This window comes from Streptomyces sp. NPDC058001 (genome assembly GCF_042886315.1).
Classification (GTDB): Bacteria; Actinomycetota; Actinomycetes; order Streptomycetales; family Streptomycetaceae; genus Streptomyces.
The window spans coordinates 505,722-560,954 of sequence record NZ_JBHVQT010000006.1 but is presented as its reverse complement, the minus strand read 5'-3'; the positions used below and the strand labels follow the sequence as shown (position 1 = coordinate 560,954).

Here is a 55,233-nt window from a genome sequence, read left to right as displayed (position 1 = left end):
GGACGAGGTCGAGAAGTTCCGCGAGTTCCTCGACCAGATCTCTCCCGAGGACTTCGGCACCAACAGCCAGTGAGAAACTGGACGGCGGCCTTCACGCCATTCGGCTAGCCTTTCCCCGCGGTGGGATACGGGAAACCACTCGTAGGGTGATTATCACTCGGCGTGGCGAGTGTGGCGATCGTTGACGCACCCCGAGTGACTGCCTACCTTCGAGAAGGCAGGTCAAGGACGGAGGTCGGCGTGAGAAGCAGCGGCGACGGTACGGCTGGGGGTGCCCCCGGATTGAGCTCGGGGGAAGGCGGCCCGTACGCGCTCCACAGCGGTCAGGCCGGTCGAGTTCCGACCCGGCCTTCGGCTGTGTCGATGGACGGCGGCGCGCCGTCCGAACAGGTCGGCTACCGGGGCCCCACGGCCTGCGCGGCAGCGGGCATCACCTACCGCCAGCTCGATTACTGGGCCCGTACGGGCCTGGTCGAGCCGAGTGTGCGGGCCGCCTACGGCTCAGGGACACAGCGCCTCTACAGCTTCCGGGACGTCGTCGTCCTCAAGGTCGTGAAGCGGTTCCTGGACACCGGTGTCTCGCTCCAGAACATCCGGACCACCGTCCGGCACCTGCGGGAGCGCGGTTTCACGGATCTGGAACGCATGACGCTGATGAGCGATGGCGCGACGGTCTACGAGTGCACCTCGCCCGACGAGGTCCACGACCTGCTCCAGGGCGGCCAGGGCGTCTTCGGAATCGCCGTCGGCGTGGTGTGGCGGGACGTCGAGAGCGCGCTGTCGCAGCTGCACGGCGAGCGGGTCGACACCGGAGAGACGCTGGTCGGCAACAACCCGGCCGATGAGCTGGCACGGCGGCGTCACCGGGCGGTCTGAGCGGTCGGCCGGGCTCCGAGCGGTGCGGAACGGGGTCCGGAGGTGTACGGAAAGGGCCCCGAGCTGTGCGGAACGGGGTCCTGAGCGGCGGTCGGCGCCCCGGCGGTGGCGCTTCGCCAGGGCATTGTCAGTGGCGTAGGGCAGCATCGGAGATGTGAGAAGCGAGCCCACCATCCTGCATCTGGACATGGATGCCTTCTACGCCTCGGCGGAGCAGGCGGCCAAGCCCAGCCTGCGCGGAAAAGCGGTGGTGGTGGGCGGCCTGGGGCCGCGCGGTGTGGTGGCCACCGCCTCCTACGAGGCACGGCGCTTCGGAGTGCACTCCGCCATGCCCATGGCCCAGGCCCGCAGACTCGCGCCGAACGCCGCGTATCTCGTCCCCCGCTTCGCCTTCTACCGCGAGATCAGCGAGCGGGTGATGGGGCTGCTGCGGGAGCTGTCGCCGCTGGTGGAGCCCCTCAGCCTCGATGAGGCGTTCGTCGATCTGGAGGCCGGTGGGACCGCCTGGGACGCGGTGTCCGCGCAGACCACGGGGGAGCGGCTGCGCGCGGACATCAGGGCGGTGACCGGACTGACCGGATCCGTGGGGCTCGCCGCGTCCAAGATGCTCGCGAAGATCGGCTCGGAAGAGGCCAAGCCGGACGGCCTGGTGCTGATAGAGCCCGGCACCGAGCGCGCCCTGCTGGCCCCCATGTCCGTACGCACCCTGCCCGGCGTCGGGCCCGCCACCGGGGACCATCTGCGGCGCGCCGGGATCACCACGGTCGGGGAGATGGCCGAGGCGGGCGAGGACGAACTGGTACGGCTGCTCGGCAAGGCCCATGGGACCGCGCTGTACGCGATGGCGCACGCGCGGGACGAGCGGCCCGTCGTCGCCGAGCGGGAGACGAAATCGGTGTCCGTCGAGGACACCTACGACGTCGACATCCACGACCGCGTGCGGGTGCGCCTGGAGGTGCAGCGACTCGCCGACCGGTGCGTCCAGCGGCTGCGGGCCGCCGGGCACTCGGGGCGGACCGTCGTGCTCAAGGTCCGCAGATACGACTTCTCGACGCTCACCCGGTCCGAGACGCTGCGCGGGCCCACCGACGACCCCGCGGTGGTCCGGGAGGCGGCAGGGCGGCTCCTGGAGTCCGTGGACACCACCGGAGGCGTACGGCTGCTCGGGGTCGGGGTCAGCGGGCTCGCCGACTACACACAGGAGGATCTGTTCGCGCAGGCCGCCGCCGCGTCCGCCGCAGCGTCCGCCACCGTGTCGGAATCGGTCGCGGAGCACCCGTCGGCCCATGACGAGGGTGGGCCGGGCGAGGAATCGGCCGGCGACGCGACGGCCCACCCGGCGGGCGGTGACGCGCTCGCCCCGCCCGGTTCGGAAACGGGTGCCGAGCCCAGGGCCGAACGGCGCTGGGCGGCCGGGCACGACGTGCTGCACGCCACCTACGGGCAGGGATGGGTCCAGGGCAGCGGGGTGGGCAGGGTGACGGTCCGGTTCGAGACGCCGGACTCGGCTCCCGGGCGCGTACGGACCTTCCGTACGGACGACCCGGATCTGGAGCCCGCGGATCCGGTTTCGGTGGTGTCGGCGGTGGCGGAGGAGCGGTCACCGGTAACCACTGAGTCCACAGAACCTGTGTCTGCGGAACCCTCGCCCACGCAACCCCGTTCGGCTCAGCGGACCGCCGGGCCGCCCTCCGGTGGCTCCTCCCCGGATCCGGCGATATGACCGAAGTCCCGGTCGGGTGGCGGCGCGGATCCGGGGGCCGCGATGTCCAGGCCGTAGTGGTGGTAGAGCTGAAGCTCCTGCTCGGGGGAGAGATGCCGGCCGACGCCGAAATCGGGGGCGTCCTTGATCAGGGCCCGGTCGAAGGGGACGCGCAGGGTGCCTTCCACCAGCTCACTGGGCTCCAATGGCACAAAGGCGTCACGGCTGAACAACCCTGTCCTTATGGCCGCCCACTCCGGGACGCCGGTCGCGTCGTCGAGATAGACCTCGTCGATCGTGCCGATCTTCGTGCCGGTGCGGTCGAACGCCTTGCGGCCGATCAGGTTGCGCGGATCGATGTCGGTCTGCACGGGCCCTCCAACTGATCGCAACTCATCCCTAAGCCCTCGTAAAGACTACGAAAGAGCACATTGCGGCAGGCGGCCACTCGAAGCTTCGTGCGGGGGCCTCGCTGGTAGGCTGGCAAACGGCTGTTGACCCTGTGCGGGAGAGCTTCCCGGTAGCGACCGGGAGCGCCGAAGGAGCAAATCCTCCCCGGAATCTCTCAGGCCCCAGTACCGCACGGGTGAGGTCACTCTGGAAAGCAGGGCGGGAGTCGCAAGCCCCCGACCTCACCGACGGTGAAAGCCGGCGCGCCCCCGGGCGAGCCGGTGAAGCTCTCAGGTTGAGATGACAGAGGGGGAGGCCGTCCGGGCACCGCTGCCGTGGTGCCCCACGAAGGTCGCGTGAGACCAGGAGGCCCCCGCCATGAACGCCCACCGCATTCCGCTTTCCCGACTCGAACAGGGCATTCCGTTTGAACGGCGTCATATCGGGCCCGACGCCGAGGCCCGCGCCAAGATGCTCGCGCAGGTCGGGTACGGCTCGCTGGACGAACTGACGGCGACCGCGGTACCGGAAGTGATCAGGAGCGCCGAGGCCCTGGACCTGCCCGGCGCCCGCACGGAGGCCGAGGTCCTCACCGAACTGCGCGCCCTGGCGGACCGGAACGATGTTCTGGGTTCCATGATCGGCCTCGGCTACTACGGCACCTTCACGCCGCCGGTCGTACTGCGCAACGTCATGGAGAACCCGGCCTGGTACACCGCGTACACGCCGTACCAGCCGGAGATCTCGCAGGGGCGCCTCGAAGCGCTGTTGAACTTCCAGACCATGGTCGCGGAGCTGACCGGACTGCCGACCTCCGGTGCCTCGCTCCTGGACGAGGGCACGGCCGCCGCCGAGGCGATGGCGCTGTCCCGGCGGATGGGCAAGGTCAAGGACGGTGTCTTCCTGGTCGACGCCGACACCCTGCCGCAGACCGTCGCCGTGATCCGCACCCGGGCCGAACCGACCGGGGTCGAGGTCGTCGTGGACGACCTGTCGTCCGGGATCCCCACCGCGATCGCCGAGCGCGGAGTCGTCGGCGTCCTGCTCCAGTACCCGGGTGCCTCCGGTGCCGTACGCGAGCTGCGGACCGTCATCGAGCAGGCCCATGAACTCGGGGCGGTCGTCACCGTCGCCGCCGATCTGCTCGCGCTCACCCTGCTGACCTCGCCCGGCGAGCTGGGCGCCGACATCGCCGTCGGCACCACCCAGCGGTTCGGCGTCCCGATGGGCTTCGGCGGGCCGCACGCCGGATACATGGCGGTCCGCGAGAAGTTCGCCCGCAGCCTGCCCGGCCGTCTCGTCGGCGTCTCGGTGGACCGTGACGGCAACCAGGCGTACCGGCTCGCGCTCCAGACCCGTGAGCAGCACATCCGCCGCGAGAAGGCCACCAGTAACATCTGCACCGCTCAGGTGCTGCTCGCCGTGATGGCCGGAATGTACGCCGTCTACCACGGTCCCGACGGGCTGCGGACGATCGCCCGCCGCACCCACCGCTACGCCACACTCCTCGCCGAAGGGCTGAAGGCCGCCGGCGTCGAGATCGTGCACGGCGCCTACTTCGACACCCTGACCGCCCGGGTGCCCGGCGAGGCCGCGCGGATCGTCGCCGCCGCGCGCGAGGACGGCGTCAACCTCCGGCTCGTGGACGCCGACCACATCGGCATCGCCTGCGACGAGACCACCAACCGGGCCCAACTGGGCGCCGTATGGACCGCGTTCGGCGCCGAGGCCGACATCGACGCACTCGACGCGAGTGCCGCCGACGCGCTCCCGGACGAACTGCTGCGCACCGACGACTACCTCACACACCCCGTCTTCCACCAGTACCACTCCGAGACGGCGATGCTGCGCTATCTGCGCCGGCTCGCCGACCGGGACTACGCGCTCGACCGCGGCATGATCCCGCTGGGCTCCTGCACCATGAAGCTCAACGCGACCACGGAGATGGAGCCGGTCACCTGGCCGGAGTTCGGCCAGATGCACCCCTTCGCGCCCGCCGAGCAGGCGCAGGGCTATCTCACGCTCATCCGTGAGCTGGAGGAGCGGCTCGCCGAGGTCACCGGGTACGACAAGGTGTCCCTCCAGCCCAATGCCGGTTCGCAGGGCGAACTCGCGGGACTGCTCGCCGTGCGGGGGTACCACCGCGCCAACGGCGACGACCGGCGCACGATCTGCCTGATCCCGTCCTCCGCGCACGGCACGAACGCAGCGAGCGCGGTCATGGCCGGGATGAAGGTCGTCGTCGTGAGGACCGCCGACGACGGTGAGATCGACGTGGACGACCTGCGGGCCAAGATCGAGCAGTACCGCGAGGAACTCGCCGTACTGATGATCACCTACCCGTCCACGCACGGTGTGTTCGAGGAGCATGTCGCCGACATCTGCGCCGCCGTGCACGACGCCGGCGGTCAGGTCTACGTCGACGGCGCAAACCTCAACGCCCTTGTGGGCCTTGCCAAGCCGGGCCACTTCGGCGGCGATGTCTCGCACCTCAACCTGCACAAGACGTTCTGCATCCCGCACGGCGGCGGCGGCCCCGGCGTCGGTCCCGTCGGCGTCCGCGCCCACCTCGCGCCGTATCTGCCGAACCACCCGCTCCAGCCCGCCGCCGGGCCCGAGACGGGCGTCGGACCGATCTCGGCCGCTCCCTGGGGCTCGGCGGGCATCCTGCCGATCTCGTGGGCATACGTGCGGCTCATGGGCGGTGAGGGACTGAAGCGGGCCACCCAGGTCGCCGTGCTGTCCGCGAACTACGTGGCCAAGCGCCTCGAACCGCACTACCCGGTGCTCTACACCGGTCCCGGCGGGCTCGTCGCGCACGAGTGCATCATCGATCTGCGCCCGCTGACCAAGGCGACCGGAGTCAGCGTCGACGATGTCGCCAAGCGGCTCATCGACTACGGATTCCACGCGCCGACGATGTCGTTCCCGGTCGCCGGCACGCTGATGATCGAGCCGACCGAGAGCGAGGACCTGGGTGAACTTGACCGGTTCTGCGACGCGATGATCGCGATCCGCGCGGAGATCGAGAAGGTCGGCTCCGGGGCCTGGCCCGCCGAGGACAACCCCCTGCGCAACGCGCCGCACACCGCGCGGGCCCTGTCCGGCGACTGGGAGCACGCCTACGCGCGCGAGGAGGCCGTTTTCCCGGCGGGAGTCTCGCCCGCCGACAAGTACTGGCCGCCGGTCCGCCGGATCGACCAGGCGTACGGGGACCGTAACCTTGTGTGCTCCTGCCCGCCGTTGGACGCCTACGAGGACTGAGCGTGGCTCGCGCGCGGGGCGTCGTCCCGCGCGCGGGGGACATGCGTCGGGGCCGGTCCGGGTGTGGATTCCGGAGCGGCCCCTGTTCGTTCGTCACCGGGCTGTCTGTGCGCGGTGCGTGCTGCGTGTTGTGTTGTAGCCGTGCGTCGTGCCCGTATGTCGTGTCTGCGCTGTGCTGACGTGTTGTGCCTGTGTGTGACGGTCAGGCGGCGGTCATGATCTCGTCGGCGCCCAGCCCCAACGGGCGGTGCGGGGCGATGACCTGGCCGTTCGGCAGCAGCTCACCGGTGTCCTCGAAGAGCAGGACGCCGTTGCACAGGAGGCTCCAGCCCTGTTCGGGATGGTGCGCGACATGGAGCGCGGCCTCACGGTCGGCGGAATCTGCTGACGGGCACAGTGGCTGGTGCTGGCACATGGAAGGGTTCTTTCGCTGCGGATTGATGTGTGTCCTGCGGCTCGATGCATTGGTCATGGCCGCCCCCCGTATCTTCGGTCCGGTCCCAGTGTTGCCCTACGGGCGTGATTCCGCAGGGATTTCGTGGCAGCGGTTCTTACTGCTTAGAGACGTATCACCCGTGCGGACGGTTCAGCCAACCGCACTGTCCCTTCGGGGGGTTCGCAGTGGCCGAACCGGGCTAGTCATCGCGGGTCGTCGACGCCGGGTGCCGTCGAAGCCGGGTGCCGTCGAGGTCGGGACCGTCGAGGTCGGCGTACGCGAACGAGCCCGGCCCCGGCACAGTGTGCCAGGGACCGGGCTCGGCCGTGCGGTTCTCGTCAGGCGGGCGAACTCAGGAGCGGTGCGGGCGTCAGCCGTAGACCGAGGACGGGCAGCAGTTCGGCGACGTGATGCGGGCGGTGGGCCGCGATGCCGGGCGGTGCCGGTGCCAGCGGGACGAGCAGATCGGTCGGCGCGGGGCGTCCTTCGGCGCCGTCGGCCGCGCAGTCGCCGTGCAGCCACAGCGTGAGCATGTACAGCTCGGGGACCGACAACAGGCGTGCCTGGTAGGACGACTTGAGGCTCTCCGCCTGGCCGAGTGCCTTCTCCGTCGAGGCGATGTAGGGGCCCTCGAAGAAGTGCGAGAACGCCCAGCCGTCCGGTGTCAGGGTGGTGTCGGCCGCCGCCACGGACTGGCCGCCGTGGCGGATCAGGAAGCGCCAGCCCGCGAGCCGTGTGGGCGACGGGCCGCCGGACCCCAGACGGTCCAGTACGTGTACGGGTAGCGGGACTTCGGCGGTGACGGGTCCCTGGGCGGACCGCAGGGACGGGGTTCGGGCCTCACGGACAGCCGTGGGGGAACCGAGTGCCGCGAGAACGCTGCGCAGGGCAGGCGCGGGAGCAGGTGGGACATGCAGCGGCATGGTGGGTCGCCTCTCATCCACAGGCAGGCGGAAACAGGCAGGCGGAACACGGGGCAAGTGCGGACGACGCTGTCAGCTCTCGGGACCGGAGAGGGGCGGGGACATGACGGGGGACAAGACGGTCATGACCGCGGGCACGAACTCCCGGTCTCGCCAGCGAAGTTTATACGACACGTGTTCGTACAGTGTTTCCGCTAGCTCTCCGCGACCTAATGAGCAAGGCGTATTTCGGTCGCCGAAATGAGGGTTTTCTGACGATTCTCCGCGCACCCGACGCTGTGACCTCGGGCGACTTTCCGCAGCGGACGGCTGATTCTCGTCGGCATATTTCGCCAGGGTTCCGCAGGGCAAAACCGTGCAGTGGCCATTGCCCGGTGAATGTGCCCCGGTGTGACCGCCCCCACAGTAGCGTCCCCCGATGGCCTACGGTGGCGTTATCGATCACATTGCCTGGGCATCATCACCGGGTGACACAGCGGCCGGGATGCCGGGCTGCCCATTCGAGGAGGGATGCTTCGATGGGGGAGAAGGTCGTGGCAGGCGCGTTCGACCTGTCCGATCGGCAGCAGTACCGCAGGAAGCTCCGGCAGTGTCTGTCGGGGCTCGGGAGGCTGTTGGAGGAGGAGCGCTTCGACCGGCCCAAGAACCTGATGGGACTGGAGATCGAGCTGAATCTCGCCGGGCCGGACGGTCTGCCGAGAATGATGAATGCGCAAGTACTTGAGCGGATCGCGAGCCATGATTTCCAGACCGAACTCGCGATGTTCAATCTCGAAGTGAATATCGCCCCGCACCGGCTCGGCGGCCGGGTTCTCGACCGGCTCGCCGAGGAACTGCGCACCGGACTCGCGTACGCGCACCGGAAAGCGAACGAGGTCGACGCGGGAATCGTGATGATCGGTATTCTGCCGACCCTCGCCCAGCGCGATCTGGTCTCGGCGAATCTCTCAGCGGTCGACCGGTACACGCTGCTCAACGACCAGATCGTCGCCGCGCGGGGCGAGGACTTCGCGCTCGACATCGACGGCGTCGAGCGGCTGAGCTGCACCTCCGCGTCCATCGCGCCGGAAGCCGCCTGTACCTCCGTGCAGTTGCATCTCCAGGTGACGCCGGCCCGGTTCGCGGATGTGTGGAACGCGGCGCAGGCGGTGGCCGCCGTACAGGTGGCACTTGGTGCCAACTCGCCGTTCCTGTTCGGACATGAGCTGTGGCGTGAGTCGCGTCCGCCGCTCTTCCAGCAGTCCACCGACACGCGTCCGCCCGAACTCCAGGCGCAGGGCGTGCGGCCCCGCACCTGGTTCGGAGAGCGCTGGATCGATTCCGCGCACGATCTGTTCGAGGAGAATCTGCGGTACTTCCCGCCGCTGCTGCCCATCTGCGACGAGGAGGACCCGACGGCCGTGCTCGACGAGGGCGGGGTACCGACCCTCGCCGAACTCGTCCTGCACAACGGCACCGTCTACCGCTGGAACCGCCCGGTCTACGGCATCGCGGACGGCGTACCGCATCTGCGGGTCGAGAACCGGGTGCTGCCCGCCGGGCCGACCGTCACGGACGTCGTCGCCAACGCCGCGTTCTACTACGGCGTCGTACGGGCCCTCGCCGAGGACTCCCGGCCCGTGTGGTCCCGGTTGCCCTTCGAGGCGGCGGCGGCCAACTTCGACGCCGCGTGCCGGTACGGCATCGACGCCGAGCTGGAGTGGCCGCGGCGGGTACGGCACGGCGGTACCGCGAAGGTGCCCGCGGTCCAGCTCGTACGGGACGAGTTGCTGCCGTTGGCCGCGGCCGGGCTGGACGCGTGGGGTGTCGAGCCCGCCGACCGGGACTTCTATCTCGGGGTGATCGAGGAGCGGTGCGCGCTGCGGATGAACGGCGCCGCGTGGCAGGCCGCCACCTTCCACCGGGCGCTGGAGAACGGTCTGGAGCGGGACGCGGCGCTCGCCGCCACCACGCGCCGGTACGCCGAGCTGATGCACGCCGGGGATCCGGTGCACATGTGGCCGGTGGGGTTGCCGCAACCGGCGATGCCTCTGGGGTGACCGGGAGTCGGCGTTGGGTCAGCATGGGGTTGGCGTCCGGTCGGCGTTGGGCCGGCGTTGGGCCGGGGTTGGGCCGGGGTTGGGTCAGTATGTGGCCGGCGTCGGATCAGCTTTGGGTGCCGGCCGCGACGATCGCCTTCAGGATGACCGAGTGGATGTCCGCCGGGTCGCTGACCTGGTGGCCCGATCCACCGGTCGCCGCCGCGATCTGCTCGACCTCCTTCTTGTCCGCATCGGGTCCGACGGCGATGGCGATGAGCGGAACCGGGCGCTCCGGGTCGGTGAGTTCGGTCAGCTTCTTGATCAGGGAGGAGCGGGAGACACTGCCCGGGTCCTGGTTGACCCCGTCCGTGAGCACCACCAGGGCGTTGAACTTGCCGTTCACGAAAGACGAGACGGCCTTCTTGTAGGCCGCCAGTGTCGTGTCGTAGAGACCGGTCGCCCCGCCCGGTACGGGCTGGAGCGCGCCGAACGCCGCCGACAGCCGGTCGCGCTGCGTACCGCCGCCCTTGCGGTCGCCGAGCCGCGCGGTCGGCACCAGCTCGCGGTAGTCGCGGTCGCCGTCGAGCAGGGTCGAGAACTCCCAGAGCCCGATCTCGTCGTTGGGCGTGAACGTCGCGAGCGCTTGGAGCAGGGACGCCTTGGTGACCTCCATCCGGGACTGGTCGCGGCCCGGCACCAGTTCGGTCATCGACGCCGAGGTGTCCACGACGGTCGTGATGCGGGCGCTCTGGACGGTGATCGTCCACATTCCGAGGGTTTCCTGGACGTCCCGGTCCGAGACCTGCTCGGCCGCCGGATCCTCGTACGGCTGCGGGGACAGGCCGCCCGCGCCCTTCACCAGGGCCTTGGTCGGGGTGTCGGCCTTGGTGCGGAACCCGTGCTCCTCCAGGATGCGGAGCCCGTCGTCCTCGCCGAGCAGGGTCATGAAGCGGATCGCGGCGCGGGACTTGTCGGTCGTCAGGCGTGAGGCGTCGATCAGCGTGAACGGGTAGTCGAGCTGGGGCGATCCGTCCTTAGGGTAGAAGAGGTCCAGGCCGTCGCCGGTGTCGCCGGCGTCGTTGTGGGCGTACGACGCCTGCTCGGAGAGGATCAGCGCCTGATTGCGGCGCGGATTGCCCTCCTCGGTGCCGGACGAGCCGCGGGCGAGGGTGTCCAGGACCTGGGTGTCGCTGTCCGACGTCCGTTCGGAGAGCGCCTTCGCCATCGCCGCGGCCTGCGTCTCGCCTTCCGCCCCGCCTTCCGTCCCGCCCTTCGTGCCCGACGCCTTCGTGGAGGCCCCGAGCTTGGTCAGGGCGAGCAGTCCGGTGGCGCTGCGCGCGGGGTCGGCCGTACCGAGGCGCAATTTGTCGCCGGTCATCGCCGCGCCCGCCAACTCCGCCCACGAGTACGTCTTGTCGGGCCACCCGAGCGACTTCGCGGCCGACGGCACCATGGCGACACCGACCGGCGACGAGGCGATGTTCCCCGCCGCCGTCACCGGTGTGCCCTTGCCCCTGCCCTCGGCCGTGACCTGCCGCACCCACAGGTCCGAGTCGGGCACCCAGACGTCGAATCCGGCGGCGTCCCGGCCCGCCCGCAGGGAGTCCGCGATCTTGTACGCGTCCCGTGCCGTGACCTGTACGTCCAGACAGTGGCCGTCCGACGTGATCTCCTTGTCGCGGGCGAGGCCGGCCGCGGCCCGCAGGGCGGGAGCGATGTCGGGGGAGGCCGCGACGGTGAGAGGGACGGCTCGGGAGCGGCATGAATCGCTGGAGAGGAGGCCGGTACGGACGGCGGTCGCGGCACCTGCGGCGACGATGACCACGAGCACCGTGGCGATGGCGACGGTGCGACGACGGGCCCCCGGACGTGGCTCGATTACGCCCGTTTCCGATCCATCGGGCAAGCTGTGACGTCCCATGGCGGTGGTGCCCCTCCGTGATCAGCTCTTGAGCGGTACGCGGGGGAGAGGGGAGGTATGTCCATCGGTGTCCGCCTCTCCCGGCCCCCCGCACGCGATCTTCGTACCTGCATTCGAGACCCTAGCGGGGCGAGGATGTGTGTGAGGCGTGAATAGTCAACTGGAGGCAGGAGTGCAGGCGGAGGAGGGGCCGGTGGCCGAATCCTTTCCGAGTAGGCCGCTGTCGCGACGGATTCTGCGGAACGAGACGCTGATCGTTCTGGGACTGTCGCTCGGTGCGAGCGGAGTAGCCGCACTGATCAGCTTTGTCGGATCGGTCACCAAACCGGGGGGTCTGAAGGATCAGGCGGCCACACTCAACGCGTCGGCGGCGCCCGGCCGGCCGTGGCTCGACCTCGCATGGCAACTGTTCGGGATCGCGAGCGCGCTCGTCCCGGTGGCCCTGGTGGCGCACCTGCTGATGCGGGAGGGCGCCGGACTGCGGACGATCGGCTTCGACCGGACCAGACCCTGGCCGGACCTGGGGCGCGGTGCCGTGGTCGCGGCGGTGATCGGCAGCACCGGGATCGGGTTCTACCTCGCGGTACGGGCCCTGGGGTTCAACCTCACCGTGGTACCCGAGGCGCTGCCCGACGTGTGGTGGAAGTATCCGGTACTGATCCTCTCGGCGGTGCAGAACTCCGTCCTGGAGGAAGTCATCGTTGTCGGCTATCTGCTGCGCAGACTCGGGCAGTTGGGCTGGAGTCCGGGCACGGCGCTCGTCGCCAGTTCGGTGCTGCGTGGCTCGTACCACCTCTACCAGGGCATCGGTGGCTTCCTCGGCAATGTCGCGATGGGGGTGGTCTTCGTCTATCTCTACCGGCGCTGGGGCCGCGTCGGACCGCTGGTCGTCGCTCACGCACTGCTCGACATCGGGGCGTTCGTGGGGTACGCGCTGCTCGCGGGCAAGGTGGATTGGCTACCGACGCCGTGACACCCCAGCCATTCAGCGCTCCTTGAGTACTCCTTGAACATTCCTTGAGTACTTCTTGATTACTTCTTGAGTAATGGCTGAGCGCTACGCCAGCAACTCGCCGTCGATGACGGTGACCGCGTGGCCCGTGAGCAGGGTGCGGTCGCCGTTCAGCCGGGTACGGACGAGGCCGGAGCGGGCGGACGCCTGGAGTCCGGTCAGTGCGGCCCGGCCGAGGCGCCGCGACCAGAAGGGTGCCAGGGCCGTGTGCGCGCTGCCTGTCACGGGGTCCTCGGCGATGCCGACGCGCGGGAAGAAGCCACGCGACACGAAGTCGTAGCCGCCGGACGGGTCGTCCGCGCGGGCCGTCGCGATGATCCCGCGCTCGGAGTGCCGCACCAGGGCGGCGATATCGGGTGCGAGCCCCCGTACGGCCTTCTCGTCCGCCAGCTCGACCAGCAGATCCCCGAGCTGCGGCCCTGTGTCGTGCGCCGACAGCGGTACGGCGCCCAGGGCTTCGGCCAATCGGTCCGGTACGGCGACCTCGGTGAGCGGCGCGGTCGGGAAGTCCAGTGTGATGGCGCCGTCGTCGTGCGGCTCGGCCACGAGGACACCGCTACGGGTGGCGAACCGCACCGGACCGCTCACCGCCCCCGTCGACCGCAGGACATGCGCGGCGGCGAGGGTGGCGTGACCACACAGATCGACCTCGGTGACGGGCGTGAACCACCGCAACGCCCAGTCGGCTTCGGAGCCTGGGGGGAGGGGGTGGGCGAAGGCGGTCTCGGCGTGGTTGACCTCTGTCGCCACACGCTGGAGCCAGGCGTCGTCGGGGAACGAGCCGTTGGTGTCCCGGGGTTGAGGACCGGAAGTGGCCGGACTCCCTGGGGCGTCGAGGAGTAGGACCCCGGCCGGATTGCCGGCGAACGGGCGGTCGGTGAAGGCGTCGACGATTCGGATCCGCATGCTCTGACGGTAGGGGTGCGGTGGACCGGTCGGCCAAGGCCAATCCAAGGTGGTTGGACCCTTTTTGGCCCGGACGGCTCCCGAGCCCTTTTGGCGTGGCGGCTCCAGATCCGGATCCAGGTCAGGGGTTCTTCCGGTGTCTGCTGTGGCGTTGCCAGAGGGCGGCGGTGAAATTGGCGGGGATCAGGGCGAGCCAGCACCACAGGGCGGTGCTGGGGGACGCGAAGGCGATCGGGATGGTCGCGCCGAAGACCAGAGCCGGGGCGGCCAGGTCTCCGATGATGCGGTACGCGACGTCGTCCTCAAGGGGGCGGGCCAGGTGAGGGCGGCGCCAGATCGAGACGAACAGGGCGATGTGCAGCAGGTCGACGAGGGCCACCGTGGCGGCGTAGACGGCGACGGCGAGGGACTGCGACGCGTACTCGGACAGTATCGACGTCGGGAACGGGACCAGGGCGATGGCTCCCAGGCCGGCCAGGGTGAGCCGCAGCGACAGGGCGTCCACGCGCCGGGCGGTATGGAGGATCTGGCGGTGGTCGCGCCAGAAGCCCGCCAGGATGGCGAAGCTCAGCGCGTACGCGGCGATGTTGGGCAGCAACTTACGCACGGCGTCGTGGAATTGGGCCGTGTCCAGGTTCGCGGGCAGTCGGATGTCGAGCACGAGCAGGGTCATGGCGATGGCGAAGATGCCGTCGGACAGGGCGATCAGCCGGTCCGGATTCTTCTCGTCCGCGCTGCCGTTGGTCACCTGGCACAGCGTGATCGGTCCCCGGTGCGGCGCCTTTCATTACGCCGATGGCGGGCATGCCGGGGGAGGGGGGAGGGGCGGCGAGGTGGGGTGGGGGCGGCCGGAAATGGTCGGCGTAGATGTTCACCGGGAGAGGCCCGCGCCGCGCCGGTGAGCCTAGGCTCGGTGGCATGAGTGGACTGGGGACGTTCCTGATCGTCGTCGCCGGGATGGCCTCGGTCATGGGCGGTTTCGCGTGGCTGGCCGTGCACGTACGCCGCCGTGGTACCGCCGGCGCGGGCATCACCGCCGCGCTGGCCTCATACGACGAGGCGTTCCGCACCACCGCTCACCAGGCCCACTACGAGATCCAGGCACAGGCGGACCGCAAGGCACCGCTGCTGTCGCCCGACGATCACTGGAGCCGGGGCGGGCGCGATGGTCAGCGGCCTGGTGCGGGGAGTCGGGGGCCGGTTCCTTCGGCTCCTCGCCGGTCGCGACGTGGGCTTGCCCGCTGGGTCGCCCGCTTGGGGCGCGCCGGCCGCTGACGGCGGTTTCCCCTGACAACGATGATCCGCATACCTTTCGCCGGGCTTGTCGAGTTCGAGGCGATCGGTTCTGGCCATTGACAACCGTCGACGGGCATCAATAGCGTTCGGGCCGACCCGATCGATGGGCAACAAATCGATCGGAGGGAGCGCCCTCAGCGCTCCGCGGAGACCGTTGCATGCCGACCAGGTGTGCAACGAGCTGGCCGGTGACCGAAGTTCACAGCCAGCGGAGGTCTCTCCCATGAAGGTTGTACTCCATCGAACGCACGGCGGCCCGGATGTGCTCCAGGTCGCCGACGTCCCGGTGCCCGAGCCAGGACCGGACGAGGTACTCGTCCGCGTCGGGGCCTGCGGCCTCAACCACCTCGACGTCCTGCAGCGGCGCGGGCCCGGACTGATCCCCGGCTTCGCACTGCCGCATGTGGCCGGCATGGACATCGCCGGCACCGTCGCGGCGGTCGGCCCGGCGGGCACCGGGCGGGCGGGCAACGGAACCGCGCTGACCGAGGGCGCGCGTGTCGTCGTGAATCCGGCCGTGCCCTGCGATCGCTGCGAGAGCTGCGCCGCCGGAGCTGACGGCAGGTGTCCGAGCGCGGGTGTCATCGGCGCCACCCTGGCCGGCGGCTACGCCGAGTACGTCCTCGTCCCGGCGGCCAACGTGCACCTCGTGCCGGACGAGGTCGACCTGGTCGACGCGGCCGTCGTGCCGACGATCTGGATGACGGCCTGGCACGCGCTCATCGAGATCGGCAAGGTCCGCCTCGGCGAGACGGTGCTGATCCACGCGGCCGGCAGCGGCGTCAGCACCGCGTTGATCCAGCTGGCCAAGGCCGGCGGTGCCCGCGTGGTCACCACGGTCGGCTCGGACGCGAAGGCCGAGTACGCACGCGGCCTGGGCGCCGACGTCGTGGTCAACTCGACCACCGGCGACGTCGTCAAGACCGTGCGCGAGGTCACCGGTGGGCGGGGCGCCGACCTCGTACTCGATCACGTCGGCCCGGCCACGTGGAACACCGGCATCTACAGCCTCTCGCCGCGCGGACGACTGGTGTTCTTCGGCAACACGACCGGTAACCGGGCCGAGTTCGACCTGGTGTACGCCTACCACTTCGGCCTCCAGTTGCTCGGCTCGGACCCGTACGACCGCCGCGAGTTCGCCGCGATGCTCGACGCCTACTGGGCCTCGACGTTCCGTACGCCGATCGACAGCGAGTTCCCGCTGACCGAGGCCGTGGCGGCGCAGGAGCGGATGGAGTCGCGGCTGGCCACCGGCAAGATCGTGCTGCGCCCATGAGTACGGCGACCGCCACTCCGGTCAGCCCGGCGCCGGTGTGGGACGTGATCAACGGCTTCACGTCCTACTGGGCGCTCTCGGCCGCGCTCGACCTCGGCCTGTTCGACGCCCTCGCGGAGAACGCGGAGAACGCAGAGAACGCACAGGACGCCGATTCCCGGACCGGACTGGACGCCGCGCAGCTGGCGGCAGCGATCGGTGCGGCCGGGCCGGGCCCGGTGACCGTGCTCGCCGAGACCCTCGTCGCGCTCGACCTGCTCGCCGCCGTCGGGGATCGCTTCCGGCTCACGCCCGTGGCCGAGCGCTACCTGGTGTCGACGGCGCCGGCCTCGATGGCCGCACTCGTGCGGTACTCGCCCGGACCGCCGGGGGGCTGGCCGGGCCTGGCCGACACCGTCCGCACCGGCGCACCCGAGCCGGCCGTGACAGCCGACCTGACCGAGCTGTACCCGGCGCTCGTGCGCGCGACCGGCCCGACCCAGGCCGGCGTGGCGACGGCCGTCGCCGCCGAGCTGGAGCGCCGCGGGTTGTGGCCGGAGCAGCCGACGATCGTCGACCTCGGCTGCGGCTCGGGGGCGTGGCTGACCGCGCTGCTGGGCACCCGGCCGAACGGCACGGTGATCGCGGTCGACCGGCCGAACGTGCTGCCGATCGCCGAGCAGGCGGCCACGGACGCCGGCCTGCGTGAGCGGGTGATCGCCGTTGCCGGCGACTACCTTGACGTCGCGCTCCCGGTCGCCACGGCCGACGTCGTCGTCCTGGCGCACGTGCTGCGGGCCGAGCCGGCCGAGCGGGCCCGGCAGTTGCTCGCCCGCGCGGTCGAGCTGGCCGGTGCGGACGGGGTCGTCGTGGTCGTCGACTACTCGCGTCCCGACCCGGCCGGCGCCCGAGACGACGGCGAGAACGACAGCGAGGACGACGGCGACGGCGATGGCGAAGACCGCGGCGCCACCTGCGTCGCCGCGCGCCACGAACTGCTGCTGTCACTGACGATGCTGGCCTCCACAGCGGGGCTCGGTGTCACGGTCGCGGACCTGCACGCGTGGGCCGAAGCGGCCGGAGCGGAGTTGGTCGACTCGTTCGAGCCGGTGCCGCGCCAGCACGTCCGCCTCATCCGCTCCTGCTCCCGCACTCGCACCCTCTCCCGCACCCCGGAGGCCACCTCGTGAACCCGTCGAACACCACGGCACCCGCCGACACCCTGATCGTCAACACCCTCGTCGTGACGATGGACGACTCCCGCCACGTGATCAGCGACGGCGCGGTCGCCATCCGGGACGACCTGATCGTGGCCGTCGGCAAGACCGCCGACGTGACCGCCCAGTGGCACAGCGACACCGTCATCGCAGGCGAGCGGTTCGTCGTCACCCCGGGGCTGATCAACACGCACGTGCACATCACCGGCGAACCGCTCACACGCGGCTTCGTCCCGGACGACACCCCGTTCCTGGAGAACGTCTTCGAGTGGCTCACGCCGATCCACACGCACTACACCGAGGAGGACGAGCACATCTCGGCCCAGCTCGCGGCGCTGGAGATGCTCAAGAGCGGAACGACCGCGTTCCTTGAGGCCGGCACGATCCGGTTCATCGACCCGGTCGTCGAGGCCCTCACCGAGATCGGCATCCGCGCCCGCGTCGGACCGTGGGCGTGGGATCTCGTACCTGAGCCGGAGGTGCTGCGCCTGTCGACCGCGCAGGCGATCGCGCGCCTGAACGACACGATGGACAAGTACGCGTCGGTGGCCAACGGTCGCATCCAGGCGTGGCCGATCATCATCGGCCACACCTGCTGCAGCGACGAGCTGTGGCGGGCCGCGAAGGGGCTGTCGATCGAGTGCGGCACCGGGTTCAGCGCCCATATGTCCCCGGCGGCGATGGACCCCGAGGGGTTCCTCGCGGCGTTCGGGCAACGGCCGATGGTGCACCTGAACGAGATCGGCGTGCTGGGCGGCAACGCCATCCTGACCCACGCCGTCCACGTCGACGACGAGGAGGTGGCGCTGCTCGCCGGCACCGGGACGAGCGTCTCGCACTGTCCGACCACGGCGCTCAAGGTGTCCTACGGCGTGACCCAGATCGGCAAGTTCCCCGAAATGGTGGCGGCCGGTGTGAACGTGGCGATCGGCACCGACGGCAACAACGCGTCGAACTACCACGACCTGATGCGCGCGACCTACCTGGTCGCCGGCCTGTTCAAGGACGCCCGGCGCGACGCCACCATCTTCCCGGCCGAGGACGCGTTCGCGATGGCCACCCGCAACGGCGCCCGCGGACTGCAGGCCGAGCACGAGATCGGCTCGATCGAGACGGGCAAGAAGGCCGACCTGGTCCTGCACGACACGAACCGGCCGGAGTGGCGGCCCCTGCACAACGTCGCCAACCAACTCGTGTGGTCGGCCGACGGGCGGGGCGTGCACACCGTGTTTGTCGACGGGCGGTGCGTCGTCGACAACTACCGCTGCACGACGATCGACGAGGACGACCTGCTGCGCCGCGCCCAGACCGCCGGCGAGGGCATTGTGGCCCGCTCCGGCCTGCCCGACCGAGCCAAGTGGCTCACCGTCTGACCGCACGGCCGCGCGTCGCGGTCGGGCCGAACGAAACGAATGAATCCCGAACGAATGCCGAACCAGACCAATGAATAAGGAGAGCCGAACCATGGCACAACTGACCGAACCCCGCTGGACCCACGTCGCCATCCCGGTCAGCGACCTGGATCGATCGATCGAGTTCTACGAGAACCTCACCCCGCTGGTCCTGGTCACCAAGAACGTGGACAGCAACGGGCGCGGCGCCTGGCTGTCGAACAAGGGCCAGGTGGACTCGGCGTTCGTCCTCGTCCTGGCCGAGTTCATTCCCGAGGTCGGAGCGCGCTTCGGCATCGAGCCGGGCGAGAAGATTCCGACGCTGGCGCCGTTCGCGCACATCGGTATCGAGCTGCCGAACCGCGAGGACGTCGATGAGGTCGCGGCCAAAGCACGCGAGATGGGCAACCTGCGGTGGGAGCCGGTGGAGATGGCCGCCCACATCGGGTACATCTGCGCCGTCAACGACCCCGACGGCAACACGATCGAGTTCTCGCACAACCAGAAGGTGTTCTCGACCATCCAGGAGCTGTGGGGCTGAGCGGACTGAGACAGGTCGCCGCCGGCGACGGGATCGCCGTGGCGGCGGCCTGATCGGAGAGGGGGACGGCAAAGGGGTTGCCCTGCGATCTGTTCCGATATATCGTTGACGCATCGCGACCGATCAACGATGGAAGGAGCGATTGCGATGCACTCGCATGGACACGGACATGGACACGGTCAGTACGGTCCCGGCCATCAGGGTCGGGGTGGATTCGAGGGGCGGCGTGCCGCCTTTGGTCCCTTCGGGCCGGGCTTCGGCCCGGGTGGAGGGCCCTGGGGTGGCCGCGGTCGAGGCGGACCGAGGGGCAGGGCGCGCCGCGGCGACGTCCGCGCGTCGATCCTGGCGCTGCTGAAGGACCGCCCGATGCACGGCTACGAGATGATCCAGGAGATCGCCGAACGCAGTGGCGGGGCATGGAAGCCCAGCCCGGGTTCGGTGTATCCCACGCTGCAACTGCTGGAGGACGAAGGTCTGATCAGCAGCGCCAGTGAGGGCGGCAAGAAGCTGTTCTCGCTCACCGAGTCGGGCCGTTCGGCGGCCGACGAGGGGCCCGAGGCGCCCTGGCAGGACGCCGGGCGCGGGGTCGACTGGGAGACGCTGAGCGAAATCCGGCAAGCCGGCTTCGGTCTGATGGAGGCGTTCGGCCAGGTCTGGAAGACCGGCAGCAAGGAACAGCGCGAGAAGGCGCTTTCCGTGATCAACGAAGCCCGCAAGAAGCTGTACCTCATCCTCGCCGACGAAGACTGATCAAAGGGCTGACCAGAGACTGATCAGGCGACTGACCACAGAACCGGGCGCCCCGCGTGAATCACGCAGGGCGTCCCTCTTTCGTGTGCTCAGGTGATCCCTGACCGTTCTCGGGCTCAGGTGACCAGACCGGTCAGCTTGCGCAGCGACTCGTTGAGGGCCGCCGTCGCCGAGTCCTTGAGCTTGCCCGCCATGATCGAGACGGCGGCGCCCGTGAACTCGCCGTCGATACGGACCGTCGTCGCGCCGCCGTCGGGGCTCAGCGAATAGCGGGTGCCCACGATGACGCCCATCGGGCCCTTCCCTCTGATGGCGAAGGTGCGGCCGGTCTCCAGCTCCTCGATGGTCCAGGTGACTTCGGCCGGGAAGCCCATCAGCTTCATGTTCTCCTCGAAGGTGCCGCCCACGGCCAGGTCGGCGGGGCCGCCCTTCGGGAAACTGGTGTGCGTGGCGTTCCACTCCCCGTACGAGGAGAAGTCGGTGAGGCGCGCCCAGACCTTCTCCGGCGGTGCGTCCATCCGTGCTTCCGCGCTGACTTCGGCCATGCGGCCACCCCTTCTCGTCGGGTGCTGCGCCGCGCGCAGCTACGGTGTCGCGGAACGTAGCCGTAGCGCCCTGAACATTCAATACTGATGAACCGTCAGGAAGTTCCCGGTTCCCGTTCCCTGGATTCCGGTTCCCGGACCGGTTCCCGGTACGGCAAGCCGACGCGGCGGATCACCGCCGCGTCGAACAGGTCCGACGCCCTGGGGAACGGCCCCTCGTCGTGGCAGTGCCACGCCTCCCAGAACAGGTCGGCGAGGAGCGCGTCACCAGGCGCGTAGACCCGGTACACGTACTCCCTGCCGTCGATCGAGGGCAGGGCCACGAGCCAGCACCCGCTTTCCATGCATCAGAAGGACGTGCGGATGCGGGGAGCGGTTGCCGGACCGGCGCGCGGCAAGGCGGCGCGCGCCCTACCGGAGAAACGGCGCGATCTCATCCGTAAGGAGGAGAACCAGCTCACGCGTACCCAACCTGTGTCGGACGGGAAGATGCTTCCCGCCGCTGATGTTCCGGGTGCCAGAGGCTGATGGGGTAGAGGTTGTGCTACCCCGTATCCCGCAACAGGCCGCCGAGAGCGGCTCCGCCCCTGCCGACATCGATGACCGGCTCAGCGCCGAACTGGTCGCGGTCGTGGCAGCCGCTCGGCGGCGCGCGGTGCGTGACGCGGACCGGCAGATCGACACCGCCCATCTGCTGCACTCCCTGCTCGAATCCGACCCGCAGGTGCGGGAGGTCTTCGCCGAGGGCGCCCAGGTCGCCCGGCTGCTCGGGTATCTCGTGCAGCGCAGCATCGGCTACGGACTCCAGTGGCAGGGTTCCGTCGAGGACTCCGGTGCCGTGCCCGTCGTACGCGAGGCGGGCTGGTCGCCGACCGCGGCCGTCGCCATGGAAGTCGCCTGCCTGCGCGCCGAGGGACGCGGTGAGCGACGCTCCCGCGGGGTCGACCTGCTCGCCGCCCTGGCCGCCGATCCCGACTGCCGCGCGGTGGAGGTCCTGGGGCACGCCGGGGTCGACGCGGGTGAGTTGTTGAAACGTATCGATGAGGTGCCGGCCGCCTAGCGGCGGGCGGTACGGGGTCGGTACGACGTCGGTTCGGAGCCCGCGCGGAGCCGGGACCTGTACCCATGCCTGTGCCTGTGCCTGTGCCTGTGCAGATCAGTACCAGGCACGTGGCCGGCCCGGCGGGGACACTGGGGCCATGGAACACCGAGGACCTGGTCAGGCTTCCGGCGGCAGTGAGCTGGGCGATTTCCTGCGCGCGTGTCGCGCCGCCCTGGACCCCCGGCGGATCGGACTGCCCGACGACGGGCGGCTGCGTCGGGTCCCGGGCCTGCGCCGCGAGGAACTCGCCCAGCTCGCACACGTCGGCGTCGACTACATCGTCCGCCTCGAACAGGGCCGTACCCGCCGCGTCTCACGGCCGGTACTCGACGCACTCGCCGACGCCCTCGAACTCGCCCCGGACGAACGCGCCCACCTCTTCACGCTCGCCGAGACCGTACAGGCCGCTCCCGCACGGCAACCGATCGCCCACCACGTCGACCAGCAACTGCGCCACCTCCTCGACGGTATGCACGACGTCCCCGCGATGATCCTCAACCGCCGAATGGACGTCCTCGCGTGGAACCGCGCCGCCCGCGCCCTGCTGACCGACTTCGGCGCGCTGCCGGCCGCCGAACGCAACCTGATCCGGCTGACCTTCCTCGACGACGACTTCCGCGCCCTGTACGCCGACTGGCCACGCGCCGCCCGCGAATGCGTCGCCGTCCTGCGGATGGAATCCGACCGCCATCCCCACGACCGCACCCTCGCCGCGCTCATCGGCGAACTCACCGCCGGCGACCCGGACTTCCGGACCTGGTGGGCCACGCATCGGGTACGCGGACCCCGGCAGCTCACCAAGACCTACCGTCATCCCGTCGTCGGCACCCTCACCCTCGACGTCCAGCAACTCACCGTCGACACCGAGCCCGACCAGTTCCTCATCGCCTACACCGCCCCGCCCGACACCCCCTCCCACGACGCCCTGCGCTTCCTGCTCCAGTGGTCCGGCCCCACCGCCGACCCGGCGGACGGGCATCGGACGGACGGGCATCAAGTGGACGGGCATCAGGCGGACCGGGGCCGCGAACGGCCGTCGACTCCGTGACGTCCAGCCCCTGAGACAGGTGTCACCGGGGATGACGCTCATGACCGCGCCTGTCATCATGTCCCGGTGCATACGTCTCAGGGGACTCAGGATGGACGCGGCCGGGGCTTCGGTCTCGGCCTCGCCCTCGTCTCGGCCCTCGCCTTCGGTGGTTCCGGTGTCGCGGCCAAGCCGCTGATCGAAGCGGGCCTCGACCCGCTGCACGTCGTGTGGCTCAGGGTCGCCGGTGCCGCGCTCGTGATGCTGCCGCTCGCCTGGCGCCACCGCGACCTCGTACGCCGACGCCCCGCGCTGCTCGCCGGGTACGGGCTGCTCGCCGTCGCCGGTGTCCAGGCGTGCTACTTCGCCGCCATCTCCCGTATCCCTGTGGGCGTCGCCCTGCTCGTCGAGTACCTGGGGCCCGCGCTCGTCCTCGGCTGGGTGCGGTTCGTGCAGCGGCGGCCCGTCACGCGCGCGGCACTCGTCGGGGTCGTGCTGGCCGTCGGCGGGCTCGCCTGTGTCGTAGAGGTCTGGGCCGGGCTCGGCTTCGACGCCATCGGTCTGCTGCTCGCACTGGGCGCGGCCGGCTGTCAAGCCTGCTACTTCGTCCTGTCCGACCAGGGCAGCGACGCCGGCGACAAGGCTCCGAACCCGCTCGGCGTCATCGCGTACGGGCTGCTCGTGGGCGCCGTCGTCCTGACCGTCGTAGCGCGCCCGTGGTCCATGGACTGGTCCCTCCTGACCGGTACCGCCGACATGAACGGCACCCCGGTCGCGGCCTTCCTGCTGCTGTCCTGGATCGTCCTGCTCGCGACCGTCCTCGCCTACGGGACCGGTGTCCTGTCCGTGCGCCGGCTGTCGCCGCAGGTGGCCGGGGTCGTGGCCTGTCTGGAAGCCGTCATCGCGACCGTGCTCGCCTGGGTGATGCTCGGGGAGCATCTGTCGGCGCCGCAGATCATCGGGGGCGCGGTGGTCCTCGCCGGCGCGTTCATCGCGCAGTCCTCCACCCCGGTGAAGGGCTCCGCGGAACCGGTCGCGGCGGGTGGCATCGGCGCGCCGGTCGTCGCGGGTGGTTCCGAGGGGACCGGACCTTCACCGGAGCCCACGGGGGATGCCACTGGGGACGCTGGGGACGCTGCTGAGGGCGCCGCTGGTGGCGCCAAGGAGAACGCCACCGAGGACGAGTTGTCCACGCGTGGCAGCGCCCCATAGGGTGACCGACATGCTCAGCACACTCGTTCTTCCGCCTCCCGCCGCCTGAGGCGGGCCCCCGGTCCCTGAGCCTGGCCGTCGCCGGGCGGAACGGTGCTGCCCGCAGAAGAAGCCCGCGGACCTGACGCTGATCTGACGCAGAGATGACACAGATCTGACGTGGGTCCCTTTCCGAACTTCTGTGCATCTGCGGAGAGAACACGTGTCGAACGCTGTCTCCGGCCTGCCCATCGGGCGTGGCCTCCTTTATCTGACTGTCGCCGGTGTCGCCTGGGGGACCGCGGGCGCCGCCGCGTCCCTGGTCTACCGCGCCGGTGACATGGGTCCGGTGGCCCTCTCCTTCTGGCGCTGCGCCGGCGGACTGCTCCTGCTGCTCGCCGCCCGGCTGCCCCGGCTCCTGCGCGGGAAGCGGTACCCGGCACGGCCCGCCGACGCGCCCGCCGAGCCGCTGCGCCGCAAGGCCCTCCGGATCGGTGCCACCGGGCTGGCCCTCGCGGTGTTCCAGACCACGTACTTCGCGGCTGTCGACGTGACCGGACTCGCCGTCGGCACGGTCGTCACGCTCGGCGCGGGACCCGTCCTCATCGCGCTCGGCGCCCGCGTCACCATGGGCGAACGGCTCGGGCGGGGCGGGGTCGCCGCCGTCGCCGGCGCACTCGCCGGGCTCGCCGTCATGGTCCTGGGCAGTGGCGACGCCGACGTGCGTCCTGTCGGCGTGCTGCTCGCGGTCGTCTCGGCGGCCGGGTACGCCGTGATGACACTGCTCACCCGCTGGCGGGGGAGGAACGGCGGGGCGGACTCCTCCAGCACCACGGAGTGGTCGTTCGCCGTCACCGCCGTGTGCCTGCTGCCGTTCGGCGCCGCCGAGGGACTGGTCCCGTACACCGCTCAACCCGGCCAGGTCATGGTCCTGTTGGTGTACATCGCGGCCGTGCCGACCGCGCTCGCCTATGCGCTGTACTTCGCGGGCGCCGCGGTCGTTCGCTCCGCGACCGTGTCCGTGATCATGCTCCTGGAGCCGGTGAGCGCCGCCGTCATCGCGGTCACCCTGCTCGGTGAGCGACTGACCCTGGCGACCGTGATCGGAACCCTGCTCCTGCTGGTCGCCGTCGCGGGCCTCGGCGCGGCGGAGGCGAGGGACGCGGCGACAGCCCGGAGGGAGGCGGCACCGGCGTGACCTGGCGGGCCCCTACGCGCGCGTAGGGGCCCGTTTCCGCCTTCTGATTCCGCCCTTTGAATCCGCCCTTTGTTTCCACTTCCGGTTTTGCGTGGGGTGTGGTCCCGGCCGGGGGCGGGCTTCACATCGTCTTGAGGTAGTCCGGTACGTCGATGCCGTCGGCCAGGTCGTCCGCCGGTACGGGCGTGCCGTAGACCGTGTGGACCGGCAGGACGCCCGTCCAGTGGGGGAGGTCTACGTCCTCGGGCTCGTCGTTCGGGCCGCCTGTGCGCAGCTTCGCGGAGACCTCGTCCAGGTCGAGACGGAGCACGGCGGTGGCCGCCAGCTCCTTCGCGTTGGCCGGGCGCGAGTCGGCGGTACGGCCCGGGACGACATGTTCCACGATCGCGTCCAGGGCCGTCCGCCGCTCCTCCTGCTCGGTGACCTGGTACGCGCTGCCCTGCACGACCACCGAGCGGTAGTTGATCGAGTGGTGGAACGCCGACCGGGCCAGGACCAGCCCGTCGACATGCGTCACCGTGAGGCACACCGGGAGGCCCGGGTCCGCCTGGCCCGCCATCCGCAACGGGCGCGATCCCGTCGAACCGTGCACATACAGGCGCTCGCCGACCCGCGCGAACAACGTCGGCAGCACGACGGGCAGCCCGTCCCGCACGAAACCGAGATGGCAGACATACGCCGCGTCGAGTATGGCGTGGACCGACGCGCGGTCGTACGAGGCCCGTTCGCGGTCGCGGGTGGGGATGCTGCGGTCGGTGGGGGTGTAGGCGGGGCTGTCGGCGGGGGTGTAGGCGGTCGTCTGGTCCGGCATGGCCGTCTCCCTCGAATGCGATCGGTCCTGGGTCCCCTCAGTGCGAGGAGCGCTCGGGTTTGCCTTTGTATTGCACTAGTGCATAATGGGCTTTGTGCTAGGAGAATATCCGATCCAGGGGAGTGGTGCTGCGGAGATCGCGCGCAGCGTCGAGCAGGCCGTGGGCGCGGGGGACCTGGAGCCGGGGCAACTGCTTCCGCCGCTACGTGAGTTGGCGTCCAGGCTGGGCGTGAATCCCAATACGGTCGCCGCCGCCTATCGCACCCTGCGGGAGCGCGGCGTGATCGAGACGGCCGGGCGGCGCGGCAGCCGGGTCCGCTCCAAGCCCGCCATCACCGCGCGCGAAGCCATCCGGGTCGATGTGCCGGCTGGCGTACGGGACGTGTCGGACGGCAACCCCGACACGACCCTGCTGCCCTCACTCATGGCGGTCTTCGCCGCCGCCGCCGCGTACGCGGACGGACGGCCCGTGCTGTACGGGCAGGAAGCGGTCGAACCCGAACTCGCGCGGTACGCGCGCGGGGCGCTCGACCGGGACGGTGTGCCCGCCGGGCCCATCGCGGTCACCTCGGGCTCCCTCGACGCGATCGAACGCGTCCTGGCGGCCCATCTCAAGCCGGGCGACACGGTGGCCGTCGAAGACCCCGGCTGGGGGAGCCTCCTCGACCTCGTGCCCGCACTCGGGCTGCGCGCGGTGCCGGTGCGCGTGGACGACGACGGGCCCCTGCCCGACGACGTCACCACGGCACTCGACGGCGGTGCGCGCGCCCTCGTCGTCACGGACCGCGCGCAGAACCCGACCGGCGCCGTGCTGAGCGCACCCCGCGCGCGTGCCCTGCGCCGGATCCTCGCCGCACACCCCGACGTCCTGCTCATCGAGGACGACCACGGACACGGCATCGTCGACCAACCCCTGCGCCCGCTCGCGGGATCCACGCGCGCGTGGGCGTTCGTACGCTCCACGGCCAAGGCGTACGGGCCCGATCTGCGGCTCGCCGTGCTCACCGGTGACGCTCTCACCGTCGACCGGGTCCGGGGACGGCAGCGGCTCGGGCCCGGCTGGGTCAGCCGGATTCAGCAGCGCGCCGTCTTCGGGCTCTGGGCCGGCGGATCCGTCGACGCGGCTGCCGTCGCAGCGTCCTACGGGGCGCGCCGGGACGCCCTGATCGCCGCGCTCGCCGAGCGGGGCATCGCGGCGCAGGGCCGCAGCGGCATGAACGTGTGGGTTCCGGTGCCCGACGAGACCGGCGCCGTCGCGCGGTTGCTGCACGCCGGCTGGGCCGTCGCACCCGGCGCCCGGTTCCGTATCGGGGCGCCGCCCGGGGTGCGGATCACGGTGTCCACGCTGACGCCGGACGACATCCGCGCGGTGGCCGACGCCGTGGCGGACGCGACCGGTCCGGCGCCCGCCCGGCGGTACGTCTGACGCTGCGGCGGTACGCCTGATGCTCGGCGTTACGTCTGACGCTGCGGTCGTACGCGTCCGGCTCCGATGACGTGTCGCCCGTACGTCCGGCTCCGACGCCCCGACGTCAGGTCCGGCGGCGCGACTGGGTGAGCGCGGCGCCCGCGATGATGATCACGGCGCCGACCGGTGTCGACCACGACAGGGGCTCGCCGAGGATCGCCACGCCCGCAGCGGTCGCGATCACCGGGATGAAATACGTGACCATCTGGCCCGTGGTCGGGCCGACCTCGGCGACCAGGCCGTACTGCATCAGCAGCGCGAGTCCCGTACCGAGCGCGCCCAGGACCACGATCGCGAGCAACGGGACGACCGCGAAGCGGGTGGGCAATGAGGTGAACAGGGGTGTCACGACGGCCAGTTGGACCGTCGCGAGCAGCAACTGCCCACCGGTGAGCGACAGATTCGAGTGCGGGGAGCCGGCCAGGGTGCGGCGGACGTAGATCCAGCCGATGGGGTAGCTCAGCGAGGCCAGTAGGGCCATCGCCGTGCCCTTGAAGTCCAGCCCCTGGAAGCCCTGCCAGGCGCCCAGCACGGTGAGTACCCCGAGGAAACCGATGCCGAGCCCCGCGACGCGGCGCCGGGTCGGCCGGTCCTCGGACAGGGCCACCAGGGACAGCGCCATGCCCCACAGGGGTGACGTCGCGTTGCAGATCCCGGCGAGTGTCGACGGGACGGTCAGCTCCGCGTAGGCGAACAGCGAGAACGGCACCGCGTTGAGCAGGAAAGCCGACACCGCGAGATGGCCCCAGGTGCGGGCCCCGCGTGGCAGCCGTTCGCGCTTCACCAGGAGAGCCACCGCGAGGACCGCGGTGCCGAACGCCAGCCGCCCGAGCGTCACTTGAAACGGCGCGTACCCGTGCGTGCCGACCTTGATCAGCAGGAAGCTGAAGCCCCAGATCAGCGACAGCGCGCCGAAACGGAGCCGCCAGTCGAGCGGGCGGCGACGGGCCGGGGCGGCAGTGGCTTCGACTGATGTCGATGTCGATGTCGATGGGGCGTCGGGCGCGGCGGCGATGCTCATGACCGTCACGATGACCCAGCCAGACGTCTTAGCACAATCTAGATTTTGTTCGCTGTATTGCGTAGTATCGCTTACATGTTGAACCTGGAGCGACTGCGCACCCTCGACGCCCTGGCCCGGCACGGCTCGGTCAGCGGGGCCGCCGCGGGCCTCCATGTGACGACGTCGGCGGTCTCACAGCAGATGTCGAAGCTGGAGCGCGAGGTCGGACAGCAACTCCTCGCGAAGAACGGCCGGGGCGTACGACTCACCGACGCGGGGCGTCTCCTCGCCGACCACGCGGCCCGGATTCTCTCGCAGGTGGAGCTGGCGCAGTCCGATCTGGAGGCGCAACGTGGGCAGGCCGTCGGTGAGCTGCGGATCAGCGCGTTCCCGAGCGCCGCGCGCGGGCTGTTCCCGGCGACCCTGACCGCGCTCCGGACCGCACATCCGGGCCTGCGCGTACGGTCCGAGGAACTGGAACCCGAGGAGGGCGTCGCGTGCGTGATCCGCGGTGACCTGGACCTCGCTGTCGTCCTGGACTGGTACAACAAGCCCTTGCCGCTGCCCGACGGACTCGCCAAGGAATCCCTTCTCGACGATCCCGCCGATGTCGCCCTTCCCGAAGGGCACCCCCTCGCCGACCGCGCGGAGGTCGACCTGGAGGACTTCGCCGACGAGGAGTGGATCACCTGGGCCGAGGGCGAGTTCTGCCATGAGTGGCTGATGTACACGCTGCGCTCGAAGGGTTTCGAGCCGCGTATCGCCCACCGCGCGGTGGAGCACCACACTCAACTCGCGCTTGTCGCGGCGGGACTCGGCGTCTGCGTGGCCCCCCGCCTCGGCCGCGAGCCGACACCCCGGGGCGTCCGCACGATTCCGGTCCGCCACCGCGTCCGCCGGCATGTGTATGTGGTCTGGCGGGCGGACGCCGACCGGCGGCCCTCGATCAGGGCAGCGGTGCAGGCACTCAAGGGGGCGGCGGACGGCCGGGAATGACAGGGCTCAGGGGTGGTCCGGACCTCCGATCCCCGAACCCCGAGCCTTGGTCCCCGAGTCCCGAGTCCTCTGACTTCAGCGTCCCCGAGCCCTCGGACCTCAAGACCCCCCGAGTTTCCGGAAGTCCCAGGACGCGATCGACTCCGGGGTGAGCCGGGCCCACGCATGGCGTCCGTCATGCGGCATCTCGTCCAGGCCGAAGTTCTTGCGCGCGAAGATCCGCTCGACGGCGTCGAGTTCCGGACACGGCTCACCCGTGCGGGGGACCTCGCCGACGAACTCGACCCGCCCCGACAGCTCGGCACCACGCAACTCCCCGTACTCCACACCGGCGTCCACCACCACCGCGATCCTCGGGTCGCGCCGCAGATCCGCCCACCGCTTGCTGCGTGTGATCGAGTACAGCCACAGCGAGGTGCCGTCCCAGGCGAACCACAGGGTGCTCGCGTGCGGCGCCCCGTCCGCGGACACCGTCGCCACCCGGCAGGTCCGCTCGGTGGCCAGGAACTCGTCCAGTTCGGCGGGGCTCATCATGATCTTGCGGCCCCGACGCTGTGTGGCGCTCATGCGCACCCGCTTCCCTGATGACGTGTCAGTCGATGTGTGGATGAAGCATGGTTCGACTTCCGTCCTGGCGCAATGGTGGCTAGCCTCGCCCGCCCGGATGCCGGCCCTTGGGGGAGCCATGCCCACGTACGAACAGCTCACCGCACTCCTCGTCCCCGCGAGCACGGTCCTGCTGACGGTCGAATGTCAGCAGGGCGTCGTGGGCACGGAGAGCGGCACGGGGAGCGCGCTGCCCGAACTCGCCCACGAGGCACGGACGTCCGGGGCGCTGGACCGCGTGGCGCGGCTGGTCGAGGGCGCCCACCAAAGCGGCGTCCAGGTCGTCCACGCCGTCGCCGAACGTCGTCCCGACGGCCGGGGCGCCAACCGTAACGGGCGCATCTTCCGCGCCGCCGCACGGCTCCCCGTCCAGCAGCTCTCCGGCAGCGATGCCGTACGGATCGCGCCGCCGATCGAAGTCGCCGACGAAGACCTCGTCGTACGCCGACTGCACGGTCTGTCGCCGTTGGCCGGGACCGATGTCGATCCGCTGCTGCGCAACCTCGGCTGCCGCACCCTCGTCGTCACCGGGGTCTCGGCGAACGTCGCGATCCCCAACGCCGTCTTCGACGCCGTGAACTTCGGGTACACGGTCGTCGTCCCCGAGGACGCCATCGCGGGGGTGCCGGCCGACTACACCCCCGCGATGGTCCGTAACACGCTCGCCCTGGTCGCCACCATGACCACCGCCGACGATGTGCTCGGCTGCTGGAAACGACCGCGCGCGTCCGCTACGCGAGCGTGATCTCCTCGCCGGTGACCTTGATCTGCTTGGGCGGCAGGGCCGTCGTCGCCGGGTCGTGCACGACGCTGCCGTCGGCGATGGAGAACTTGCTGCCGTGACACGGGCAGTTGATCGTGCCGCCCTCGATCGAGGTGACGGGGCACTGCGCGTGGGTGCAGCGGTTCGAGAACGCCTTGAAGTCGCCCTGCGTCGGCTGGGTCACCACCACGCCCTCGTCGCCGAAGATCTTGCCGCCGCCGACCGGGATGTCCGAGGTCTTGGCGAGCGAGGCGCCCGCGCCGCCGTCAGCCGACGCGTTCCCGGACGGGCTCCCCGCGGTGTTCCCTCCGCCGTTTCCGGCGTCCGACGAGGCACCGCCGTCCGACTGGGCGCTTCCGGCGGACTGCGAGTCGTCGGAGCTCCCGCACGCGGTGAGCGCCGCGGCCAGTCCTGCGGCGCCCACCGCGGTGACCACGGTGCGGCGGGACGGCGTGGGGACGGACTCCTGCGTAACGCTCATGGTGGATCCCTTCCATGATTTCCGGAGGTCTCGTTCACGTACGAACGAGGACCGTGCCGTGTTCAACGCCGCGGCCGATTCATAGGAAGCGCGGCAAGAGAGGGACACACGGGACCGCCTCGGTACGGGAGGCGGCGGCATCCACTGCGTCGCCCAGCAACAGCCCGTACCGTAGCGACGGCCGCCGAACTCACCCCGCCGATCGCCCGTGATCACACTCGGTTACTATGCTCACTTCGTGCCGGAGGCCGCAGGCCGGACGCCGGACCTTCAAAGCAAGGGGCGGACGGCCGTGGGTTGCAAGGGTGAAGAGATGGGTGGCCCGGGAAAGTGCTGAAAGAGGTCATCGCGACCCGCTACATCACGCCCCTGCGTGAAGGTGGATCGCTGCCGGGGCTCGTCGAGGCCGACGACCTCGGGGCGTACGCCATGAAGTTCACCGGCGCGGGACAGGGCCGCAAGACGCTTGTCGCCGAGGTGATCTGCGGTCAGCTGGCCCGCCGGCTCGGGCTGCGCGTGCCGGATCTCCTCACCGTTCGACTCGACCCGGTGATCGGCCTCGGTGAACCCGATATCGAGGTGCAGGAACTGCTCAAGTCGAGTGGCGGGCCGAATCTGGGCGTCGCGTTCCTGTCCGGGGCACTCGGTTTCGACGCGCTCGCCTACACCGTCGACCCGGTGGAAGCCGGACGCGTCGTCTGGTTCGACGCCCTCGTCAACAACGTCGACCGGTCCTGGCGCAACCCCAACATGCTGGTCTGGCACGGCGATCTGTGGCTCATCGACCACGGCGCGACGATGATCTGGCACCACAACTGGCCCACCGCGACCGCCTCCGCGGCCAAGCCGTACGACGCGTCCGACCACGCCCTCGCACCCTTCGGTCCCGACGTGGCGACCGCCGCCGCCGAACTCGCGCCGCTCGTCACCGAGGACCTGCTCACCGAGGCGGCGGCCGACGTGCCAGACGCGTGGCTCGTGGACGAGGCCGGGTTCGACAGCGCCGACGCCGTACGCCACGCCTATGTCGCGGCACTGCTCCCCCGCGCGCGGACGATTCACGAACGCATCACCCTGGGACCCCGCGACGCGGTGCTCGCCGCCCGCCCGACGGGATGGTTCACGGCCGACAACAAGGGCGACAACAGGGGCGACGACAAAGACGACGACAAAGGCGGCACCGGCGGCGTCGGCGACAGCAAAGGCGACAACAAAGGCGAGGCACGATGAGCGAGCGGCACGTCTTCGAGTACGCGCTGGTGCGCGTCGTCCCGCGCGTGGAACGCGGCGAACAGATCAACGCGGGCGTCGTCGTCTACTGCCGCGCCCGCTCTTACGTCGGCGCCCGCACGCACCTGGACGAGGCCCGTCTCACGGCACTCGACCCGGACGTCGACCTGACCGGGGTACGGGCCGCGCTGCACGCCGTCACCGGAGTCTGCGCGGGCGGCCCGAGCGCCGGTCAGGCCGCGCGTGACGACGCCGGACGGCGCTTCCGTTGGCTGATCGCGCCGCGCTCCACGATCGTCCAGCCCGGCCCGGTCCACACCGGACTCACCGCCGATCCGGAGGCCGAGGCCGACCGGCTGCTCGACCTCCTGGTGCGGTAATCGATCACACCCGCAGGGTGGGGCGTTGACACCGGGTGCCAGGGCTTCTAGCGTCACGTGCGGCGAAGGTACTAAGCGGTTGCTCACCCGAGGGGCGTACCGTGCGAGCCGCACCCGGCCGGGGGAGCCGCATCCCGGCGCTTCACCGAGCGGTTCAGGCTTTCCGACAGGCTTTCCGAGGGCGAGGAGAACCAGATGTCCACCACTGACCAGCGCGTTGCCGTAGTGACCGGGGCCGCGCGCGGCATCGGCGCCGCGACCGCCGTACGACTGGCCGCCGAAGGCCGCGCGGTCGCCGTGATCGACCTCGACGAGTCCGCCTGCAAGGGCACCGTCGAGCAGATCAAGGCCGTCGGCGGTCAGGCCGTCGCGGTGGGCTGCGACGTCTCCGACCAGGACCAGGTCGAGGCCGCCGTCGCGCGAATCGTCGAAGAACTCGGCGCGCCCACCATCCTGGTGAACAACGCGGGTGTGCTCCGCGACAACCTGCTGTTCAAGATGGACGTCTCGGAGTGGGACACCGTCATGAACGTGCATCTGCGCGGCGCCTTCCTGATGGCCAAGGCGTGTCAGAAGCACATGGTGGACGCCGGGTTCGGCCGGATCGTCAATCTGTCGTCGTCCTCCGCGCTCGGCAACCGCGGCCAGGTCAACTACTCCGCCGCCAAAGCCGGACTCCAGGGCTTCACCAAGACCCTCGCCAAGGAACTCGGCAAGTTCGGCGTGACCGCCAACTCCGTCGCCCCCGGCTTCATCGCCACCGAGATGACCAAGGCCACCGCCGACCGTGTCGGCATGGGCTTCGAGGACTTCAAGGCCGCCGCCGCCTCCATGATCCCCGTCCAGCGCGTCGGCGTCCCCGACGACATCGCCAACGCCATCGCGTTCTTCACCGGCGACGAGGCCGGCTTCGTCTCGGGCCAGGTCCTGTACGTGGCCGGCGGCCCCCTCAACTGACGGGACGGGACGGCACATGACTGTTCAGGACAGCGGACGCGTCGCCCTCGTCACCGGAGCCAGCCGCGGCATCGGATACGGGATCGCGGAGGCGCTCGTCGCGCGCGGCGACAAGGTGTGCATCACCGGACGCGGCGAGGACGCCCTCAAGGAGGCCGTCGAGAAACTCGGCGCCGACCGCGTCATCGGCATCCCGGGCAAGGCCCATGACGAGGCCCACCAGGCCGCCGCCGTCGCGCGCGTCATGGAGGTGTTCGGCCGGGTCGACTTCCTCGTCAACAACGCCGGGACGAACCCCGTGTTCGGCCCGATGGCCGACCTCGACCTCAATGTCGCCCGCAAGGTGTACGAGACCAACGTCATCTCGGCACTCGGCTTCGCGCAGCAGACCTGGCGCGCGTGGCAGAAGGACAACGGTGGCGCGATCGTCAACATCGCCTCACTCGCCGGTGTCTCGGCGTCGCCCTTCATCGGCGCGTACGGCATGAGCAAGGCCGCCATGGTCAACCTGACGTTGCAGCTCGCGCACGAGTTCGCTCCCCGGGTGCGCGTCAACGCCATCGCGCCCGCCGTCGTCAAGACCAAGTTCGCGCAGGCCCTGTACGAGGGTCGCGAGGAGGAGGCCGCGGCGGCGTACCCGCTCGGCCGGCTGGGCGTGCCCGAGGACATCGGGGGCGCCGCCGCCTTCCTCACCTCGGACCAGTCGGACTGGATCACCGGTCAGACACTTGTGGTGGACGGTGGCATCTTCCTCAATGCGGGCGTCGGCTGACGCATCCCACCAGGGGTGACGAACCTGTCCATTCGCGACCTTTCCCTACATCAAGTGCCCCGTCCGCGTACGCAGTTCAGCGGGCGGGGCACTGCGATATGGTCTGCCAACCCCCTGGTTCGGCCGATCGAGGAGCGTGCGCGTGTTCGTCCGGTTCCGATGTGTGCGGCAGATGACGGCGATCGCGTCGATATCCGTGCTCGCCGGGTGCGGGCCCTGGTCCGACGGAGCGTCCGGGGACGGCAAGACCATCACGGTGGGGACGACGAGCGCGCCCAGCACGCTCGATCCCGCGGCCTCCTGGGACGGCTCCTGGGAGCTGTTCCGCAATGTGTTCCAGACCCTCCTGAGCTATCCCAGAGGTGCGTCGGCGCCCGAGCCGGACGCGGCCGAACTCTGCAAGTTCTCCGACGACTCGAACCGCACCTACGCCTGCACGTTGCGCGAGGGGTTGAAGTTCTCCAACGGGGACACACTCGACGCCAAGGCCGTCAAATACACCTTCGACCGCATCATGAAGATCGACGTACCGGGTGGCCCCAAGGGCCTTCTCGGCAGCCTCGCCAGTGTCGAGGCGCGCGGCGACCGTGACATCGTCTTCAACCTCAACAAGCCCGACGCCACCTTCCCGTTCGTCCTCGCCACGCCCGCGATGTCGATCGTCGACCCCGGCCACTACCCGGCGGACGCCCTCCGCAAGGACGGCAAGGTCACCGGCTCGGGGCCCTACTCGCTCAAGTCCTACGAGGAGGGCAAGCGCGCCGAACTCGTCAAGAACTCGCGCTACCAGGGCTTCGCCAACCGCAAGAACGACGCCGTCACCATCCGCTACTTCCAGGACTCGACCACGATGGTCGACGCCCTCAAGAGCAAGAAGATCGACGTGACGTTCCGGGGACTGTCCTCCGAGGACATCGTCAACCTCCAGAGCAACGACTCCAAGGACGGCCTCCAACTTGTCGAGGGCGCCGGTACGGAGATCAGCTATCTGGTCTTCAACCCGAAGGACCCCTGGGCGAACAAGCTCGCCGTGCGGAAGGCCGTCGCGCAGGTCATCGACCGCAGCGCCATCGCCCACAAGGTCTACAAGGACACCGTCGACCCGCTCTACTCGATGGTCCCCAGCGGTCTCGCGGGACACACGACCGGGTTCTTCGACGACTACGGCACCCCGAGCGCGAGCAAGGCGCGTGATCTCCTCGAAGCGGACGGCATCACTGAGCGCGTACCGCTGGTGCTGTGGTTCACGACCGACCGCTACGGCTCCGCGACGGCGCCCGAATTCGCCGAGATCAAGCGGCAGTTGGAGGCGTCGGGCCTCTTCACCGTGACCTTGAAGAGCCGGCCCTGGAAGACCTACGAGGCGGGCTATCGCAAGGGCGAGTACCCGGTGTTCGGGCGGGGCTGGTTCCCCGACTTCCCCGACCCGGAGAACTTCATCGCGCCGTTCGTCGGCGAGCAGAACGCCCTCGGAACGCCGTACCCCGCGCGCGAGATCACCGCGGAGCTGCTGCCGCAGTCCCGTCAGGAGAGCGACCGCGCCGCCGTGATCGGCGACTTCCAGCGCGCACAGAAGATCCTCGTCGACGACGCCCGACTGCTGCCGCTGTGGCAGGGCAAGCAGTATGTGGCGGCCAGTGACGACATCTCCGGTGGTGAACGGGCCCTCGACCCCTCCACGATCATGATGATGTGGGAGCTGAACCGGAAGACCAGCTGGTAGAACGCGAGGCCGGACGGGGCCGGACGGGGCCGGACGGGTCGGGCGCTGGGCGGCCGGGGTGGGGTCCGGGTTCCGGGGCCCGTTGTCAGTGGCTCCGGGTAGGTTCTGTGGTGTGAACGCGGCCGTCTCATCGACGGCCGCGAAGTGACCTTATCCCGGAGGATGTTGACGTGACCGACACCGCCATGCTGCCCGAATCCTGGCGCGGCGTTCTCGGCGAGGAGCTCCAGAAGCCCTACTTCAAGGAGCTGGCCGACTTCGTCGAGGAGGAGCGGGCGCAGGGTCCCGTCTACCCGCCGCGTGACGAGGTCTTCGCCGCACTGGACGCGACCCCGTACGACGAGGTGAAGGTACTGATCCTCGGCCAGGACCCGTATCACGGAGAGGGTCAGGGACATGGCCTGTGCTTCTCCGTACGGCCGGGGGTGAAGACGCCGCCGTCGCTGCGCAACATCTACAAGGAGATGAAGGAAGAACTGGGGCACCCTGTCCCGGACAACGGCTATCTGATGCCGTGGGCCCGCCAGGGGGTGCTTCTGTTGAACGCGGTGCTGACGGTCCGCGCGGGCGAGGCGAACTCCCACAAGGGGAAGGGGTGGGAGAAGTTCACCGACGCGGTGATCCGTGCGGTGGCCGACCGGCCCGATCCGGCCGTGTTCGTCCTCTGGGGGAACTACGCGCAGAAGAAGCTCCCCCTCATCGACGAGGAACGGCACGTGGTCGTGAAGGGCGCGCACCCGTCCCCGCTCTCCGCGAAGAAGTTCTTCGGCTCCCGCCCGTTCACCCAGATCGATGAGGCGGTGGCCAAGCAGGGCCACGCTCCGATCGATTGGCGGATCCCGAACCTGGGCTGACGGGACGCCGACGCCGGCCTGTGGGTAGGTGGCCGGTGCGCCAACGCGGGCGGTGCGCCGTCACGTTCGTGGGGCGGGGTCCGCTGCTGAGCCTCTGCGCCGGGGTGGCATCGCCGCGCCGGGGGCGCCGGGCCCTGTCCCGGCGTTCCGGTGGCGCTCCCCGGTCCGCCTCGCACCGCCGCCGCCCGCGGCGGCGCGGGCCGTCTGGCTCAGCTCCATGGGGCCCTCCCCGCGCCTGAGCGGGATTGTCAGTGCGGGCCTATAGCGTCGTGATCGGTTAGGACGATCGGCGTATGAGCGGCGGTCGGCGCGCGAGTGTGGAGGACGCGGTGGCGGAGCAGCAGGAGCACGCGGCGGAAGACGTCACGATGACCCGCATCGGGCAAGCCGTCATGCTGCATCACGGGGGCGACCGAGAGGAGGCCCGCGACCGTTTTCTCGCGCTCTGGGCGGCCATCGGCGAGGACGGGGACGCCTTGCACCGCTGCACCCTCGCGCACTACATGGCCGACACCCAGGACGACCCGTCCGACGAGCTGGCCTGGGACCTCCGCGCCCTGTCCGCCGCCGAGGAACTCACCGACGGGCGGCTGGCCCGGCACCACCAGTCCCTCGCCGTACGCGCCTTCTACCCCTCGCTGCATCTCAGTCTCGCCGCCGACTATGTGAAGCTCGGCCGGCCCGACGCCGCCCGCAGTCATCTCCGGCAGTCGCATGGTGCCCTGGACGCCCTCGGGGACGACAGCTACGGCGACGGCATCCGGGCCGCCCTCACCCGACTCGCCCTTCAGCTGGACGAGGGGTCCGGTGAACCCGGCTCGTCAGGGGAGGGGCCGGTGGGACCGCCGCGCCGGGAGTCGTAGCCCTCGCGTTCCCCGGATTTCCGGCAGCGCCCATGGTTTCCCGTCTCAGCGGCGCCCGTATGTGCCCTGGCAGATACGGGACTCCGGACTGTCCGCCTGCCAACCCCCGTACTCCCGTCCCAGCGCGCAAACATCCGGCTTCCGGTCGGCGGCTCCGGCTCCCGACCCGGCGCCGGCACCGCTGCCGTTGCCGGGGTGCGCGGGGCGGGGGTTCGGGGTGGCAGCGCGGTGTCGTTCAGGGGGGTCGGCCGGGTTCCGGGCACGGGGCGTGGCCCTGGGGGCCGGGGCCGCCGGGGTCGGTGGCTTCGGTGCGGCGCGCTCCGGGGGGCCCACGCGTTCCAGCGCGTCCCGTGCCGGGGGCTGCGCGATCCTCGGCTCACCGCCGCCGTCAGCGCGCGGCCCCGCAGGCGGCATGGACGCCACGGGCGAGGGCTCCGGGGTGGCACTGCGTTCCACGCTCATACAGCCGGAAACGGCCGCCACCGCCACCGTGACCAGCAGAGTCGCCGTCGTCTTCGCTCGATGCACCCGCGACACTCTGGTGGCTCGGCGACCGTCACGGTGGCCGACGAAATGATGTTGCCCCGGACGAGTGACACAGATGAGTGGCAGCGGTCAGTGACAGAGACGAACGTCGCCGGCGGCAGGGCGGTCAGTCGCCCGTCGTCCCGTCCACCAACTCCCGTACGAGATCCGCGTGGCCGTTGTGACGCGCGTACTCCTCGATCATGTGCACATAGATCCAGCGCAGGTTGTGGGACTCCTCCTTGCGCGTCACGGACGCCAGGTCGTCCAGGCCGAACCGCGCGGCGCGTTCCCTGGCCTGCTCGATCTCGTTCTGCCAGACCCCGTACGCATCGGCCCAGGTGTCCGCGTCCGTGAGGTGGAACTCGCCGTCCGGGTCCGCTTCGCTGTGGTAGAGGGGTGGCACGTCCTCGCCGGCCAGGGTCCCCCGGAACCAGATCCGTTCGACCTCGGCCATGTGCCGTACGAGACCCATCAGGGACAGCTCGGACGGCGGGACCGCCGCGCGGCGCAGTTGCTCGTCGTCCAGGCCCGCGCACTTCAACGCGAGGGTCGCGCGGTGATAGTCCAGCCAGGACTCCAGTAGGGGGCGTTCATCGCCGACGGTGGGCGGCTCGGCGCGTTCCGGCACCGCGTCGGTGGGCCGAGGGGAGGGAGTCGTCATGACCGTATCCTTACCCGTCACCGCACCGGCCGACCAGCCATTATTCGACGCCCCACACCAGGGCACCATGCGTTACCCCCGGACCAGGACCGCATGTGTCGTCCCGCGTCACCCCCGTTCGCCGCCGCGCGCCACCGTCGGGCTCCCGCCGCTCAGCATGCCGCCCAGCAACTCCCGGAAGCCCGTGCGGAGTTCCTCAAGCGTCGGCTGCGTCGCGTGGTACGCCCCCGCCGCGCACAGGAACATCATCCCGTCGGACCATGCCACCAGGGACAGGGTGTGCCGCTGCGGATCCGGGGAGCCCATCGCCGTGAGCAGGGCGAGCAGCGGCCGTTGGAACTGCTGTCCCGTGGCGTCGTAGAACGCGCGCAGTTCCGGTCGGCGAGTGGCCTCCAGGGCCAACTCGTAGCGGCAGACGAGTAGTTCACGGTGGCGCGTGAGGTAGCGGTGCAGGGCGAGCGCCATGCCGTCCACGAGCGAGACGAGCCCGCCCGCCGGATCCGGCATCTCGTCCATGCTCAGCACCTGCGACTCGCGCTCGGCCAGCCGCCGTACCGCGATCTCCAGGAGCGCGAGGCGTGTCCGCGCGTGGTTGGACGTCGAGCCCAGGGGCAGCCCGGCCTTCTCGTCGACGGCGCGATGCGTGAGACCCCGCATACCGCGCTCGGCAAGCAGAGCCAGGGCGGCATCGGCGATCACGGTGGCGCGATCCGCGCCGGAGGGGGTGGTGCGTACGGGCATGGGGTCAATCTATCCCTCTCACTACATGTGTAGTACGGTCGAGATGTCTCGTACTACATCTGTAGTTTCCGTAGTTCCTGGAGGAGTCGTGGCCGGACCTCGTGCTGTCGTCATCGGAAGCGGTATCGGTGGCCTCACCGCCGCCGTCGCCCTGCACCAGAGCGGCTGGCAGGTCACCGTCCTGGAGCGGGCCGAATCCCTGGAGCCGGTCGGCGCCGGAATCGGCCTCGCCCCGAACTCCCTGCGCGCTCTCGACGTCATCGGTCTCGGCGACGAGATCCGTGACCTGGCCGCCTGGCAGGGCGACGGCGGTATGCGCACCCCGCGCGGACGCTGGATCCAGCGGATGGACGCGTCGGCGGCGCGCGAGCGCTTCGGCGGACCCCTCGTCCTCGTCCACCGTGCCACCCTCATCGACCGCATCGCGGCGCAGCTCCCGGCGGGCGTCATCCGTACCGGCTCCCCGGCGAAGCTGTCGGAGCCGGGCGTCACGGGCGGGCGCCGGGCCGTTGTCAGCACGCCGGACGGTGACCTGGAGGCCGACCTGGTCGTCGCCGCCGACGGCATCGACTCCGGCGTGCGGCGCACCCTGTTCCCCGAGCACCCGGGCCCGGTCTACGCGGGCCTCACCGTCTGGCGCGTCGTCGTCCCCGCCCCTGACCGACCCTTCGAGCCGCACGAGACCTGGGGTGCCGGCGCCGTCTGGGGCACCCAACCCCTGAAGGACGGCCGCATCTACGCGTACGGCGCCGCGGCCGTCCCCGAGGGGCAGCCCGCGCCCGACGGTGAACACGCCGAGATGCTGCGCCGGTTCGGCGACTGGCACCACCCGATCCCGGCGATCATCGCGGCGGCCGAAGGCGGGCCCGTCCTGCGCAACGACGTGCACCACATGGCGACTCCACTGCCCGCCTTCCATCGTGGCAGGACCGCCGTCATCGGCGACGCGGCGCACGCCATGGCCCCCACCCTCGGACAGGGCGGCAACCAGGCCATCGAGGACGCCGTCGTGCTCGCCTTCCACGCCACCCCCACCGCCGACCTGGCCACCGCGCTCGCCGGCTACTCGGCCGACCGCGTGCCCCGCACCACCGCGGTGGTACGCAAGGCCGCCCGCGTCGCCCGGATGGCGACCGTCGCCAACCGCCCGGTCGTCGCGTTGCGCACCGGCCTCATGTCCGTCGCCTCGCTCTTCGGCCCCGGTGTCGTCCTGCGTACCTTCGACGACATCGCGAACTGGCGTCCGCCCCAGCACACGTATGCTTCCGAGCCACAGACCCCCACCCGTACCGCTTGAGGAGATCCCCTGTGAAGGTCGGCTGCATCGGACTCGGCGACATCGCGCGCAAGGCGTATCTGCCGGTCCTCACCACCCGGCCCGGGATCGAACTCCATCTGCACACCCGCACCCCCGCGACCCTGCGCGAGGTGGCCGCCGTCCATCACATCCCGGACGAGCGCTGCCACACCGAGCTGGACGCCCTCATCGCCCAGGGTCTCGACGCCGCCTTTGTCCACGCGGCCACCGCCGCGCACCCGGAGATCGTCACGCGGCTCATCGAAGCGGGCGTCCCGACCTATGTCGACAAGCCGCTCGCCTACGAACTCGACGCGTCCGAACGGCTCGTCCACCTCGCCGAGGCCCGCGACACCAGCCTCGCCGTCGGCTTCAACCGGCGTTACGCCCCCGGCTACACGCAGTGCGCCGACCATCCGCGCGAGCTGATCCTGATGCAGAAGAACCGCATCGGACTGCCCGAGGACCCTCGCACCTTCGTCCTCGACGACTTCATCCACGTCGTGGACACCCTGCGCTTCCTGGTGCCCGGACCGGTGGACGACTTCGGCGTACGCGCCCGGACCGAGGGCGGACTGCTCCACCATGTCGTGCTGCAACTGGCGGGCGACGGCTTCACCGCGATCGGTGTGATGAACCGGCGCAGCGGCTCCACCGAGGAGATCCTCGAAGTCTCGGGACAGGACACCAAGCGCCAGGTCGTCAACCTCTCCGAAGTCATCGACCACAAGGGTCAGCCGACCGTGCGGCGGCGCGGCGACTGGGTGCCCGTGGCCCGGCAGCGCGGCATCGAGCAGGCCGTCCTCGCCTTCCTCGACGCCGTCCGCGCGGGCAAGGTCCTCAGCGCCCGGGACGCGCTGGCGACTCACGAACTGTGCGAGCGGGTGGTACGAGCGGTCGAGGAACAGGCCGCCGTCTGACCGTACGGGCGCCCTCGGCCGCGCACAGCAGTGCCAGCACGACCAGAGCGCCCCGCACGGGCCAGTCGCCGAACCGGACATACGGCGTCACACCTGTGGCGAGCGGCACGTCGTACACCCGCGCCGCGCTCGCGCCCGTACCCAGCCACGTCCCGACGCGCTCGCCCTCCGGGCCGTACACCGCGGACACGCCCGTGAGCGTGGCGTGGACCATGGGGCGGCCGGTCTCGGCGGCCCGCAGCGCCGCCAGGGACGCGTGCTGCGGCGGGGCCCAGCTGTGCTGGAACGACGACGTCGCGGACTGCGCGAGCAGCAACTGGGCGCCGTCCTCGGTGAGATGACGGCTCATGTCGGGGAACGCCGACTCGAAGCAGATCAGCGGCCCGATCCGCAGATCGTGCCCCACGTCCATCACCTCCTGGCGGCTGCCTCTGCGGCGATCCTCGCCCGCCGCCTTGCCCACGGACGTCGCCCAGCCGAGCAGCGAACGGGCCGGTATGTACTCGCCGAACGGCACGAGGCGCATCTTGTCGTAGCGGTCACCCGTCGGCCCGTGCGGGCCCACCAAGACCGAACTCTTGTATATGCCGGGCGTGTTGGTGCTGGTGGCGGGGTCCGCGCTGCGCGCGTCCACGTTCACCAGGATGTCCGCCCCGACGAGTCGCGACAGCGCGGCGATGCGGTCCGCGAGGTCGGGGCGCCGGGTGAGATCGAACCCGACGCTGCTCTCGCCCCATACGACGAGGTCCACGTCCTGCCCGTCCAGCGTGCGCGTCAACTCCTCCTCGCGCGCGAAGCGTCGGTCCGCGCTGCCGGCGCCGTCCACGATCCCGGGCTGCACCACGGCGACCCGGACCAGGCCGGACGGATCCGGCCGCGGCGCCCACACCCAGGCGCCCGAGGTCACGGCGACGGTGACGACGAGTCCGGCCACGGCGGGCGTACGGGAGTCCCGCGCCGCGATCAGCAGGGTGACGCAGGTGTTGAGCGCCACGACGAACAGGCTCAGCAGCCATACGCCACCGAGCGACGCGAGCCGCAGCGCCGGATTCACCTGCCACTGGCTGGAACCGAGCATGCCCCATGGCCCGCCGAGACCCTGCCAGGACCGCACCAGCTCGATCATCAGCCAGCCCGAAGGCAGCACGACCAGCGCGACAGCGGCGCGCCGCGGCGACGGACTGCCGCCCAGCAGATGGCGTACGAGCCGGCCCCACGGCGCCCACAACAGGCCGAGCAGCGCCGCGATCAGGACCGTGAACACATGCAGGCTCGGCAGCAGCCAGTGGTGCACGGCCAGCATGAACCCGAGCCCGCCGAACCAGCCGTCGTACCCCGCCTGCCGCCCTGTGGGTGCCTGACGGATCAGCAGCATCCAGGGGACCAGCGCGACATACGCGAACCACCAGAGGGAGGGGGCGGGGAAGGCGAGGGCGGGGAGGGCGCCCGCCGTGAGTGCGGTGAGGGCCCGCCCTTTCGGGGAGGTGAGGGCTTGAAGTCCCGGGGAGGTGAGGGGCGGCGGGCGACGGGTTCCGCTTTCCGTTCCGTTTCTCGTTCCGCATTTGGTTCCGCTTCTGGTGCCTGGCCCGGTTCCGGATCGGCTTCCGGTCGCGGGGAGTTGCCGCCATCGGACACGGTTGCGGAGCAGGTCCATGCAGCGCCTTCCTCTGGCCCGAGCGCGGTGCGTGGAACCAGTGTGCGCGCCTTTGACGATCTCGGACAGGGGGCGGTCGGACGCGTGCGGGGCGCGGTCACGGGAGCAGGGAGAATGGCCGGGAGAGCGACTGGGGGAGCGATCGGGGGAGCGGTCAGGGTGTGCCGGACGACGGTGCCGGTGTGGCCTGCGTACGCCGCCATTTCTCCTGCACGACCACCTGGCTGAACCGCCAGCCGGCTCCCGTACGCACCAGGGTGAAGGCGTACCGGCCGCCGCAAACGAAGTCCGGTGCGGTGGACGTGTTGTCGCCTCCCGCGAAGCGCATCGGGTTGACGAAATCGGCACGCACGCGCGCGGTGTCGCCGACGTCCCGGTCCACGGTCTCGAAGTGGACCTGGCGGTTCACGATCAGATGCTGTCGCATCGCGAACAGCTCCATCGTGCCGGTCAGCCACTGGGTGATCTCTTCGGCGTCCCCTTCGATTCCGCCCGCCGAGCGGTAGTCCGCTCGTCCGCCCGGCGCGAAGAGGCGCCGGTACGCCTCCCACGCGCCGTCGTCCACGGCCACGGCGTACTCCGTGATCAGGGCGTCCACGGCCAGGCGGTCCATTACCGTCGCGAGTTCCACACGCTGTGTCATCGGGTCAGTCTTGGTCACCCGGCCCGCTGAGCCAAGGGGCGCGCAGGGGACCGGGGCCTCGGATATGACGGAGTGGCCGGAAATGACGGGTGGCGTGAGCAGGGGTCTTGCGTGTGTGTGGCGGCTGTGTGAGGGGACGTCCGTGCGGGGACGTCCCCCTGAGGGTGCGGGAAGACCGGGGCGGGTGCCTCCGTGTCTTGAGGTCACCAGCCCCTGACGTCGGTGCGGATCGCGGCGGCCCACTCGGTGACGAGCGCTTCGTAGGTACGACGCTCGTCCGCCGACAGGCGGCCACCCGCTCGAAGCCACAGGTCGCGAATCTGTTCGTTCAGCGCGTCTGCGGAACGCACGCAACCGGAGTGCTCTTGGGTGCGGGACATGCCCTGAAGCTTAGGGCTTCGTTCTGACAATCCGCTACGGCCCGGCTACAGATCATCACTCTCCGCGAAGTGCCGAAGAGTGCTTTGGGTGACGACACCGCAGGTCAGAGGGCCTTTCGTCACTGTCGGAGCCGTTGCTCGGTGCCCGTCAGCTGTGAGAGAACTCTCTCTCAGGAGCCCTCTTGGAAGCCTCTCGGTACCCCGCGCCGCACTCTCGGCCGACGGCCCCGCGGTGGGGTCAGTGGCCCGACTCTCCCGCATGCGGGCTCAGTACGCCCATGCTGACCAGGACGATGATGGCGATGCCCAGAATGATGCGGTAGTACACGAACGGCATGAAGCTCTTGGTCGTGATGAACTTCATGAACCATGCGATGACCGCGTACCCCACCGCGAAGGCGATCAGCGTCGCGAAGAGCAGCGGGCCCCAGGACACATGCCCCTGGCTCGCGTCCTTCAACTCGTAGGCGCCCGAGGCGAGTACGGCGGGGATGGCGAGCAGGAACGAGTAACGGGCCGCCGCCTCACGGGTGTACCCCATCAGCAGGCCGCCGCTGATCGTCGCCCCGGACCGCGAGACACCCGGCACCAGGGCCATCGCCTGGCACACACCGAAGATCAGACCGTCCTTGACGCCCAGTTCCTTCAGGGTCTTGCGCGGCTGTGCGGCCCGGTGCTTGCCGCCCGTCTCGTCACGCGCGGCGAGACGGTCCGCGAAACCGAGCACGAGGCCCATCACGATCAGCATGGTCGCGGTCAGCCGCAGGTCACGGAACGGGCCCTCGATCTGGTCCTTCAGCGTGACGCCCAGCACACCGATCGGGATCGAGCCGACGATGACCAGCCAGCCCATCTGCGCGTCGTGGTCACTGCGCAATGCCTTGTTGAAGAGCGACCGGGACCACGCCGACACGATCCGCACGATGTCCTTGCGGAAGTAGATGAGGACCGCGGCCTCCGTACCGATCTGCGTGATCGCCGTGAACGCCGCTCCCGGGTCGGTCCAGCCCGCGAAGGCGGCCGTCAGCCGCAGGTGGGCGCTCGACGAGATCGGGAGGAACTCGGTCAGCCCCTGGACGAGTCCGAGGATGAAGGATTCAAACCAAGACATGAAGTAACGGGATCCAAGTGCTGATCGAACCTGACCACGCATGCGCACGCGCAGGCCGGAGGCGGACGGGAACAGGACTGGTGCTACGGAGACGGTGACGGCGAGGACGTGGTACGTGCCCACCCGCGGCGTGGTACGCGCCCACGCACGGTGATCACTGCTCCGTTCTGGGGCAGCGTAGCGTCCCTGGGTGAAGGCCCCTTCACAGGGCCCCGGCTCCCGGATTCACAGGGCCCCCGCTCCCGGACTCAGCGCTCAGGCCCGGCGGCGTCACGGTCCGGCGCCGAGACCGCTCACCGACCGCGCAGGCTGTGCCGCTTCGTCCAGGCGACCACCACGCCCGCCAGCCCCGTCACCGCGATGAACCCCATCGCGATCAGGAACGCGGGAGATGTCGGAGCCGCCGCGCCGTCGCCCGCGACCACATAGGCCGCGGTGTTCGGGATCGAGCCGAGCGCTGTCGCCAGGAGGAACGGTGTCCAGCCCATGCGCGACACCGCGGCGCAGTAGTTCACGCCCCAGAACGGCAGTCCCGGGAACAGCCGGGCCGCCAGCATCGACCGGAACCCGTGCCGGCTGAGCTGCTCGTCCGCCGCCTTCAGCCACCGGGCCCGCAGCAGCGGACGCAAGGCGTCCTGCCCCAGGGCGCGGCCGAGCCCGAAGGAGACGGCGGCGCCCAGCACCGTACCGGCGAGCGCCGCGCCGAGGCCGAGTTGTGCGCCGAGGAGTGCGCCCGCGGCGAGATTCAGCAGCGGGCGCGGTACGAACGCGGCCGCGCACAGCCCGTACGCCACGGCGAAGACCACCACCGCGGCGGCCCCGTTGAGCTGTGGGGGCCAGCCGTCCGCGAGGAGTCGCTGCGGCTCGAAGACCAGCACACCGCCGGCCGCGCCGGCGAGCAGCACCACCAGCAGGGACAGCCGTGACCAGGGCGAAAGCAGCGTTCTGGTCCAGCGCGCGACGAGGGGCGCGGGGCGGCCCTGGGGGAGGACCGGCGGCGGTGGAGCTGCGGGGTCGAACACCCGGGGAGACTAACTGACGAACCGACGTGATCGCCGTAGGGTGCGTCTCATGAGCCCTACGGCACCGGGGTCGGGCGGCGGCAAAGGCGCGCGCGATTCGAGCAGGATCAAAAGCGCGCACGATTCGGGCAGCGACAAAAACGTGGGCCGTGAGCCCGGCACGACCCCACGCGCCGATCTCCTCCTCACCCGCCTCACAGCCGCCTACACCCCGGCGGCCGACCCCGCGCGCGGTGCGGCGATGCGCGCGTACATGAAGGACGTCGCCCCCTTCCTCGGCCTGCCCACACCCCGGCGCCGCGAGCTCGACAAGGCCCTGCTCGCCGACGCGCCGTCGCCCGACGAGGCCGACTGCCGGGCCGTCGCCCTGCGCTGTTGGGACCTTCCCGAGCGGGAGTACCAGTACTTCGCGGTCGACTATCTGCGCCGTCACGTACGGCGCTGCTCCTCCGCGTTCCTGCCCGTGGCCCGCCGGCTGGTCGAGACGAAACCCTGGTGGGACACCGTCGACGCGCTCGCCGCCCATGTCGTCGGCTCCTTGGTTCGCGCCGATCCCGCGCTCACGGCGGACATGGACGTGTGGATCGAGGACGACGACCTATGGGTGGCGCGTACCGCGCTGCTCCACCAACTCCGCTACAAGGACGCCACCGACACGGACCGGCTCTTCGGATACTGCGTCCGGCAGGCCGGTCACCCCGACTTCTTCATCCGCAAGGCCATCGGCTGGTGCCTGCGCGAGTACGCCAAGACCGACCCCGACGCCGTACGGGCCTTCGTCGCGCGTGAACGCGACCGCCTGGCACCGCTGTCCGCGCGCGAGGCCCTCAAGAACATCGGCGCCTGAAACACGGCGGACGCCGTGGCGCACAACGCCGTCGCGCACGGCTCGGGACAGGCCACCGGGAAAACCATTCGACGCGGGCCGCCGCGTCGGAGATGATCTGTCGCATGTTCCGGTACGCCTTCCTCCTCGCAGCATCCGCAGTCGCGGATGCACCGAAGGCTGCCGTAGAGATCGTCATCGCAGCCGTCGACGGCGCACGAGGCTGACCCTCCCCGGACTGTCCGGCGGACCCCCGAGGGGGAGGGTCGGCAAGGTCCTGGGGTCCCCGGCGCGGAGATGAACTCCGCGTCCGTATCGGTCACTTCCCCCTCTGCGAGGAACAGCCATGCCCAAGACGGCATACGTGCGCACCAAGCCACACCTCAACATCGGAACGATGGGTCACGTCGACCACGGCAAGACCACTTTGACCGCCGCCATCACCAAGGTGCTCGCCGAGCGCGGCACCGGCACCTTCGTGCCGTTCGACCGCATCGACCGCGCCCCGGAGGAGGCCGCGCGCGGCATCACCATCAACATCGCGCACGTCGAGTACGAGACGGACACCCGGCACTACGCGCATGTCGACATGCCCGGTCACGCCGACTACGTAAAGAACATGGTCACCGGAGCGGCGCAGCTCGACGGGGCGATCCTCGTCGTGTCCGCGCTCGACGGGATCATGCCGCAGACCGCGGAGCACGTCCTGCTGGCCCGTCAGGTCGGCGTCGACCACATCGTCGTCGCCCTGAACAAGGCCGACGCGGGCGACGAGGAACTGACCGACCTGGTCGAGCTGGAGGTCAGGGAACTGCTCTCGGCGCACGGCTACGGCGGTGACTCCGCGCCCGTGGTCCGGGTCTCCGGACTCAGGGCGCTGGAGGGCGACCCGAGGTGGACGTCGGCGATCGTGGCGCTGCTCGACGCGGTGGACACGTATGTGCCGATGCCCGAGCGGTACGTCGACGCGCCGTTCCTGCTCCCCGTCGAGAACGTGCTCACGATCACCGGACGCGGCACCGTCGTCACCGGTGCCGTGGAGCGCGGGACCGTACGGGTCGGGGACCGGGTCGAGGTGCTCGGCGCGGACGTGGACACCGTCGTCACCGGTCTGGAGACCTTCGGCAAGCCGATGGACGACGCGCAGGCCGGGGACAACGTGGCGCTGTTGCTGCGCGGAGTGCCCCGCGACGCCGTCCGCCGCGGCCATGTCGTCTCGGCGCCGGGCAGCGTCACGCCCAGCCGCCGCTTCACCGCCCAGGTGTACGTCCTGTCGGCGCGCGAGGGCGGCCGGACGACCCCGCTCACCAGCGGCTACCGGCCGCAGTTCTACATCCGTACCGCGGACGTGGTCGGTGACGTCGACCTCGGCGACACCGCCGTGGCCCGCCCCGGCGACACCGTCACCATGACGGTCGAGCTGGGACGGGACGTGCCCCTGGAGCCCGGTCTGGGTTTCGCGATCCGTGAGGGCGGCCGGACCGTCGGCGCGGGCACGGTGACGTCGGTCGACTGAACCGACCGGAGCCGTACGGAGCGTGCCCGCTTCCCGCACCCCGCGGGGAGCGGGCGCGCGTGCGTGCCGTCAAGCGGGCGGCGGCACAATGGACCCGTGAACGACCCCCTGCCCGTCAGCCAGGCCGTGGACCACGGCACGGCCAAGCTCCTGCCCGACGTCGACCGGGACCGGGCCTGGCTCCTGACGATCGACGGCGCGCCCCAGTCGTACGTGGACCTCGACGAACCCACCCACCTGGAGTTCGAGTACACGCGCCGGCTCGGTCATGTCATCGACACGGCGGCAGGGCCCGCGCTCCCCCTGGACGTACTGCACCTCGGCGGGGGAGCGCTCACCCTGCCGCGCTATGTCGCCGCCACCCGCCCGGGGTCCCGCCAGGACGTCGTGGAGGCCGACCACGGGCTCATCGGGCTCGTCGCCGCGCACCTCCCGCTGCCCGACCGCTCGGGGATCACCGTGCACGCGGCGGACGCCCGCGCGTGGCTGGAAGGCGCGCCGGACGGCTCGACGGACGTACTCGTCGCGGACGTCTTCGGCGGCGCCAGGGTCCCCGCGCACCTCGCGTCACTCGGCTACGCGCGCGAGGCCGACCGTGTGCTGCGCGCCGACGGGCTCTACCTGGCGAACCTCGCGGACGGCGCGCCGTTCACCTTCCTGCGCGCACAGCTCGCCACGTTCGCGGCCGTGTTCGAGGAGGTGGCGCTGATCGCCGAACCGGCCGTCCTGCGGGGCCGCCGTTTCGGCAACGCCGTACTCGTCGCCTCGCACCAGGGCATCGCGGTCCCGGCGCTCACCCGGCTCACGGCCGCCGACGCGTTCCCCGCGCGCGTGGAGCACGGTGCGGCGCTGCGCCGCTTCCTGGGCTCCGCACGGCCTGTACGGGACGAGGACGCCGTCCCCTCACCCGAGCCGCCGGACGGAGCCTTCAGCGTCGGCTGAGGCGTCCCCGGCGACCGGATCCCGGGGACCGGGCTTGTCCCCGGTGGCGGCCGGAACGGCCTGCGCGATCTCCTTGGTGCGCCGTGTCAGATTCCGTACGTCCGGCACGAAGAGCACCGCGGCCGTCACCACGACCACCAGGACCGCGCAGCCCCACAGCGCCGACGACCGGCCGAACACGCTCTCGGCGGGGCCCGCCAGAGCCGTCGCCAGCGGGACCATGCCGACCGAGCCGAACCAGTCGTACGCGGAGACCCGGGAGAACTTCTCCTCCGGGATCTCCTGATGCATGGTCGTGATCCACGAGACGCCGAAGACCTCGATCGCGGCGCCGCTCACGAACATCACGGCCGCGAGCCCCGACACCGGAAGCGGCACCGCGAGCGCGGCGGACGGCAGGGCCAGGGGGAACACGCACAGGGTCCCGACGAACAGCAGCCGACGCGGCTTCCATCGCGTCATCAGGAAGGCCCCGGCGACCGTGCCCAGGCCGAACGCGCCGAGCGCCAGACCCCACGGTCCCGGTCCGCCGAGTTCGTCACGGGCGACCAGCGGCCCGTACACCGCCTCGGCAGCGCCGACCACGGCGACGACCACCGAGAACTGCGCCACGATGCTCCACAGCCAGGGCCGGCCGATGAACTCCTTCCAACCGTCCCGGAGATCGGAGAGCAGACCCTCGCCCGGCTCGCGCGCGCGAATGTGCCGGACGTCCAGGAAGGCGCGCAGGCCGCCCGCGACGGCGAAGGCCGCGGCGTCGACCGCGAGGACCCAGCCGGGGCCCATCGCCGCGACCATGGCGCCGCCGAGCGCGGCGCCGCCGATGCCCGCGCCGTGCATCGCCATCCGGTACATCGCGAACGCCCGGCTGGCCTGCTCGCCGGTCACCGACGCCATCAGCATGCCCTCGGACGCGGGGCTGAAGAACGCCTGTCCGGTGCCGCCGAGCGCGGAGAGCAGCAGCATGTGCCAGAGCTGCGGCTCACCGGCGATGACGAGCACCGCGAAGGCGCCCTGCGACACGCAGTTGAGGGTGTTGGCGGCGACCATCACCCGGTGCCGTGGCAGCCGGTCGGCGACCGCGCCGCCGACCAGCAGGAACAGCACGAGCGGCACGGTACGGGCCGCGGCCACCAGACCGACGTCGCCGCCGTCGCCGCCCGCGTCGAGCACGGCGAACGCCGCCGCGATCAGGGCGCCGTGGCTGCCCAGGTTGGTGACGATCGCGGCGGCGGTCAGCAGCGTGTAGTTGCGTCCGGCCCAGGCGGGCCTGCGGGGACGGCGGGAGGCGGCGGGAGAGGTCACCGGGGGACTATCGCGGCCCCCGAGGCGAGTTGCCAAATCCTTTTCCGGGCGGTTCTCCCGACCCGACCGGTTTTCCCGCCCGCTACGGTTTCCGCCCCCCTACGGTTCCACGGCCCCGTGGAGACGGTCAGCCCGTGGGAGTCCCGTGCAGGCGGACCGTCTTGAGGATCTTCATGATCGTCTCTTCCGGGATCTCCCCGTCGACGCCCTTGGCGCCGTACAGGTTCCAGGCCACGAAGTCACCCTTCGAGTTCTTGAACCCGAAAGTGATCGCCTTGCCGTCGCTGTCGCACTTGCCCTTCTGCGGCGTGTTCGTCGACTGGGCGCGCGCGATGCTGCCCTGGATGCCGGACGTCGTCGTGAAGGGCTTCGCCTTCTTGTCGAACGTGATGCTCTTCTTGTCGGGCTGCGTGTAGCCGCCGTAGACCCACCACGGCACCTGGTTCACCGCGACCTCGTCGGTGCTCTTGGCACCGTTCGCGCCCTTGGTGCCGACCGCGCCGAGCGCGGTGTCGTTCGTGCGGCCGTCCTTGTCCTCGTCCGACTGGCACCACTTGGACTTGTAGTACGCGGGCGCGGACATCGTGATGATCGGCTTGCCGTCGGCCTTCTTGGAGTCCTCGAAGCCGATCATCGTGTCCGGCGTCTCGATCTCCCAGTCGCCGGGGACGTCGAAGGCGGTACCCCACTTGGGGTTGATGACGACCTTCCAGCCGTCGATCGTCGCCTTCTCGTCGTCCGTACCGCGCGGGTTGTCGTCGGCGGTGCCGCCGGAACCGGCTCCGGCCGTGCCGGGCTCCTTGGTCGCGGAGGCCGACGGCTTCTCCTTGACCTTCTTGCCGTCGTCCTTGGCGCTGTCGTCCTTCTCGCCGCCCAGGACCAGGAATCCGGTGACACCGGCCGCGACGACGACGGCACTCGCGGCCACGATCGCCACGAGCTTCGTCTTCTTCTTGTCGCCCGACGGCGGCTGAGGCGCGCCCATCGGCGTCGTCGGGGCTCCCCAGCCCGGCTGCTGCCCAGGCTGCTGCGGGTACGGATTCGGCTGCTGATACCCCGGCTGCTGATAGGGGTTCGGCTGCTGGTAACCCGGCTGCTGATACGGATTCGGGTTCTGGTCCTGCGGGTTCTGCTCGCCCCCGGGCGGCTGCTGTCCTGGCCACATGGGCAGTAACCATAGTGGCGCCCCGGAAACAGTTCGGTCACCGGCCCTTGTCAGGTACGTACCGATGTCAGGTACATATCGGAATCCCAGGAACCTGTGTACTCAACCTGTGTACTCAACCTGTGTACTCAGCCTGTGCGTTCGGCCTGTGTGCTCAAGGAATGCCGTGGGCGAACGCGGTCGCCGTGCCCTCGGTCGCGCACGTGCCCCGCGCCCCGGTGCGCGGCTCTGGCCAAGATTCGCTACTCATGGGTAACATTCTGGTATGAGTGCTGATCAGATGTCGATAGGCGAGATGCTCGCCGCCACTGTGCCGATGGCCCGCACGCTGCAGCTGGAGTTCCAGGAGACCACGCCTGAGCGGGCCGTGGTCTCGCTGCCCGACCGTAGCGACTACCACAACCACGTTGGAGGGCCGCACGCCGGAGCGATGTTCACGCTCGGCGAGTCCGCGAGCGGGGCGATCGTGCTGGCCGCCTTCGGTGAGCAGTTGTCGCGGGCCGTTCCGCTCGCCGTCAGCGCCGAGATCGCGTACAAGAAGCTCGCCATGGGACCCGTGACCGCGACGGCGACCCTCGGGCGGCCCGCCGCCGAGGTCGTCGCCGAACTGGACGCCGGGCAGCGACCCGAGTTCCCGGTGAGCATCGCCATCCGGCGCGGTGACGGCGCCGTCACCAGCGAGATGACCGTCGTCTGGACCCTCCGGCCGAACGCCTGACAGCGCCCAAGAGGCCGCCGGACCCCGCGTCCGGCGGCGCCGTCGCGGGTCCGGGACGCCGGGTGTACCGGACCCGGTAGGCTGCCCGCGGCGCGCCGAGGTGGATCACCGGCCCGTCACCACCTCACAGAACCTCACCGGAGGAGCGGGCGTTGCACGTCCAGGACTGGCTTGAGACCGTGCCGGCGGTCAGCGTCTACGCCCTGGTGGGCGTGATCATCGGTCTGGAGAGCCTGGGCATTCCGCTGCCGGGCGAGATCGTCCTCGTCTCGGCCGCGCTCCTGTCGTCGCAGCACGCGGGCATCGACCCGTTCGTCCTCGGCGCCTGCGCCAGCGCGGGCGCCGTCATCGGTGACTCGATCGGGTACGCCATCGGGCGCAAGGGCGGCCGACCGCTGCTCGCCCGGCTGGGCCGCAAGTTCCCCAAGCACTTCAGCGAGGGCCATATCCGCAGCGCGGAACGGTCCTTCGAGAAGTGGGGCATGTGGGCCGTGTTCTTCGGCCGTTTCGTCGCCCTGCTGCGGATCTTCGCTGGCCCCCTCGCGGGCGTGCTGCGCATGCCCTACTGGAAGTTCCTCGTCGCCAACGTCCTCGGCGGCATCGTGTGGGCGGGCGGCACCACGGCCGTCATCTACTACGTCGGAATCGTCGCCGAGTCCTGGCTCAAGCGGTTCTCCTGGCTCGGCCTGGTCGTGGCGGTGCTGTTCGGCATCGGCTCGATGCTCCTGCTCAAGCGACGCGCCAAGGCGGCAGAGGCCGAGGGCGGGGCGGCGGGTGCGGGTGGCGCCGAGGTCGCGGGGGTCGCGCCGAAGGCCGCTGTGCAGGCCGCCGACTGAGACCCCCCGAGCGAGGGCCGCTTCTCGGCTATGCGTGATCCTCGCGCGCGGGGGCGTCCTGACCACCCTCCTCGCGCGCGTGCTCTTCGTGGACCTCCCGGTGCGCCCGCGCGAGGTCCACGTACAGGGTTCCGTTCAGCGTGACGCCCTCGCGCTCCTCCTCCGTGAGCGGGCGCCTCACCTTGGCGGGCACTCCCGCGACCAGCGATCCCGGCGGTACGAGCATGCCCTGCGGCACCAGAGCCTGGGCGGCGACCAGCGAACCTGCGCCGATCACCGCGCCGTTGAGGACGGTGGCGCCCATGCCGACGAGTACGTCGTCCTCCACGGTGCAGCCGTGGAGGACGACGTTGTGGCCGACCGTGACCCGCTCGCCGATCGTGATGGGGAACCCCGGGTCGACATGGAGCGTGCAGTTGTCCTGGATGTTGCTGTCCGCCCCGAGAACGATCGGTCCGCAGTCCGCGCGGAGCACCGCTCCGTACCAGACGCTCGCGCCCGAGTGCACGGTCACCTCGCCGATGACGACGGCCGTCGGCGCGACGAACGCGTCCTGGTCCACCTTGGGGCTCTTGCCGCCGATCCCCGTGATCAGCGCCCGCTCGGCCATGGCCGTCTCCTCGTCGTCGCGTCGCACATGCCTTCCGCCACCGCACACGATGCCGTCGTGCGGGCGCCCACCGGCACCGTAGGCGACGGGGGGCGCGGGCCGCGCACCGGGTAGGGCGAAGATCACAGCGGTCCGCACTCCGCCCCGACGTGCCCCTGAGTACCGTGAGCGGGTGCCCACAAGCAGGAACACGTTCTCATTCGCCACCCGCTGGCCGCGCCGTCTCGTCCAGCACGCCGTCCGGACGGGCTGGGCGTGGGCACAGCGGGCGGGCGCCGTCACGGCGGCCCACCCCGGGCGACTGAGATTCGGCGCGATCGGTACGGGCACCCGCCTCGCCTTCCCGCAGGGCACCGTCTTCGGCGAGCCCTGGATCCATCTCGGCGCGCACTGCATCGTCGGCGAACAGGTCACGCTCACCGCCGGGTTGATGCCCGACCTCGACCTCGGCCCCGAGCCGATCCTGCGCATCGGCGACGGTGTGGTG

57 protein-coding genes and 1 riboswitch (2 of these 58 running past the window's edge) are annotated in these 55,233 nt (G+C 70.5%); of the genes, 34 read left to right on the top strand and 23 right to left on the bottom strand.

Going from position 1 to position 55,233, the window contains the following annotated elements:
• The 3 genes from ACFVT5_RS18140 to ACFVT5_RS18130 form a co-directional block, all read left to right on the top strand.
• On the top strand, positions 1–73 hold the end of the coding sequence (locus ACFVT5_RS18140; RefSeq protein ID WP_006123076.1) for a bifunctional nuclease family protein. The gene continues 401 nt to the left of window position 1, outside the view; only the last 73 of its 474 coding nucleotides appear in the window; the start codon falls outside the window, past its left edge; the stop codon is at positions 71–73.
• Positions 74–240: 167 nt separating this feature from the next.
• On the top strand, positions 241–876 hold the full coding sequence (locus ACFVT5_RS18135) for a MerR family transcriptional regulator (RefSeq protein ID WP_389888094.1): 636 nt from the start codon (positions 241–243) through the stop codon (positions 874–876).
• Positions 877–1,030: 154 nt separating this feature from the next.
• Entirely contained in the window at positions 1,031–2,599 is a 1,569-nt protein-coding gene (locus ACFVT5_RS18130; protein ID WP_389888091.1) for a DNA polymerase IV, read from the top strand.
• Here the strand turns inward: ACFVT5_RS18130 and ACFVT5_RS18125 are convergent.
• Positions 2,545–2,949 (bottom strand): PRC-barrel domain-containing protein, encoded by a 405-nt coding sequence (locus ACFVT5_RS18125; RefSeq protein ID WP_389888088.1) that lies wholly within the window; start codon positions 2,947–2,949, stop codon positions 2,545–2,547. The genes ACFVT5_RS18130 and ACFVT5_RS18125 overlap by 55 nt on opposite strands.
• A gap of 124 nt (positions 2,950–3,073) precedes the next feature.
• Positions 3,074–3,169: riboswitch (glycine riboswitch) on the top strand.
• 177 nt (positions 3,170–3,346) lie between these two features.
• Between ACFVT5_RS18125 and gcvP the strand changes: the two genes are divergently transcribed.
• The gene (gcvP, locus tag ACFVT5_RS18120) at positions 3,347–6,232 is read left to right on the top strand and encodes an aminomethyl-transferring glycine dehydrogenase (protein ID WP_389888085.1); all 2,886 of its coding nucleotides are present in this window, start codon (positions 3,347–3,349) and stop codon (positions 6,230–6,232) included.
• A 202-nt stretch (positions 6,233–6,434) separates the two neighbouring features.
• Here the strand turns inward: gcvP and ACFVT5_RS18115 are convergent, their stop codons facing one another.
• Both ACFVT5_RS18115 and ACFVT5_RS18110 read right to left on the bottom strand, forming a co-directional pair.
• A complete protein-coding gene (locus ACFVT5_RS18115; RefSeq protein WP_389888082.1) occupies positions 6,435–6,647 on the bottom strand; it encodes a DUF5999 family protein in 213 nt (70 codons plus the stop codon).
• Between the two features lie 359 nt (positions 6,648–7,006).
• On the bottom strand, positions 7,007–7,591 hold the full coding sequence (locus ACFVT5_RS18110; RefSeq protein ID WP_389888079.1) for a hypothetical protein: 585 nt from the start codon (positions 7,589–7,591) through the stop codon (positions 7,007–7,009).
• Positions 7,592–8,109: 518 nt separating this feature from the next.
• Between ACFVT5_RS18110 and ACFVT5_RS18105 the strand changes: the two genes are divergently transcribed.
• Positions 8,110–9,630, top strand: a complete 1,521-nt coding sequence (locus ACFVT5_RS18105) for a glutamate-cysteine ligase family protein (RefSeq protein ID WP_389888076.1) — start codon at positions 8,110–8,112, stop codon at positions 9,628–9,630.
• Positions 9,631–9,736: 106 nt separating this feature from the next.
• On the opposite strand, the gene ACFVT5_RS18100 is transcribed toward ACFVT5_RS18105, so the two are convergent.
• Positions 9,737–11,533: a substrate-binding and VWA domain-containing protein gene (locus ACFVT5_RS18100; RefSeq protein ID WP_389888074.1), complete on the bottom strand. Its 1,797-nt coding sequence runs from the start codon at positions 11,531–11,533 to the stop codon at positions 9,737–9,739.
• A gap of 172 nt (positions 11,534–11,705) precedes the next feature.
• On the opposite strand from ACFVT5_RS18100, the gene ACFVT5_RS18095 reads away from it, so the two are divergent.
• Positions 11,706–12,506, top strand: coding sequence for a CPBP family intramembrane glutamic endopeptidase (locus ACFVT5_RS18095; protein ID WP_389888214.1), 801 nt, complete (start codon positions 11,706–11,708; stop codon positions 12,504–12,506).
• An 84-nt stretch (positions 12,507–12,590) separates the two neighbouring features.
• On the opposite strand, the gene ACFVT5_RS18090 is transcribed toward ACFVT5_RS18095, so the two are convergent.
• Both ACFVT5_RS18090 and ACFVT5_RS18085 read right to left on the bottom strand, forming a co-directional pair.
• Positions 12,591–13,451 (bottom strand): PhzF family phenazine biosynthesis protein, encoded by an 861-nt coding sequence (locus ACFVT5_RS18090; protein WP_389888071.1) that lies wholly within the window; start codon positions 13,449–13,451, stop codon positions 12,591–12,593.
• A 121-nt stretch (positions 13,452–13,572) separates the two neighbouring features.
• Positions 13,573–14,199 (bottom strand): TMEM175 family protein, encoded by a 627-nt coding sequence (locus ACFVT5_RS18085; RefSeq protein ID WP_389888068.1) that lies wholly within the window; start codon positions 14,197–14,199, stop codon positions 13,573–13,575.
• Between the two features lie 170 nt (positions 14,200–14,369).
• Between ACFVT5_RS18085 and ACFVT5_RS18080 the strand changes: the two genes are divergently transcribed.
• The 6 genes from ACFVT5_RS18080 (at position 14,370) to ACFVT5_RS18055 (ending at position 19,901) form a co-directional block, all read left to right on the top strand.
• Positions 14,370–14,726, top strand: coding sequence for a hypothetical protein (locus tag ACFVT5_RS18080; protein ID WP_389888066.1), 357 nt, complete (start codon positions 14,370–14,372; stop codon positions 14,724–14,726).
• A 244-nt stretch (positions 14,727–14,970) separates the two neighbouring features.
• Positions 14,971–16,023 carry a zinc-binding dehydrogenase gene (locus ACFVT5_RS18075; RefSeq protein WP_389888063.1) on the top strand — a complete coding sequence of 351 codons (1,053 nt, stop codon included), beginning with the start codon at positions 14,971–14,973 and terminating at the stop codon, positions 16,021–16,023.
• Positions 16,020–17,192, top strand: a complete 1,173-nt coding sequence (locus tag ACFVT5_RS18070) for a class I SAM-dependent methyltransferase (RefSeq protein ID WP_389888060.1) — start codon at positions 16,020–16,022, stop codon at positions 17,190–17,192. Before ACFVT5_RS18075 ends, ACFVT5_RS18070 begins: the two co-directional genes overlap by 4 nt.
• Positions 17,189–18,592: an amidohydrolase family protein gene (locus ACFVT5_RS18065; protein ID WP_389888057.1), complete on the top strand. Its 1,404-nt coding sequence runs from the start codon at positions 17,189–17,191 to the stop codon at positions 18,590–18,592. The genes ACFVT5_RS18070 and ACFVT5_RS18065 overlap by 4 nt, the downstream gene beginning before the upstream one ends.
• Before the next feature lie 91 nt (positions 18,593–18,683).
• Positions 18,684–19,151 (top strand): VOC family protein, encoded by a 468-nt coding sequence (locus ACFVT5_RS18060; protein WP_389888054.1) that lies wholly within the window; start codon positions 18,684–18,686, stop codon positions 19,149–19,151.
• 147 nt (positions 19,152–19,298) lie between these two features.
• A complete protein-coding gene (locus ACFVT5_RS18055; protein WP_389888052.1) occupies positions 19,299–19,901 on the top strand; it encodes a PadR family transcriptional regulator in 603 nt (200 codons plus the stop codon).
• 116 nt (positions 19,902–20,017) lie between these two features.
• Here the strand turns inward: ACFVT5_RS18055 and ACFVT5_RS18050 are convergent, their stop codons facing one another.
• Both ACFVT5_RS18050 and ACFVT5_RS18045 read right to left on the bottom strand, forming a co-directional pair.
• Positions 20,018–20,446: an SRPBCC family protein gene (locus tag ACFVT5_RS18050; protein WP_389888050.1), complete on the bottom strand. Its 429-nt coding sequence runs from the start codon at positions 20,444–20,446 to the stop codon at positions 20,018–20,020.
• A gap of 95 nt (positions 20,447–20,541) precedes the next feature.
• Complete coding sequence (locus ACFVT5_RS18045; protein WP_389888048.1) at positions 20,542–20,790, bottom strand: hypothetical protein; 249 nt, start codon at positions 20,788–20,790, stop codon at positions 20,542–20,544.
• A 197-nt stretch (positions 20,791–20,987) separates the two neighbouring features.
• Between ACFVT5_RS18045 and ACFVT5_RS18040 the strand changes: the two genes are divergently transcribed.
• From ACFVT5_RS18040 to ACFVT5_RS18025, 4 genes are all read left to right on the top strand, one after another.
• On the top strand, positions 20,988–21,506 hold the full coding sequence (locus tag ACFVT5_RS18040) for a Clp protease N-terminal domain-containing protein (protein ID WP_389888046.1): 519 nt from the start codon (positions 20,988–20,990) through the stop codon (positions 21,504–21,506).
• A 139-nt stretch (positions 21,507–21,645) separates the two neighbouring features.
• Positions 21,646–22,596 carry a helix-turn-helix transcriptional regulator gene (locus ACFVT5_RS18035; RefSeq protein ID WP_389888044.1) on the top strand — a complete coding sequence of 317 codons (951 nt, stop codon included), beginning with the start codon at positions 21,646–21,648 and terminating at the stop codon, positions 22,594–22,596.
• 66 nt (positions 22,597–22,662) lie between these two features.
• Positions 22,663–23,787 (top strand): DMT family transporter, encoded by a 1,125-nt coding sequence (locus ACFVT5_RS18030; RefSeq protein ID WP_389888041.1) that lies wholly within the window; start codon positions 22,663–22,665, stop codon positions 23,785–23,787.
• 202 nt (positions 23,788–23,989) lie between these two features.
• Complete coding sequence (locus ACFVT5_RS18025; protein WP_389888038.1) at positions 23,990–24,964, top strand: DMT family transporter; 975 nt, start codon at positions 23,990–23,992, stop codon at positions 24,962–24,964.
• 121 nt (positions 24,965–25,085) lie between these two features.
• Here ACFVT5_RS18025 and ACFVT5_RS18020 read toward each other — a convergent pair whose 3' ends face one another.
• Positions 25,086–25,775 carry a pyridoxamine 5'-phosphate oxidase family protein gene (locus ACFVT5_RS18020; protein ID WP_389888035.1) on the bottom strand — a complete coding sequence of 230 codons (690 nt, stop codon included), beginning with the start codon at positions 25,773–25,775 and terminating at the stop codon, positions 25,086–25,088.
• 94 nt (positions 25,776–25,869) lie between these two features.
• Between ACFVT5_RS18020 and ACFVT5_RS18015 the strand changes: the two genes are divergently transcribed.
• Positions 25,870–27,201: an aminotransferase class I/II-fold pyridoxal phosphate-dependent enzyme gene (locus ACFVT5_RS18015; protein ID WP_389888032.1), complete on the top strand. Its 1,332-nt coding sequence runs from the start codon at positions 25,870–25,872 to the stop codon at positions 27,199–27,201.
• A gap of 106 nt (positions 27,202–27,307) precedes the next feature.
• Here ACFVT5_RS18015 and ACFVT5_RS18010 read toward each other — a convergent pair whose 3' ends face one another.
• Positions 27,308–28,264 (bottom strand): DMT family transporter, encoded by a 957-nt coding sequence (locus tag ACFVT5_RS18010; RefSeq protein ID WP_389888029.1) that lies wholly within the window; start codon positions 28,262–28,264, stop codon positions 27,308–27,310.
• A 75-nt stretch (positions 28,265–28,339) separates the two neighbouring features.
• Here ACFVT5_RS18010 and ACFVT5_RS18005 point away from each other — a divergent pair, with 75 nt between their 5' ends.
• Positions 28,340–29,242: a LysR family transcriptional regulator gene (locus ACFVT5_RS18005; RefSeq protein ID WP_389888026.1), complete on the top strand. Its 903-nt coding sequence runs from the start codon at positions 28,340–28,342 to the stop codon at positions 29,240–29,242.
• A 99-nt stretch (positions 29,243–29,341) separates the two neighbouring features.
• Here the strand turns inward: ACFVT5_RS18005 and ACFVT5_RS18000 are convergent, their stop codons facing one another.
• The gene (locus ACFVT5_RS18000) at positions 29,342–29,809 is read right to left on the bottom strand and encodes a pyridoxamine 5'-phosphate oxidase family protein (protein ID WP_389888023.1); all 468 of its coding nucleotides are present in this window, start codon (positions 29,807–29,809) and stop codon (positions 29,342–29,344) included.
• A 118-nt stretch (positions 29,810–29,927) separates the two neighbouring features.
• Between ACFVT5_RS18000 and ACFVT5_RS17995 the strand changes: the two genes are divergently transcribed.
• A complete protein-coding gene (locus ACFVT5_RS17995) occupies positions 29,928–30,593 on the top strand; it encodes a cysteine hydrolase (protein ID WP_389888020.1) in 666 nt (221 codons plus the stop codon).
• Here the strand turns inward: ACFVT5_RS17995 and ACFVT5_RS17990 are convergent.
• Positions 30,580–31,092 carry a Rieske (2Fe-2S) protein gene (locus ACFVT5_RS17990; RefSeq protein ID WP_389888017.1) on the bottom strand — a complete coding sequence of 171 codons (513 nt, stop codon included), beginning with the start codon at positions 31,090–31,092 and terminating at the stop codon, positions 30,580–30,582. The genes ACFVT5_RS17995 and ACFVT5_RS17990 overlap by 14 nt on opposite strands.
• Before the next feature lie 330 nt (positions 31,093–31,422).
• Between ACFVT5_RS17990 and ACFVT5_RS17985 the strand changes: the two genes are divergently transcribed.
• The 7 genes from ACFVT5_RS17985 (at position 31,423) to ACFVT5_RS17955 (ending at position 37,871) form a co-directional block, all read left to right on the top strand.
• Positions 31,423–32,322, top strand: coding sequence for a HipA family kinase (locus ACFVT5_RS17985; protein WP_389888015.1), 900 nt, complete (start codon positions 31,423–31,425; stop codon positions 32,320–32,322).
• Positions 32,319–32,702: a DUF3037 domain-containing protein gene (locus tag ACFVT5_RS17980; RefSeq protein WP_389888012.1), complete on the top strand. Its 384-nt coding sequence runs from the start codon at positions 32,319–32,321 to the stop codon at positions 32,700–32,702. Before ACFVT5_RS17985 ends, ACFVT5_RS17980 begins: the two co-directional genes overlap by 4 nt.
• Before the next feature lie 195 nt (positions 32,703–32,897).
• Positions 32,898–33,659 carry a 3-oxoacyl-ACP reductase FabG gene (fabG, locus tag ACFVT5_RS17975; RefSeq protein WP_389888009.1) on the top strand — a complete coding sequence of 254 codons (762 nt, stop codon included), beginning with the start codon at positions 32,898–32,900 and terminating at the stop codon, positions 33,657–33,659.
• Positions 33,660–33,675: 16 nt separating this feature from the next.
• On the top strand, positions 33,676–34,431 hold the full coding sequence (locus tag ACFVT5_RS17970) for an SDR family oxidoreductase (protein WP_389888005.1): 756 nt from the start codon (positions 33,676–33,678) through the stop codon (positions 34,429–34,431).
• Positions 34,432–34,603: 172 nt separating this feature from the next.
• Positions 34,604–36,154: an ABC transporter substrate-binding protein gene (locus tag ACFVT5_RS17965; RefSeq protein WP_389888211.1), complete on the top strand. Its 1,551-nt coding sequence runs from the start codon at positions 34,604–34,606 to the stop codon at positions 36,152–36,154.
• A gap of 170 nt (positions 36,155–36,324) precedes the next feature.
• Positions 36,325–37,008, top strand: coding sequence for a uracil-DNA glycosylase (ung, locus tag ACFVT5_RS17960; protein ID WP_389888002.1), 684 nt, complete (start codon positions 36,325–36,327; stop codon positions 37,006–37,008).
• Positions 37,009–37,301: 293 nt separating this feature from the next.
• Complete coding sequence (locus ACFVT5_RS17955; protein WP_389887999.1) at positions 37,302–37,871, top strand: hypothetical protein; 570 nt, start codon at positions 37,302–37,304, stop codon at positions 37,869–37,871.
• A 45-nt stretch (positions 37,872–37,916) separates the two neighbouring features.
• On the opposite strand, the gene ACFVT5_RS17950 is transcribed toward ACFVT5_RS17955, so the two are convergent.
• The 3 genes from ACFVT5_RS17950 to ACFVT5_RS17940 all read right to left on the bottom strand — a co-directional run bounded on the left by ACFVT5_RS17950 (position 37,917) and on the right by ACFVT5_RS17940 (position 39,801).
• On the bottom strand, positions 37,917–38,399 hold the full coding sequence (locus ACFVT5_RS17950; protein WP_389887997.1) for a hypothetical protein: 483 nt from the start codon (positions 38,397–38,399) through the stop codon (positions 37,917–37,919).
• Positions 38,400–38,523: 124 nt separating this feature from the next.
• On the bottom strand, positions 38,524–39,060 hold the full coding sequence (locus ACFVT5_RS17945) for a DinB family protein (protein ID WP_389887994.1): 537 nt from the start codon (positions 39,058–39,060) through the stop codon (positions 38,524–38,526).
• A gap of 108 nt (positions 39,061–39,168) precedes the next feature.
• A complete protein-coding gene (locus ACFVT5_RS17940) occupies positions 39,169–39,801 on the bottom strand; it encodes a TetR/AcrR family transcriptional regulator (RefSeq protein ID WP_389887991.1) in 633 nt (210 codons plus the stop codon).
• Between the two features lie 88 nt (positions 39,802–39,889).
• On the opposite strand from ACFVT5_RS17940, the gene ACFVT5_RS17935 reads away from it, so the two are divergent.
• Entirely contained in the window at positions 39,890–41,098 is a 1,209-nt protein-coding gene (locus ACFVT5_RS17935) for an FAD-dependent monooxygenase (RefSeq protein WP_389887988.1), read from the top strand.
• A gap of 11 nt (positions 41,099–41,109) precedes the next feature.
• Complete coding sequence (locus ACFVT5_RS17930; RefSeq protein WP_389887986.1) at positions 41,110–42,018, top strand: Gfo/Idh/MocA family protein; 909 nt, start codon at positions 41,110–41,112, stop codon at positions 42,016–42,018.
• Here the strand turns inward: ACFVT5_RS17930 and lnt are convergent.
• The 5 genes from lnt to ACFVT5_RS17905 form a co-directional block, all read right to left on the bottom strand.
• A complete protein-coding gene (gene lnt / locus ACFVT5_RS17925; RefSeq protein WP_389887982.1) occupies positions 41,939–43,672 on the bottom strand; it encodes an apolipoprotein N-acyltransferase in 1,734 nt (577 codons plus the stop codon). The genes ACFVT5_RS17930 and lnt overlap by 80 nt on opposite strands.
• A 154-nt stretch (positions 43,673–43,826) precedes the next feature.
• Positions 43,827–44,315 carry a nuclear transport factor 2 family protein gene (locus ACFVT5_RS17920; protein ID WP_389887979.1) on the bottom strand — a complete coding sequence of 163 codons (489 nt, stop codon included), beginning with the start codon at positions 44,313–44,315 and terminating at the stop codon, positions 43,827–43,829.
• A gap of 203 nt (positions 44,316–44,518) precedes the next feature.
• Complete coding sequence (locus tag ACFVT5_RS17915; protein ID WP_389887976.1) at positions 44,519–44,695, bottom strand: hypothetical protein; 177 nt, start codon at positions 44,693–44,695, stop codon at positions 44,519–44,521.
• A gap of 238 nt (positions 44,696–44,933) precedes the next feature.
• On the bottom strand, positions 44,934–45,806 hold the full coding sequence (locus ACFVT5_RS17910; RefSeq protein ID WP_389887973.1) for an undecaprenyl-diphosphate phosphatase: 873 nt from the start codon (positions 45,804–45,806) through the stop codon (positions 44,934–44,936).
• A 293-nt stretch (positions 45,807–46,099) separates the two neighbouring features.
• Positions 46,100–46,828, bottom strand: a complete 729-nt coding sequence (locus ACFVT5_RS17905; RefSeq protein ID WP_389887970.1) for a TVP38/TMEM64 family protein — start codon at positions 46,826–46,828, stop codon at positions 46,100–46,102.
• 49 nt (positions 46,829–46,877) lie between these two features.
• On the opposite strand from ACFVT5_RS17905, the gene ACFVT5_RS17900 reads away from it, so the two are divergent.
• The 3 genes from ACFVT5_RS17900 (at position 46,878) to ACFVT5_RS17890 (ending at position 50,112) form a co-directional block, all read left to right on the top strand.
• The gene (locus tag ACFVT5_RS17900) at positions 46,878–47,675 is read left to right on the top strand and encodes a DNA alkylation repair protein (protein ID WP_389887968.1); all 798 of its coding nucleotides are present in this window, start codon (positions 46,878–46,880) and stop codon (positions 47,673–47,675) included.
• A 325-nt stretch (positions 47,676–48,000) separates the two neighbouring features.
• The gene (gene tuf / locus ACFVT5_RS17895; RefSeq protein ID WP_389887965.1) at positions 48,001–49,170 is read left to right on the top strand and encodes an elongation factor Tu; all 1,170 of its coding nucleotides are present in this window, start codon (positions 48,001–48,003) and stop codon (positions 49,168–49,170) included.
• 96 nt (positions 49,171–49,266) lie between these two features.
• Positions 49,267–50,112, top strand: a complete 846-nt coding sequence (locus ACFVT5_RS17890; RefSeq protein ID WP_389887963.1) for a spermidine synthase — start codon at positions 49,267–49,269, stop codon at positions 50,110–50,112.
• Here ACFVT5_RS17890 and ACFVT5_RS17885 read toward each other — a convergent pair.
• Both ACFVT5_RS17885 and ACFVT5_RS17880 read right to left on the bottom strand, forming a co-directional pair.
• Entirely contained in the window at positions 50,074–51,417 is a 1,344-nt protein-coding gene (locus ACFVT5_RS17885) for an MFS transporter (RefSeq protein ID WP_389887960.1), read from the bottom strand. The genes ACFVT5_RS17890 and ACFVT5_RS17885 overlap by 39 nt on opposite strands.
• Before the next feature lie 127 nt (positions 51,418–51,544).
• Positions 51,545–52,582: a hypothetical protein gene (locus ACFVT5_RS17880; protein WP_389887957.1), complete on the bottom strand. Its 1,038-nt coding sequence runs from the start codon at positions 52,580–52,582 to the stop codon at positions 51,545–51,547.
• A gap of 265 nt (positions 52,583–52,847) precedes the next feature.
• Between ACFVT5_RS17880 and ACFVT5_RS17875 the strand changes: the two genes are divergently transcribed.
• On the top strand, positions 52,848–53,300 hold the full coding sequence (locus ACFVT5_RS17875; protein ID WP_389887954.1) for a DUF4442 domain-containing protein: 453 nt from the start codon (positions 52,848–52,850) through the stop codon (positions 53,298–53,300).
• Between the two features lie 152 nt (positions 53,301–53,452).
• Positions 53,453–54,136 carry a DedA family protein gene (locus tag ACFVT5_RS17870; RefSeq protein WP_389887951.1) on the top strand — a complete coding sequence of 228 codons (684 nt, stop codon included), beginning with the start codon at positions 53,453–53,455 and terminating at the stop codon, positions 54,134–54,136.
• Positions 54,137–54,164: 28 nt separating this feature from the next.
• Here the strand turns inward: ACFVT5_RS17870 and ACFVT5_RS17865 are convergent, their stop codons facing one another.
• Positions 54,165–54,746, bottom strand: coding sequence for a gamma carbonic anhydrase family protein (locus ACFVT5_RS17865; protein WP_389888209.1), 582 nt, complete (start codon positions 54,744–54,746; stop codon positions 54,165–54,167).
• Between the two features lie 172 nt (positions 54,747–54,918).
• On the opposite strand from ACFVT5_RS17865, the gene ACFVT5_RS17860 reads away from it, so the two are divergent.
• A protein-coding gene (locus tag ACFVT5_RS17860; RefSeq protein ID WP_389887948.1) for an acyltransferase crosses the window boundary here: on the top strand, positions 54,919–55,233 show its 5' portion. 435 nt of this gene lie beyond the right edge of the window; only the first 315 of its 750 coding nucleotides appear in the window; it begins with the start codon at positions 54,919–54,921; its stop codon lies beyond the right edge, outside the window.

What these genes read in the sequence shown, in the direction of transcription:
- gcvP (WP_389888085.1), top strand. Translation starts at nt 3,347, where the DNA reads ATGAACGCCCACCGCATTCCGCTTTCCCGACTCGAACAGGGCATTCCG.
- ACFVT5_RS18115 (WP_389888082.1), bottom strand. Translation starts at nt 6,647, where the DNA reads ATGTGCCAGCACCAGCCACTGTGCCCGTCAGCAGATTCCGCCGACCGT.
- ACFVT5_RS18110 (WP_389888079.1), bottom strand. Translation starts at nt 7,591, where the DNA reads ATGCCGCTGCATGTCCCACCTGCTCCCGCGCCTGCCCTGCGCAGCGTT.
- ACFVT5_RS18105 (WP_389888076.1), top strand. Translation starts at nt 8,110, where the DNA reads ATGGGGGAGAAGGTCGTGGCAGGCGCGTTCGACCTGTCCGATCGGCAG.
- ACFVT5_RS18100 (WP_389888074.1), bottom strand. Translation starts at nt 11,533, where the DNA reads ATGGGACGTCACAGCTTGCCCGATGGATCGGAAACGGGCGTAATCGAG.
- ACFVT5_RS18090 (WP_389888071.1), bottom strand. Translation starts at nt 13,451, where the DNA reads ATGCGGATCCGAATCGTCGACGCCTTCACCGACCGCCCGTTCGCCGGC.
- ACFVT5_RS18080 (WP_389888066.1), top strand. Translation starts at nt 14,370, where the DNA reads ATGAGTGGACTGGGGACGTTCCTGATCGTCGTCGCCGGGATGGCCTCG.
- ACFVT5_RS18075 (WP_389888063.1), top strand. Translation starts at nt 14,971, where the DNA reads ATGAAGGTTGTACTCCATCGAACGCACGGCGGCCCGGATGTGCTCCAG.
- ACFVT5_RS18070 (WP_389888060.1), top strand. Translation starts at nt 16,020, where the DNA reads ATGAGTACGGCGACCGCCACTCCGGTCAGCCCGGCGCCGGTGTGGGAC.
- ACFVT5_RS18060 (WP_389888054.1), top strand. Translation starts at nt 18,684, where the DNA reads ATGGCACAACTGACCGAACCCCGCTGGACCCACGTCGCCATCCCGGTC.
- ACFVT5_RS18055 (WP_389888052.1), top strand. Translation starts at nt 19,299, where the DNA reads ATGCACTCGCATGGACACGGACATGGACACGGTCAGTACGGTCCCGGC.
- ACFVT5_RS18050 (WP_389888050.1), bottom strand. Translation starts at nt 20,446, where the DNA reads ATGGCCGAAGTCAGCGCGGAAGCACGGATGGACGCACCGCCGGAGAAG.
- ACFVT5_RS18045 (WP_389888048.1), bottom strand. Translation starts at nt 20,790, where the DNA reads ATGGAAAGCGGGTGCTGGCTCGTGGCCCTGCCCTCGATCGACGGCAGG.
- ACFVT5_RS18035 (WP_389888044.1), top strand. Translation starts at nt 21,646, where the DNA reads ATGGAACACCGAGGACCTGGTCAGGCTTCCGGCGGCAGTGAGCTGGGC.
- ACFVT5_RS18020 (WP_389888035.1), bottom strand. Translation starts at nt 25,775, where the DNA reads ATGCCGGACCAGACGACCGCCTACACCCCCGCCGACAGCCCCGCCTAC.
- ACFVT5_RS18010 (WP_389888029.1), bottom strand. Translation starts at nt 28,264, where the DNA reads ATGAGCATCGCCGCCGCGCCCGACGCCCCATCGACATCGACATCGACA.
- ACFVT5_RS18005 (WP_389888026.1), top strand. Translation starts at nt 28,340, where the DNA reads ATGTTGAACCTGGAGCGACTGCGCACCCTCGACGCCCTGGCCCGGCAC.
- ACFVT5_RS18000 (WP_389888023.1), bottom strand. Translation starts at nt 29,809, where the DNA reads ATGAGCGCCACACAGCGTCGGGGCCGCAAGATCATGATGAGCCCCGCC.
- ACFVT5_RS17995 (WP_389888020.1), top strand. Translation starts at nt 29,928, where the DNA reads ATGCCCACGTACGAACAGCTCACCGCACTCCTCGTCCCCGCGAGCACG.
- ACFVT5_RS17990 (WP_389888017.1), bottom strand. Translation starts at nt 31,092, where the DNA reads ATGAGCGTTACGCAGGAGTCCGTCCCCACGCCGTCCCGCCGCACCGTG.
- ACFVT5_RS17980 (WP_389888012.1), top strand. Translation starts at nt 32,319, where the DNA reads ATGAGCGAGCGGCACGTCTTCGAGTACGCGCTGGTGCGCGTCGTCCCG.
- fabG (WP_389888009.1), top strand. Translation starts at nt 32,898, where the DNA reads ATGTCCACCACTGACCAGCGCGTTGCCGTAGTGACCGGGGCCGCGCGC.
- ACFVT5_RS17970 (WP_389888005.1), top strand. Translation starts at nt 33,676, where the DNA reads ATGACTGTTCAGGACAGCGGACGCGTCGCCCTCGTCACCGGAGCCAGC.
- ACFVT5_RS17965 (WP_389888211.1), top strand. Translation starts at nt 34,604, where the DNA reads ATGACGGCGATCGCGTCGATATCCGTGCTCGCCGGGTGCGGGCCCTGG.
- ACFVT5_RS17955 (WP_389887999.1), top strand. Translation starts at nt 37,302, where the DNA reads ATGAGCGGCGGTCGGCGCGCGAGTGTGGAGGACGCGGTGGCGGAGCAG.
- ACFVT5_RS17945 (WP_389887994.1), bottom strand. Translation starts at nt 39,060, where the DNA reads ATGACGACTCCCTCCCCTCGGCCCACCGACGCGGTGCCGGAACGCGCC.
- ACFVT5_RS17940 (WP_389887991.1), bottom strand. Translation starts at nt 39,801, where the DNA reads ATGCCCGTACGCACCACCCCCTCCGGCGCGGATCGCGCCACCGTGATC.
- lnt (WP_389887982.1), bottom strand. Translation starts at nt 43,672, where the DNA reads ATGGACCTGCTCCGCAACCGTGTCCGATGGCGGCAACTCCCCGCGACC.
- ACFVT5_RS17920 (WP_389887979.1), bottom strand. Translation starts at nt 44,315, where the DNA reads ATGACACAGCGTGTGGAACTCGCGACGGTAATGGACCGCCTGGCCGTG.
- ACFVT5_RS17915 (WP_389887976.1), bottom strand. Translation starts at nt 44,695, where the DNA reads ATGTCCCGCACCCAAGAGCACTCCGGTTGCGTGCGTTCCGCAGACGCG.
- ACFVT5_RS17910 (WP_389887973.1), bottom strand. Translation starts at nt 45,806, where the DNA reads ATGTCTTGGTTTGAATCCTTCATCCTCGGACTCGTCCAGGGGCTGACC.
- ACFVT5_RS17900 (WP_389887968.1), top strand. Translation starts at nt 46,878, where the DNA reads ATGAGCCCTACGGCACCGGGGTCGGGCGGCGGCAAAGGCGCGCGCGAT.
- tuf (WP_389887965.1), top strand. Translation starts at nt 48,001, where the DNA reads ATGCCCAAGACGGCATACGTGCGCACCAAGCCACACCTCAACATCGGA.
- ACFVT5_RS17880 (WP_389887957.1), bottom strand. Translation starts at nt 52,582, where the DNA reads ATGTGGCCAGGACAGCAGCCGCCCGGGGGCGAGCAGAACCCGCAGGAC.
- ACFVT5_RS17875 (WP_389887954.1), top strand. Translation starts at nt 52,848, where the DNA reads ATGAGTGCTGATCAGATGTCGATAGGCGAGATGCTCGCCGCCACTGTG.
- ACFVT5_RS17865 (WP_389888209.1), bottom strand. Translation starts at nt 54,746, where the DNA reads ATGGCCGAGCGGGCGCTGATCACGGGGATCGGCGGCAAGAGCCCCAAG.